The organism is Nocardia sp. SYP-A9097 (assembly GCF_009649815.1).
Lineage (GTDB): Bacteria > Actinomycetota > Actinomycetes > Mycobacteriales > Mycobacteriaceae > Nocardia.
The window spans coordinates 1-57671 of the sequence record NZ_WJIC01000015.1; the positions used below are offsets into that span (position 1 = coordinate 1).

Consider the following 57671-nt stretch of genomic DNA (forward strand, 5'->3'; position numbering starts at 1 on the left):
ACACCGCCGCTGCGTGCGCGACTACGAGACCAGACCCGACCACCACGAAACGATGATCCACATCGCCATGATCGCCGTTATGTCACGCCGCCTCGCACGCCGATAACCGAGTTCTCAGACGCGGTCTCAGTCACTCCGACGGAGAAAAGGCCCCGGGCGGTGCGCCCGGGGCGGGGCTCAGGTCACCAGAAGCTGGTGCGGAGGACGATTTCGGTGGCGAGTTCGTGGCCGGCTTCGGCGGCCACGTCCGCGACGTCCACGGGGACGAGGCGGAATTCGCCGTAGACGTGGCGACCGGAGGCTTCGGCGGCCTCGCGGGGCAGGCGTTTGGTGGCGAGCAGGGTGGTGGGGATTTCGACCGGGGGGCAGGTGGGGTCGGCGATGGCGCCGTCCGCGCCGGGGGCGGCGGGGTGGCCGCTGTCGGCTGCGATGAGGCTCATGAAGCGGCCGAAGCCGCGCGCCGCGAGTTGCCAGGCCAGGTCCGCGCCGGTGCCGGTGCCGACCAGGTTGGCCCAGGGCACCTTCAGTTCGTCGAGGATGCCGAAGACCGCCGCATTGTCGAGCCCGTCTGCGGGTTCGATGACGATGGTGCGCAGGTCCGAGGTCTGCAATCGTTCACAGACCTGGTCATATACGTCGGCCGGATCGCCCGCGTCAGGGAGTAGGAGCACATAGTGGCGGGATTCGTTGCCTCCGACCCGCACGGCCCATACGCGGTCACCGACCGTGATCCGCCGAGATTCCATATCGAGCAACGCTACACGGCGCGCAAATGCGCCGAACGCGCGTCGACACGATTCGCGTGATCGGCGTCACCGGCGATACTCGATCCGCCGGGCGGGATGGGAGATTCGCGAATGCCGCCGGTCACCCGGAGACCCGCAGGGTCGGGAGATTCACGGACGCGCCGGAGTCGATGAGGCGCTCCAGAGCGGGGAGGTCGAGGTACTTCTCCATGAGGTCGGCCAGCAGGTCGAGCTGAGTGACGCGCACCTGCTCCACCGAAACATTGTCGGCGACAACGAAATCGGCTTCAGCATAGGCCGCGACATCGCGCAGGAAGGCGCGGCGGAACTCATCGGATTCGAGGGCACCGTGCAGGTGGGTGCCCCAGATCGCCCCTCGCACACTGCCTTCGGGAGTGCCATCGAGGATCAGCCATGGGCGATCGCCGTTGACCCGCACCCGTCCGTGATGAATCTCGTAGCCGTGCACCGGAATTCCCCGCGTGCCGACAGTCTCGCGGTAGGGCGGACTTGCAACACCGGCTGTGTAGCCCTGGGCATGGCCGGTGCTGCGGCGCAGGATCTTCGGGTTGGCGAATTCGATTTCGAGGTCGAGTAGGCCGAGGCCGTCGACGGTGCCCGCGGTGGATTCCACACTGTCGTCGATGGTGCGGGCGAGCATTTGGTAGCCGCCGCAGATTCCGAGGATGGGGCCGCCGGTGGCGGCTCGGGATTGCAGGGCTGCGGCTATTCCGGTGTGGCGCAACCATTCCAGGTCGCTGACGGTGGATTTACTGCCGGGGAGGACTACCAGGTCGGCTCCGGCTAGGCGGGAGGGGTCGGTGACCCAACGGACGGAGACGCCCGGCTCGCAGGCGAGGGCTTCGACGTCGGTGGAGTTGGAGATGCGCGGGAGGCGGATGGCGGCGACGGTCAGCCAGTCCTTGCCGAGTGGGGGCTGGGAGCGGCCCACGGGGGCGTCGGCGATGGTGCCGAGGGAGTCTTCGGCATCGATCCAGAGGTCTTCGGCGAAGGGGATCACGCCCAGGGTGGGGCGGCCGGTCAGCTCGGTGAGCTGGTCGATACCCGGGCGCAGCAGGTCCACATCACCACGGAATTTATTGATGATGTAACCCGAGATGAGTTGCTGGTCTTCGGGTTCCAGGATTGCCACGGTGCCGAAGAGGTGGGCGAGCACTCCCCCGCGGTCGATATCGCCGACCAGCAGCACCGGAAGATCGGCGGCGCGGGCCAGACCCATATTCGCCAGATCGGTTGCGCGCAGGTTGATTTCGGCGGGTGAGCCCGCGCCCTCGCAGATCACCACATCGAATTCGGCGCGCAGCGAAGCCAATTCCTCGGCGACGATCGCCCGCAACTGCGTGCGATGCCGGAAGTAATCCTTCGCCCCCACGGTGTCGATTGCCTTGCCGCGCACCACAAGCTGCGAGCGGCGGTCGCTCCCGGGCTTCAACAGCACCGGATTGAACCGCACGCTCGGCTCCAGCCCACAGGCCCGCGCCTGCAATGCCTGCGCACGCCCGATCTCCCCGCCGTCCAAGGCGACGACGGAGTTGTTCGACATGTTCTGCGCCTTGAACGGCGCGACCTTCACACCCCGCCGCGCCAGCATGCGGCAAAGCCCAGCCACCACAACGCTTTTCCCCGCATCGGAGGTGGTGCCCGCAATGAGCAGTGCGCCTTTCACTCCGAACTCCCCGCGCTATCCCAGATGGCAAAGGACACCGGCGAGATGCGCGCAGCCCTTTGGCCCTCCCCCTCCGGAATGGTGTCGCCGAGGGGCCGCGCGCCTTTCACGCGCACGCCCCCTCGTCATCCCGGCGTGCTTGTGGCCGGGATCCACTGCGGGGCAGGCGAATCACGGGAGGGTGAGAATTTCGGCGCCGTTCTCGTCGACCACGAGGGTGTGCTCGAACTGGGCGGTCCACTTGCGGTCCTTGGTGACGACGGTCCAGCCGTCGGACCAGATCTCGTAGTCGATGCCGCCGAGGTTGATCATGGGTTCGATGGTGAAGGTCATGCCGGCTTCGATTTCGGCTTCGACGGCGGGCTGGTCGTAATGCAGGATGACCAGGCCGCTGTGGAAGGTGGGACCGACGCCGTGGCCGGTGAAGTCGCGGACGACGCCGTAGTCGAAGCGGTTGGCGTAGGACTCGATGACGCGGCCGATCACATTGAGCGCGCGGCCGGGCTTGACCGCTTTGATGGCGCGCATGGTGGCTTCTTCGGTGCGTTCGACGAGCAGGCGCACCTCTTCGTCGACATCGCCGGCGAGGTAGGTCTTGTTGGTGTCCCCGTGTACGCCGCCGATGTAGGCGGTGACATCGATATTGACGATGTCACCGTCCTCGATGACGGTGGAGTCCGGAATGCCGTGGCAGATGACCTCGTTCAGCGAGGTGCAGCAGGACTTGGGAAAGCCCTTGTAGCCCAGCGTCGACGGGTATGCGCCATTGTCGATGAGGAATTCGTGCACGATGCGGTCGAGCTCGTCGGTGGTGACGCCGGGGGCGACCGCCTTGCCCGCCGCCTCGAGAGCCTGGGCGGCGAGCTTGCTCGCGGTGCGCATGGCCTCGATGGTTTCGGGGGTTTGCACCCAGGGTTCGTGGCCCTCGTTGGCGGTTTTCTTCCAGACGTACTCGGGCCGCTCGATGGATTTCGGCACCTCGCGGATGGGCGACTGGGTGCCGGGAACGAGGGGTTGGCGGGTGCGCACTGACATGAGAACAAGACTATCCGCCCGGTGCGGTGGGCTCGCCCCCAGCGGGGATTTCGCGGATGCGCGAGGTCCGGGCCACCATGGAATGTTTCCGGACCGCAGTCCGTTTAAGCTGACAGGTTGACTTGGAAACAATTTTGGGAAGGTGCGTAAGCCGTGGAACTGGGACTGACGACATTCGCCGAGACTCATCCCGTCGGCGGGGACGGCTTGGTGCCGACTGCGGGTGAGCGGCTGCGCCAGGTGGTCGAGGAGGCCGTGGTCACCGAACAGGCCGGTCTCGATGTTTACGGAGTGGGCGAACACCATCGCAAGGATTTCGCCGCCTCCTCCCCCGCGATGGTGCTGGCCGCCATCGCCTCACGCACCGAGCGGATTCAACTCACCAGCGCGGTGACGGTACTCAGCTCGGACGATCCGGTACGGGTGTACCAGGATTTCTCCACCCTGGACGGATTGTCCAATGGCCGAGCCGAACTCATGGCGGGCCGCGGCTCGTTCATCGAATCGTTCCCGCTGTTCGGCTATGACCTCACCGACTATGACGAACTCTTCGAGGAGAAACTCGCACTGCTGCTGAAGATCCGCGAAGAGGGTCCCGTCACGTGGGAGGGCAAATTCCGCGCACCGCTGACCGATGCGATCGTGTACCCGCGCACCGAGAATCGACCGCTGCCGGTGTGGATCGCCGTGGGTGGCAGTCCTGAATCCGTCGCCCGCGCAGGGCTTTTGGGCCTGCCGCTCGCCATCGCGATCATCGGCGGGCAGCCTGCCCGGTTCAAGCCGCTGGTGGAGCTCTACCACCGCGCGCTCGAGCAGGGCGGCAATGAACCGCAGCCGGTGGCGGTACACGCGCACGGCTATGTCGCCGAGACCGATGAGCAGGCGGTCGCCGATTTCTACGCCCCGTACGCGCGCGCCATGACCGGCATCGGCCGTGAACGCGGCTGGGGGCCGATGACCCGGGAACAGTTCGCGGCCCTGCGCGCGCAGAGCGGATCGCTCTTCGTCGGCACACCCGACTATGTGGCGGGCAAGATCGCCGCTGTTCGCGATGACCTCGGTCTGGACCGGTTCATGCTGCACACCAGCGTGGGCACGCTCCCGCACAAGAAGGTGCTGCGCAATATCGAACTGCTCGGCGAGAAGGTGGCCCCGCAGGTCCGCTGAGTCGAATCACCGTATCGACGCCCTGGGTGACCAGGGCGTCGAGTGCGTTCCGGGACAAAGGCCGCTGCGGTCCCCGCTACTCGACCGACGGACATGCACGGCAGCTTTTTCGGCAGCGTCAGCGGGAAAGTAGGGTACACCGCTACTCGATATTTCGCGGTGCGGCAGATCCACACTCGTTGGGTGGCTACTGCATCCGCGGGTAAGAACATCGTCATCTGTTTCGACGGCACCGGTAATCAGGTCCGGGCGACCGGCAGCACGAATGTGGTCCGCCTGTTCGAGATGCTGGACTTGAGCGACCCCGAGAAACAGATCGCTTACTACGATCCCGGCGTCGGCACATTCAGTGCCCGGGGCGCGTGGTCGCCCCCGGCCCGTTGGTTCTCGCGGGTGCTCGGGCTGGCTGTCGGCAGCGGGCTGCGTTCGAATCTCGCTGAGGCATATACCTATTTGATCGAGCACTGGCAGGTGGGCGATCGGGTATTCATTTTCGGATTCAGCCGTGGTTCGTATACCGCGCGCGCATTGGCCGGGCTGCTGCATGATCCGGGTCTGCTGCGTCCCGGCAGCGAGAACCTCGTCCAATATGTGGTCAGCGCCTACACCCGCAGGACGACGAACTGGGGCGAACTGCGGCGGTATGCCCGCTCGTTCTGCTCGAAGTCCGAAGACAGCGAATTCTCCATCCCTGTCGAGTTTCTCGGGGTATGGGACACGGTGAAAGCGGCCGGCCTCTTCCGCTGGGAGCTGCGGTGGCCTTACACCCGGCAGATTCCCAATATCGTGAAGGTACGGCACGCGGTTTCCATCGATGAGAAGCGGCGACCGTACGAGGAGTATCTGGTCAAACCCAAAGGGGCGCAACCGATGCTGACCGAGGCATGGTTCGCCGGTGTGCACTCCGATGTCGGCGGGACGTTCGAGGATGATCCGAGGCTCGCCGGGATCTCGCTCAAATGGATTGCCGATGGCGCGTTCGAGGCCGGATTGCTATTGCGGCCGGAGGCATATCGGAAGACCTGTGCGGTCGAAACCGAGCATGCGAATGGTCTCGTGCACCGAATGGGGTGGATCTGGGCACTGCTCACCTACCGCCACCGGAAGATTCCCGCCGGCGCCCGGGTGCATGACAGCGTGCGGACACGCTGCGAAACCGAACCGAAGTATCAGAAGCACATCCCACGAGATGTCCTGTGGGAGGACGAGCAATGGACGAAACCACGGATGTAGTCGAACGCGCACCTGCGGCTACACCGTTAGCCGGCGCACCCGTCTACCACAACAGTGGCGTCTGCCCACCCGCGCGCCGCAGGCTGCGGACCTTCGCGTTCGACCCGATGTCGACGCGCCTGACCGGCCGGTTTCTCACGCTGAACATCCCGTTCGAACAAAACTTGAAACCGGGCCCCGACGGCGGACTTGTGCAGGTGGTCGACTACGACGCCAGCCGTGAGGTCTGGTACGAGCCGGTCGATCTCAATGATCCATATCTGTTGGCGCAGGACGGGATTCGTCCGACCGAGAGCGATCCGCGGGCGCATCAACAGGTTGTCTACGCGGTCACGATGAGCGTTCTGGAACGGTTCGAACGCTTCATGGGACGCCGGTTCCGGTGGCATCGCGAGCAGGTACTGCGCCTGGTTCCGCATGCTTTCGAGGGTCAGAACGCTTACTTCGATCCGAAACGCCGCGCTGTGCTATTCGGCTATTACCGGGCCGATACCGAGAATCCGGGTGCGAATCTGCCCAGTCAGATCATCTTCACCTGCCTGTCGAGTGACATCATCGCGCACGAGGTGACGCATGCGATCGTGCACCGAATTCGGCGGCGGTACAGCGAATCCACGCATCGCGATGTGTTCGCCTGGCATGAGGCTGTTGCCGACTTGATGGCGTTGTTCCAGCATTTCACGCACCGCGATGTCGTACTCGACGCGATCGCGACGACGGCGGGCGAGCTCGAGAACAGCTCGGGCCTGCTGGAATTGGCCAAGGAGTTCGGGGAGTCCACCGGGCGCGGTGCGGCATTACGCTCGGCGATAGCCGATAAGAACCGAACGCCGATGCAATTCCTCGCGGCACAGGAACCGCACGAGCTCGGCGCATGTTTCGTGGCAGCGGTATTCGACGCATACCTCGACGCTTACCAGAACGCGATCGCGGACCTGCTGCGGATCGCCAGCGGGGGAACCGGGGTATTGCCCCCGGGTCGCCTGCACCCGGATCTCGTCTCCCGGATCGCCGATGAGGCGGTGAAGACAGCGGACCGAATTCTCGGAATGGTGGTGCGCGCCTTCGACTATCTGCCGGTGGTGGATGTCCGGTTCGGTGATGTCGTGCGCGCGATCGTCACCGCAGATCGCGGCCTGTATCCGGAGGATGAGCAGCACCTGCGCAGCACGCTCGTCGAAGCGCTACGGCGGCGGGGCATTTGGCCGACCAGTGTCACCTCGTTGACCGATGAGGCTTTGGTCTGGCATCAGCCCGATTCCGGGCTGAACATCACGAACAGTCAGCCCCGGGTGGATTTGCCCACGATCATCCTGTCCGCGTCGAAGGATCTCGACCCGATCGGTCAGGCCGGCGATATACGGACACAGCCCACACCCGAAGGCAATGGCGCTTCCGATCCGAATGATTACCAATTGTCGAATCCCCTTTTCGAAAAAGTCGCCAAAGCCATTACGAGGTGGGCCCATTCGAACGCACTACAACTGGGGCTCGATCCCAACGATAAATTCAAAATCTCCTGTGAGGGCATCCACGTTTCGTATCGACGGGCAGGGGATCGATTACCGCGGCCGGAAGTGGCGATTCAACTCCTGCAGCGGCGCCCGGATCTCGAAGACCCGAGCCAGGCCAAGCCACCGGCGATTCGGGCCGGCACCGCTCTTGTCATCAGCGCCGATGGGCGTGTGGCGTACGTGATCGCCAAGCCGCTGCCTCTCAGTAGCTCGCCGGCGAAGGACGACAAGGTTGCCACCGCATTCCATAACGCCGGCGTACAGCGGTTGAAGGAAATGAAGGAGTGGTTCGCGCGAGTGGAAGCCGACGACCCGCTGAGCGCGTGGACCTCCGAGCACGCGATCCACCGCCTCGATTTCGCCTCGATTCATTCGCAGACAGGTGAGTAGGTCCGAAATGTCAACCGCCACAACGATTTCCGTCCGAATGTACAACGTCGGATTCGGTGATGCGTTCACCGTGACAGTCCGGAACGGTGACGAAGTATGGCGCATGCTGGTCGACTGCGGCGTGCACAGTCAGGGCCGGGCTCGCCCGATCCGGGACTCCGTACAGGCGATAATCGCCGACCTGACCGCGGCAGCCCCCGATCACCGGCCGCATCTCGATGTCGTGGTCGCCACCCATCACCATGCCGATCACATCACCGGATTCGCCTGCGAGGAATGGGAGCACGTCACGGTAGACGAGGTGTGGGTTCCCTTCGTCGAGGACAGCACGGATGCGGACGCGCAACGAATCCGCGGCGGGCAAGCCGAGGCGGCCAACGGCCTGCTCGCACTCGCCGACCGGCGCATCAACGAATTGAACGGACATCCCAAGCCGGCCGCCGTCGACCAGGCCCATGCCTTCGCTATGAACGCGCAGGGAAACGCCGCCGCGACCGATCGGCTGCTGGGCCGGAATCAGCTGGGATTCGCCACACCCCACCGGGTTCGATTCCTGCCGAGCAAGCAGGAGACGGAGAACCAGATCGCCGTGGAACGCGTCGGTCTCGTCGCACACATCCTCGGGCCGCCACGCGATGAACGATTCCTCAAGCGCATGGATCCGCCTTCGAAGCAGTCGTGGCCATTCGTTCGCGCGGGCGCGTCCACCGAAACCGGGGAGGATCTCACGCCGCTGTTCCACTCGCGGTACATCACGGGTAATCCGGTGTCGGATCGGCTGCCCGCAGCGAAAGCGGAACTGGGACTGGAGAAACTCGTCGACGACGACAATCGACTGTTGCGCGCCGCGTCGATACTGGAGAACGCGGTCAACAACACCAGCGTTTTCTTCGTCCTCGATATCTCCGGAACGCGACTGCTGTTTCCCGGAGACGCGCAACAGGGCGCGTGGGAGCACGTGCTCTCCGATGCCGGCAATGTCGAACTTGTCTCCGATCTGGCTCTGTACAAAGTCGGCCATCACGGATCACACAATGCCACCCCGATGCGGTTCGTCGAAAATGATTGGAAGACAACGGGATACGCGATGATCCCGTACGGACCCGTACCGCGATGGGCGAAGACGATACCGAAGAAATCGCTGGTCGACTCGCTCACGACCCACCATCACACCGTCATCAGAGCAGATATGGCACCCGTGGCCGTACCTGGCAGTGTCGCCGTGAACGGCGATATCTGGACCGAGGTGACGCTCACACCGTCATCGCCCGGGCGATGACGGAACCCACCGGAAAAGAACACCGATTCGCACATGGAGTAGCGATGACCACACAGGACAAAATCAAAGTCTGCCGTCCGAAAAGCCTTCCTGGCGTTGACCTGTTCGAAGCGGCGCGAGTGGCCGTGGGAATCAATCCGGCCAATAGGCCGTATGTACGCCCGGTCGCCGATATGGTCGGCCCCGGGGCCGTGACGAAGGAATTCATCTCGGCCATGACCACGAAATACTGGAAGAGTGGCGGCGTCCATCTCACAGTCCGATTCCTGGACACCGATGACACCGCCCTGAAGGCTCGCATATTGACCCACATGAACGCGTGGTCGCCGGGCGCGAACGTGCAATTCTCCGAAAGCCGAAGCAATGACGCGGAAGTCCGCATCGCGCGGACCTCCGGCGACGGGTACTGGTCATACCTGGGCACGGACATCCTCCAGATCCCGGCCGACCAGCCGACCATGAATCTGGAAGCGTTCTCCATGGATACCCCGGAGAGCGAATACAAACGGGTCGTCCGCCACGAAACCGGCCACACCCTCGGCTTCCCACACGAGCACCTCCGCCGCGAGGTAGTTCAACGCATCGACCCGCGCAAGGCAATCCGCTACTTCCTTGAGATGGACGGCTGGAGCGAACAGGTAACCCGCGCACAGGTACTGACCCCCCTCGAAGATGTCGACCTCATCGCAACCCCGACCGACATCCTCTCGATCATGTGCTACCAACTCCCAGGCGTCATCATGCGCGACGGCCAAGCCGTCCCCGGCGGCCTCGACCTCGACCCCCAGGACCGCAAATTCGTCCAGGGCCTCTACCCGACCAAACTGACGGCAACACCCCATCACCCAGCGTTCGCCAGCGCCCCGACCCACTGAACTGGAACAACAGGCGCGAGGCGGAGGTCCGCCTGGTGCCGACCGCCGTGGAGAATGACTCCATGGGTGGCGACCAGCAACACCATTGGGAACAGACCTACCGATCCCATCCCGGCATGTACGGCGACCTTCCCTCGGAGGCCGCCGTCTATGCTGCCGAAACCTTCCGCGTCGCCGGTGTCGGCAATGTCCTGGAACTCGGCGCGGGCCACGGCCGCGACACTCTGTATCTGGCGCGCTCCGGATTCGATGTCACCGCAACCGATTTCAGTAGTGTCGGCTTGACTCAGCTGAAGGCCACCGCCGAAGCCGCGGCCCTCGGCGATCGAGTGCTGACGCTCGAACACGACGCCCTCGACCCAATCCCTTTGCCCGACAACACTATTGACGCAGCATATGCCCACATGCTGCTCTGTATGAACCTGTCCACCGGCCAAATCTCGGCCTTGGCAGCCGAAATCCGGCGCGTCCTGCGACCGGGCGGAACATTCGTCTACACCGTCCGGCACATTGGCGATGCGCACTACGGCACGGGAATCCCACACGGTGATGACATCTACGAGAACGGCGGATTCGCCGTCCACTTCTTTTCCAGGGCACTCGTGGATGCGGTAGCCGACGGTTGGAACCTCGCCGAAATCCATCCCTTCGAAGAAGGTGAACTCCCCCGCCGCCTTTGGTGCATCACCCAAACCCTGCCTGCCGAATGACATTCATCCACACCTTGAACAGTTCGCTGCCGGCCCACCTTCAGCAGACCTGAATCGTGACATCACACGCCGCCGTGCTGACCTGCCGTGCCATACCCGGAAACCGGCCTGAGCGGTCATAAATCGCTGCGGGAGACCAGATTCAAGGGTCCCGGAGAAGTTTGTGACCGCCCAGGCCGCTTTCGTACTGCGCGTTGGGATTTCAGGTATTGCAAATGGCGCAGCATCGGGCAATTGTCGGTTTCGCACTGTTCGCGATGATCGGCGAGGTGGCGTTCGATATCGCTCTCCGAGTAGACGACATCCAAGGCTGGAAGGCCATGGTAGACGGCGGGCCGGTCGACCCGCGACGTGTAAGCGAACGGGTTAGTCATCAAGCGCCCCTTGGGAAGTAGACCCGGTGCCGACCGCGGTGCAACCATCCCGCTCGTCGCCCGCTCGCGAGTGGGATGGTGAGGTGTCCTCCGGTTGCGAGCGGGAGTCGGAGAGAGTGGGCATCATGGGATTCCTGGTAGAAACCCCATGCGGCCCAAGTGATTACCGTTAGGCAGAGGATTACGATTGACAGTAGAGCCCATGTGTCCCAATGCATTTCGGCATTCCCTTCGAAAATGCTTCTAAGTGGGTTGCTGGCGCCGCTTTTCAGTAGACACCCAGATTCACCGAACTGGAACACTCACCAAGGGGTTCTGAGGCAAAATGATTGGTGTCCAGCCAGGGGCTACCCAGTAGGGGGATTCGAGGACGGGGCTACCCGGCGCGGGGCATTCCAGTACGGAGCTACCCAGATAGCGAGGCTAAGCAAATGGCCGGATCTTCGCTTCCACGTAGGGCACTCGGGCGCACACTTCGCCGACTTCGTGAGCGGGCACAGAAGAGTCAGTTGGCGGCCGGGCTAACGGCGGAAATCTCGCCGCAGAGCATCAGTCGACTGGAGGAAGGGTACAAGGTCAGGCTGGCGACGTCCCAGCTCAAAGAACTACTCAACCTCTACGACGTGGCCGATCCGGGAAGCGAGCGGGATGAGATTCTCAGCCTGTGGCAGGAGGTCAAGGAGCAGGATCAGGCCGCGAAAATCGCTGGGACCACGAAAGGTTGGTGGCGGGCGTACAGCGACCAGTACTTCGCACATTTCGACCACTACCTGAGCCTCGAAACCGCGGCGAACCACATCACCACCCACCAACTGGCCCTGGTTCCGGGATTGTTTCAAATCCCCGATTACAGGCGGGCGATAGTTCGTACCGCCTATCCCGACTTGTCCCCCGTTGACGTGGAGCGACGGGTGGAACTGACCGTTCGACGACAAGAACGGTTGCAGGACAGTACCTTTCGGATAGACGCCCTCCTGTCCGAAGCAGTAGTCCGCAGCAAGCCGACCGGATCCGACGTCATGGCGCAGCAACTGTTGCACCTCGCCGAGCTGTCGGAACGACCGAGCATCTCCATCCGAATGATCCCGCTCGATGCGGAGAGTCCGCTCTGGCTGATGGTTCAAGCCTTCACCCTGTTGGAGTTTCCCCCGCTCGCGAGCCGAGTAGTGGAGCCACCCATCGTTTTCGTCGAGGGCTACGAAGGTGCGCTCTTCCTGGAGCAAGACACCGTAATCGACCGATATCGGCGGGCAATCGGCGACATTCAGCGGCTAGCGTTGAGCGAGGACGACACCAGGACGCTGGTGCGGAGAATCGCGAAGGAGCACGCGGCATGACCGTGGATTTGTCGGGCGCGAGATGGTTCAAGAGCAGCTTCAGTCAGCCGAGCGGCGAGTGTGTTGAGATCGCCCTCGTCGGGGGTGGCGCTGACCACGTTGGGGTGCGTGATTCCAAGGACCCCGGCGGGCCTGCGCTGGTCTTCACCGGGGAGCAGTGGGATCGCTTTCTCTCCAGTGGCGTTTGGAAGCGCTGAGGTGCAACGCAATTGAGGGTGCCCCCGGGTGCGGGGGCACGCTCGCGTGGGCCGGGTCAGTCGGTGAGGTTGGCTTGGAAGGCTATTCGGTCGCCTCGGTAGAGGGAGCGGACGCGTTCTATTGGGATGCCGTCGGTTCCGATGCTGCGGCGGTGGAGTAGGAGCATGGGGAGGGCGGTGGTGCATTCCAGGAGAGCCGCCTCGCGAGGGGAAGCCAGGACGGTTTCTATGCGTTCGGTGGCTGAGGCGTAGTCGACGCCCATGGAGCGGGTTGCGGCGTAGAGGGATGTTTCCGGGTTGTAGAAGTCGCGGAGGATTGCGAAGCGGGGGACGGGCATGAAAGTGCTTTCCAGGCCTATGCGTTCACCGTCGGCCAGGAGAATTCGCTCCAGGTGCATTACCGGGGTTCCGGGCGCCAGCGCGAGATCGGCGGCGGTGTCGGGGTCGGCGGGGATGTCGGTCCAGTCGACCAGGAGGCGGCCCGGGGTGCGGCCGAATTTCAGGGCTCCTTCGGTGTAGGAGCGAAGGGTCAAGGGCTGCACCATTTTCGGGCGGGAGACCACGGTGCCGCGGCCTTGGCGGCGGATGCGGCCCTCCACCAGGAGTTCGCGTACCGCCTGGCGGACGGTTTCGCGGGCCACGCCGCAGCGCAGGGCCAGGTCGCGCTCCGATGGCAGCGGGTCGCCCTCGTTCAGTTCAGCGAGCAGAGCCTCCAGTTCGGTGCGCACCCGGTACGACTTCGGCATGCGGGCTTCAGCTGCGGAAAGGGCTCTCTCACTGGACATTTCAGCCTTCGAACGGGCCCCTGATCGCTGGGCGCCCAACCCGGCAACGTCCGTTGTGTCCATGCCACCAATGTACACAAGATTGGTCTATACCAATTGTTAACCTAGCGTTTGCACGGGTAACACTCCTAGGTCTAGACCATTGGCCACCATGAGTCCCATGCGATTGGTCATCATCGGCGGCGGCATTCTCGGCACCGCTCACGCCCTCGCCGCGATCGGACGCGGTCACGAAGTCATCCAGCTCGAACGTGAGGTGGAGGCGCGCGGTGCGACCGTGCGCAACTTCGGATTGGTATGGGTGTCCGGCCGCAGCGCGAACGAACTCGACATCACGCTGCGCTCGCGGCAGCTGTGGGAGGAGATCGGCGGCAAGGTCCCGGGCGTCGGCTTCCGCCCCGCGGGCTCGATGACGTTGGTGCGCAGCGAGAATGAGCTCGCCGTGGCCGAGGCCGCGATCAAGAATCCCTCGGCCGCCGAGCGCGGTTTCGAACTGCTCGAGCCGGAGGCGGTGCGCCAGGTCAACCCGGCGCTACGCGGCAAATTCCTTGCCGGACTGCACTGTTCGAAGGACGGCGCGGTCGAGTCCCGGCAGGCGCTGCCCGCACTGCGCCGGTACATGGAGGCCACCGGCCGCTACACCTTCTTCGGTGGCACCGAGGCACGCACCATCACCGGCACCACCGTCATCGACGACCGCGGCCGCAGCCATCAGGGCGATCTGGTGCTGTCCTGCCCGGGCGCGGCGCACACCGGCCTCACCCGCGAACTCGTCGGCGATATCCCGGTCCGCCGGGTGCGCCTGCAGATGATGCAGACCGCCCCGCTGGGCGAGCCGCTCACCACCGCGTTCGCCGACGGCGACAGCTTCCGCTACTACCCGGCCTTCCAGGGCCCGGAGCTGGATCGCCTCAATAACGAAGAGGCACAGCCCTTTACGGCCGCGCGGCACAAGATGCAGCTGCTGTGCGTGCAGCGCCTGCACGGCGGTCTCACCATCGGCGATACCCACGAATACGACGAGCCGTTCAACTTCGATGTCGACGAGGCCCCCTACGAGCACCTGGTCACCGTCGCCGAAGAACTTCTCGGCCGCAAACTTCCGCAGGTCGTGCGCCGCTGGGCAGGCGTCTACAGCCAGTCCATCGATCCGGGTGCGATCGTGACCCGCGCGCAGGCCGCCGACAACGTCTGGGTGATCACCGGCCCCGGTGGGCGTGGCATGACGCTCGGCCCGGCCATCGGTGAAGAGACCGCCGACCTGCTCAACCTCTGACGTCAAAGGAGACATTATGTCCGACAAGCAGATCGACCTCGCCGTCCTGGATATGGCCGGTACCACCGTCGCGGATGACGGTCTGGTGGAGCAGGCGTTCGAGGTGGCCGTGACCGCGGCCGGTGTCCCTGCCGAAGGCCCGGAGCGCGAAGCCGCCCGCAAGTTCGTCATGGACACCATGGGCCAGTCCAAGATCTGGTGCTTCCGCACCCTGCTCGGCGATGAGGACCGCGCGCAACTGGCCAACAGCGCGTTCGAGGCCGCCTATACCGATCTCGCGCTGGAGGCGGGTGTCACCCCGATTCCCGGTGCCGCGGAAGCCATTTCGGCGATGCGGGAGGCTGGCATCAAGGTGGCGCTGACCACCGGATTCAGCCGGGATACCCAGGACAACCTGCTGCGGGCGCTGGGCTGGAACGATATCGCGGATCTCACCCTCGCCCCGTCGGATGCCGGACGTGGCCGCCCCTACCCGGACATGGTGCTGACCGCCTTGCTGCGCCTGAGCATCGACGCCGTGGATCGCGTTGCGGTGCTCGGTGATACGACCAGCGATATCGCCACCGGACTGGCGGCGGGCGCGCGGATCGTCGCGGGCACGCTCACCGGCGCGCACAACGAGGAGCAGCTGCGGGCCGCCGGTGCCACCCATGTGGTGCCGTCGGTGGTCGACTTCGCCGCCCTGCTGCTGGCCGAACGCGACTGAGTCCCACAGATTTCCGCCGCTCGCATGAGGGGTGGCGGAGAACCCCACTGCCCCTTCGACATCCCAACCCCACGAACTGAAAGTTGCAGTCACCGTGCGTAATAAGAACAACCGCCTCGCACGCACCATCGCCCGTACCGCTCTCATTCTCACCTCGGCCACCGCGGTCGCGTTCAGCCTCACCGCCTGCGGCGGCACCGGCAGCGATTCGAGCGACGGCAAGACCGTCACCGTCTACTCCGCCGACGGTGTCGGCGACTGGTACAAGACCCAGTTCGCGAAGTTCAAGGACCAGACCGGTATTTCGGTCAACCTGGTCGAGGCCGGCTCCGGCGAGGTCGTGAACCGGGTGGAGAAGGAGCAGTCCAACCCGCAGGCCGACGTCATCGTCACCCTGCCGCCGTTCATGCAGAAGGCCGCCAAGTCGAACCTGCTGCAGGCCAGCGGCGTCGACACCGCCGCCTTCGCCGCCGCCGACAAGGACGCGGCCGGCAACTGGGTCACCCTCGCCGGCAACTACCTCTGCTTCATCGCCAACCCGACCGTCGAGGCCGCCAAGGTGACCTGGGACGACCTGCTCGAGCCCGACTACAAGGGCAAGATCCAGTACTCCACCCCCGGCCAGGCCGGTGACGGCACCGCGGTGCTGATCCTGCTGCAGCAGCTCTACGGCAAGCAGGGCGCGCTGGACTACCTCGGCAAGCTGCAGGCCAACAATGTCGGCCCGTCCTCCTCCACCGGCAAGCTGCAGGCCAAGGTCGACAAGGGCGAGATCCTGGTCGCCAACGGCGATGTCCAGATGAACCTGGCGACCATCAAGGAGAAGGGTTCCAAGTTCAACGTCTTCTTCCCGGCCGCCACCGACGGTAAGCAGTCCACCGTGGCGCTGCCGTACCTGATGGGTCTGGCCAAGGGTGCCCCGCACTCCGATGCCGGTAAGAAGCTGATGACCTACCTGCTCTCGGCCGATGCGCAGAAGACCCTCACCGATGCGATGGCCGTCTCGGCGCGCACCGATCTCAAGGATGCCGCGGCACCCGCCGGCGGCGCCATCTCGCCGGCCGCGCTGGTGCGCAATGTCGATGTCGTGCACCCGGATTGGACCGCGGTGCTGGATTCCCTCGACACCGATGTCGCCGCGTACCAGAAGGCCACCGGCAGCTAATTTCACACCCCAGGAGCAGCAACTATGTCCTCCGCGTTGACGACATCCACGGTGACCGGCACAGCCGCCATCGAACCGGCCATCGTGTTCGACCGGGTCGGTGTCACCTACGGCCGTGGCCGTAAATCCACTGTCGCACTGGCCGATTTCAACCTGCGCGTCGCCGCGGGGGAGACGGTTGCGCTGCTCGGGCCCAGCGGTTCCGGCAAGTCCACCGCGCTCAAGGCTCTCGCCGGATTCGTCCGGCCGACCTCGGGCGCGGTGCGACTGGCCGGCCGCGACGTCACCAACCTCTCCCCCGCCAAGCGCGGGATCGGAGTGGTGGTGCAGTCCTATGCTCTCTTCCCGCATATGCGGGTGCACGACAATGTGGCCTTCGGGCTCAAGGCACATCATGTGCCGCGCAATGAGATTGCCACCCGGGTGGCCGAGGCCCTCGAGATGGTCGGCATGGGTTCCTATGCCAAGCGGCTGCCGCGGGAGTTGTCCGGCGGTCAGCAGCAGCGGGTGGCGATCGCTCGCGCATTGGCCATTCGGCCCAAGGTGCTGCTGCTCGACGAACCGCTCGCCGCGCTGGACGCGCAATTGCGGCAGTCCATGCTCGGTGAGTTGCAGCAGCTACGAAAGGCGTTGCCGGACACGGCAATGCTGTATGTGACCCATGATCAGTCGGAGGCGCTGGCGCTCGCGGATCGGATCGCGGTCATGCGGGACGCGCGGCTGGTCGATATCGATACCGCACACAATCTGTGGCGGCAGCCCTCCACCGATTTCACCGCCTCGTTCCTGGGCGGGGCGAACCTGCTGCCCAGCGTGGTCCGGCATGTATCGGGTACGGCGGCCCTGGTCACCGTCGGCGAGCACACGCTGCGCGCGGAGGCCCCGCGCCCCGGTGTCGGCCGCCCCGACTGGGTGCCCGATGCCGATGCCATGCTCTGCGTGCGCCCGCATACGGTGAAGATCGTTCCGCTCACCGAACAGGATGCGTTGCGCGGCACCGTTATTACCGCCGTTTGGAAGGGCGCGGCCACGCGCCTGCACCTGACCGTCGACGGCATCCCGGTCGAGTTCACCGCCGATATCCCCGGCCATACCGAGCTCACCGCCGGTGACATGGTCGGCGTGAAATTCCCCGATCCGGCGGGAGTGCTGATTCCGCCGGGCATCGGAACCGATTCCGCCGCAGCTGATTCCGAGGTGCGGGCATGAGCGCGCTACCGCAACGACGTCCCGGATCCAGTTGGCCGCAGCACGCCACGAACCCGGCGATCCGTGAGCGCCGGCCGACCACGACCACGCGTCCAACGAGGGGTGATGTGTGGTCCGGCCTCTTCGGTGGCGTCGGTGCCGCTCGTGATCGGAGGCAGTCGTGACCGCGCTACTCGAATCACCTTCGGCCGCTTCGGCTCCCGAGGTCAATGAGCCCCGGCGTTCGTGGCGGCCGGTGCTGTGGACGCTGCCGCCGGTGCTGGTGGTGCTGCTCATCGCCGTGTATCCGATCGTGCGGGTGCTGTGGGAGTCGACCGCGACCAAGCAGGGTGGGCGTGGCACCTCGACGTGGTCGAGCGTGCTGGCCGAGGAATCGGTGCGAAAAGCGTTGTGGCGCACCATTACCATCGCGGTGAGCTCGACCGCCGGATGTCTGGTGCTGGGTACGTTCCTGGCGATTGTGCTGGCGTTCATACCGTTTCCGGGTTCACAGTTCGTGGGCCGCCTCATCGATACGGTGCTGACGCTGCCCTCATTCCTGGTGACGCTCGCCTTCACCTTCCTGTACGGCACGGCGGGCGCGGTGAACGCGCTGATCGGAAGCCTCACCGGCAGTTCGGAACCCACGATCAACTTCCTCTCCACACCGTGGGGCATCATCCTGGCGGAGATCACCTTCTTCACGCCGTTCGTGGTGCGGCCGCTGCTGGCGGGCTTCGCACAGCTGCCCCGCGAACAGTTGGATGTGGCCTCCAGCCTGGGTGCGACACCGTGGCGGGTACTGCGCCAGGTGGTGCTGCCCGAGGCGTGGCCCGCGCTCGCCGCCGGCGGCAGTCTCGTACTGCTGTTGACGCTCAACGAGTTCGGCATCGTGCTCTTCACCGGAGCCAAAGGCGTCATCACCCTGCCCGCGCTCATCTACACCCGCGGCATCGTCACCTTCGATCTGCCGGGTGCGGCGGTGCTGGCCTCGGTGCAGGTGCTGCTCTCGCTATCGCTGTACCTCGGCTACCGAATGCTGTTCGCGCGCTTGATCAATGCCCGGAAAGAGAGCTGACCCATGCTGGTATGGACTCGCCGCGGTCGCCTGACGGTGCTGGCCGTCTTCGCGCTCGTCGTCACCGTGGTCTTCGTGGCGCCCATCGCGACGGTGGTCGCGGCCGCCCTGGCCGGACACTGGACCGGCCCGCTCCCTTCGGATCTCGGCTTCGCCAATTTCGATCACGTGCTCTCCGGGGAAGAATCGGCCAGCCTCTCGGTCAGCCTGCAAACCGCCCTGCTGGCCGGCCTGATCTCCCTGATTCTGGGCACCTGGGCCGCCCTGGCCTCGCGTGCGGCCCCACAGTGGTTGCGCCGCACCACAGATGCGGTCTTCCACGTCCCGGTGGCGGTCCCCTCGGTAGCCATCGGCCTGGGCGTCCTCATCGCCTTCAACGAGCGCCCCCTCCTGCTCGGCGGCACCAAATGGATTGTCATCCTGGCCCACACGGTCCTGGTCCTGGCCTACGCCTTCAGCGGCGTCTCCGCCGCCCTGGACCGCCTCGACCCCGGCTACCAGCAAGCCGCCGAATCCCTCGGCGCGAGCCCCGCCCGAGTCCTCTTCCGAATCACCCTGCCGCTCTTACTCCCCGCCCTCGGCGCAGCAGCGGGCCTGGCCATAGCCCTCTCCATGGGTGAACTGGGCGCGACCATCATGGTCTACCCTGCCACCTGGAAAACCCTCCCCGTCAGCATCTTCGCCGCCACCGACCGCGGCGAAGTCTTCGACGCCGCCGCCAGTACCACCCTCCTGGTCCTGGTAACCCTCTTCGCCCTGATCATCCTGGGCCGCCTCAAGGGCCGCGCAGCCCTACGCTGACCGTCGGATCACCGCTCGTCCCAGTCGATCTGGCGCTCGTAGTCGGCCAGACCCGCGAGAACGACCGGGTCGGCCCGGTAGTCGGCTTTGGCTCGGTCGAGGAACTGCCGCATGATCGTGTCGTAGTGCTGGCCGCAGTAGTCGAGGGTCGGGTAGTGCTGTGACGCCTCGGCTGCCCGTGATACCCAGTGCGACAGGGGAATACGCCTCCCCCACCTGCCGCAGGATCACCAGTGTGGCGTCGACACCCATCAGGCTGACACCGCTGATCATGCAGTTGCAGTCGTAGAAACCCATTGCCGCCGAACCTCTTTCCCATCCAGACACTTCCAACATGCTGGGACAGTTCGAGAGGGGCGGCGCACACCAGATGGGCCGGTACCTTGGCAGTGGTACCGGCCCAGCTGTTCTCCGGTGAGGGATCGGTCCCGGAGTCAGAGGCCCGCGCGGGCGGAAAGTAAGGCGCGGGAGTGGGTTTCGTCGGTGTGCTGGATCAGGCCGGCGGCGAGGAGGCAGGCGGCGGCCAAATGCAGGGCGGTGGATTGGAGGGTGGTCAGGGTTTCGGTCAGAGAAACGGCTTTGGATTCGAAGCCGGTTCGTAGCTGGTGGGCGGAGTCGAAGTCGCCGAAGCCGCTGAGGGTTTGGATGCTGTGGGACTGCTCGACCTGTGGGTCGAGAGCATCGGCGAAGTGGAGGAAGTGGGTGGCGCACTCGCGGGCCACCGCGGGATCGAGGCGGAAGGTGCCGCCGCGGGCCTGGTCGTAGAGGTCGTCGGAGGTGGACTCGCCCGTATTCATGACAGCACTCCGTTCACACGGTGTCTGGGGCAGTGATTGTCTGGGGCAGTGATTGTGAAAAGCCTTTTTACACCCGCAATTTCGCGAATGACATATCAAGATTCACAGCGAAATGAATTACCGAGTCGAACCGCGATTCATAACGGGCGTGCCGCGCCAGTCGACCACGCGGCACGCCGGGCGGGGCGCCCCGTTGCGCCCGCCGTTCTTGGGGCGGGCGACGTCTCGCGGTTCGAGTGGGCTACTGGTCGGATAGCGCGACTCGGTTGACGTCACCGCTGGCGACAATGGTTCTGTAGCAATGCATCAATTGTGTCGATGCATTTGGAATCATTGTTCTGGTAAACGGCGACGGCCGCCGGCCACGTCGATTACGAGATCAGTGTAACCGTCAACTAGTTCGGCGAGATGGTACCAGTGTTTATGGGTGTTATCGCTGGCCGCGCCCTCATGGTCGATGACCTGGTTGGCTTCCACCCAGCTCATGGCCATGCGGTCGACCACCGCACCCAGACTTTCGGTGTGCAACAGCGCGCCGTTACGGTGCTGTGGCAGTTCCTGTTCCACCCATTCGTTGATATCGTCAACGAGTTCGGTGCGCCGACAATCGATCTCGGCGATCAACATGAGATCGCCTATCTCAGCACGGCGTTCGTGCAGCTCGGCCAGAGCGTGCGCGGTCCGGAGCAGAACTCGATCTTGAAAACGCCTGCCCTGGAAGGCACAGAGCAATTGTGGAGCCGTCGGCAAGACCCCTGCTATCGACATGGTCACCATGACCCCCCACAAGCACCCGACAACATCACTAATCGCACCAACATGATTGGTCTCCGGATTCAGCTATACCGCTCATCGGATCGGTTGTTCACGAATAGGGTAGCTGGATCATGCTCTTACAAATGCAAGAACGCAATACTGCGTTCGGGCTAGTGCGCCAGGCGAAAGGATTGTCATGGCAGGCAAGCGAACCGTGCTTACCGTCCGTTTGCGCAGGCTCGCGGCGATGCTCCACGAGATGCGCGAAACCGCCGGTCTCAGCAAAGAGGTGGTCAGCGCCAAAACCGGCATCAACGTCACCACGCTGTACCGCATCGAGACCGCGCAGGCCCGGCCACAGCGCCGCACCCTGACCGCGATGCTCGAGCTCTACGACATTCCCGAGCAGCAACGTACAGACGCCTTACAGTTGCTGGTCGACGCCCTGAAGCCAGGCATGGCAAGGTCTTTCGAGGATGCGGTCTCCGAGGTGTACGGCGCGTACATCAACTTCGAGGCCGAGGCGCTCTCGGCCCGCTTCTTCCAAGCCACCTTCATTCCCGGCCTGCTCCAGACCGAGGCGTACGCCAACGCGGTATACGAGACCACCATGCCGAAGATCTCCGAACAGGTTCGGGAACAACGGGTTCGGGCTCGCCTGGAGCGCTCGCGAGTGCTCGGCAAGCACGATCCGCTCGAACTGTGGGTGGTACTCGACGAGGCGGTGATCAAACGCCGCGTCGGTGGCAAGGAGGTGATGCGCCAGCAGTTCGATCAGTTGCTGGACCACACCAACAAGCGAAATGTCATCCTCCAGATCCTGCCCTTCGATGCCGGCGCGCACCCCGGCATGCTCGGCTCCTTCACACTCCTCGACTTCCCCGACCCCGCCGATCCCGAACTGGTGTACGTGGAGGGCATCGCGAGCGACGAGTTGATCGAGGGCCACCCCGAGGTCCGCCGCTACGGCGTCATGTTCGACCAATTGCGCGCCATGGCGCTGAGCCCGCGCGACTCCATCACCATGATCGAGCAGGCCATCGAGGAAATGGGCAGATGATCAAATACCCACCCTAGGTGGGTAAAGGGTCACCCCCGGAGCGGTGATCGGCAGTACTGAGGTTGCTGTCCGATCGAACCGAATGCGACGACAGTTGGAGACATCCCCAACAGCACCACGTAGCCGCATCTCCGAGAGGATGATTACCAATGTGCAAGCCGGTCGAATCGCCCGTAGCCACCCTCGTTCCCCTGCGTACGAGCGCGCAGCCGCTTGCCGACCAGGCCGATCCGGCGGCAGTGGCCGCCAGTGTCGGCGACTGCGAGCTGACCTATGCCGAGCTGGACCGCTGGTCCAACCGGATGGCCCGCATGCTGATCAACCTCGGCGCCCGCCCCGGCACCCGGGTCGCCATCGCCGGCACCCCGCAGCTGGAGTCCATCGTGGCCCGCGAGGCCATTACCAAGACCGGTGCCACCCCGGTGCCCTACACCACCGAAATCACCACCACCCGTGTGGATTTCGGCATTACCACCAAGGACGAGCGGGACCGCTTCGGCGATACCGCCCACTGGCTGGTCCTGGACGAGCGCTCCACCCTGATCCAGTACCTGACCGGCTCGGATGCCCCGATTTCGGCCACCGAGCTGCATATGGCCCGTATGGCCTCCTGACCCGCCGAGCCGAGCACCGGCGACCCGCGATCCGTCGAATCACCCGAGCACGCAGGATGTTTCATGGTTTCCAGCTCCGCCGCCTCCGCCTTCGCCCTGTCCGCCGCGCAACGTGGCATCTGGTTCGCCCAGCAGCTGGCGCGTGACACGCCGATCTCCATCGCCCAGTACGTCTCGTTCGACGGCCCGGTGAATGTGGAGGTGCTGGCCGATGCGGCGCGGCAGGCCGGGCGCGAGTTCGGCACCGGGTACCTGCGCCTGCTGGAGATCGACGAGCTGCCCTGGCAGCTCGTCGACACCAGCCTCGACGACCGTATTCTCACCATCGATCTGAGCGGCGCACCCGATCCGGATGCCGCCGCACAGGCGTGGATGCGCGCGGAGTACACCGCACCCCTGGACCTCACCAAGGACCGGCTGTGCACGGTGGCCATGCTCAAGCTGGCCGAGAACAGGTGGTTCTGGTACTCGCGACTACATCACATCCTGCTCGACGGCGTCGGCGCGCTCACCATGCTGCAGCGCACGTCGGAGCTGTACAACACCTGGGTCACCGGGCAGGAGGCACCGGAGGGCAAGGCCGAACCGCTCCGCAATATTGTCGAAGCCGATGTGGCATACCGGAATTCGGATCGCATCAATGCCGATCGGGAGTACTGGAAACAGCATCTGGACGGCATGCCCGAGCCGGTGTACCTCGGAAAGCACGCCGGGGCGGTCGACGCACACCCACGACTGCTCAGCGGCGCGCTGCCGGACGAGACCGCGGCCCTGCTCGACGCCGTCACCACCGAACTCACCACCAGTGCCGCACCCGTGGTGGTGGCCGCCTTCGGCGCCTTCGTCGGGGCCATGACCGGCAGCGGTGAAATCGTGCTCAGCCTGCCGGTCTCCGGCCGCACCACCGCGGCATTGCGGCGCTCGGGCGGTATGGTCGCCAATGTGGTGCCACTGCGACTGCATCCCGCGCCCTCGGCCACAATCGGCGAACTCATTCGCGCCACCCAGGGTGAACTGACGGCGGCGCTGCGCCGGCAGCGGTATCGGCAAGAGGACATTATTCGCGACCTCGGCTGGGCCATGGACGAGATCGCCGGATTCGGGCCGACCGTGAACCTCATGCTGGCCGACACCCGCATCCTGCTCGGCGGTGTCACCGGACAGCTGCACGTGCTGACCTCGGGACTCATCGACGACCTGTTCGTCAATGTGTATCCCGGCATCGGCGGCGAACGCACCCATATCGACTTCCAGGCCAACCCCAACCGGTACGACGATGAGGAACTGGCGGGACTGCACGCGCGGTTCCTGGAATTCCTGCACCGCTTCCTGGCGGGTGGGCAGAGCGCACCACTGGCCGGAGTCACCGCGCTGTCGGCGGCCGAATACACCGAACTCGTTCCGGCACAGGGGCGTAAGGGTGTGAATCCGCGCAGTCTGCCCGAGATTCTCACCGCCGGAGCCCTGTTGGATCCGTCCGCGATCGCCATGCGCGCCGACGGCACCGCCTTCACCTATCGCGAGGTCACCGAATACACCAATCGACTGGCCCGGGTGCTCATCGAGGCGGGCGCGGGACCCGAACGGGCCGTGGCGATCTCGATTCCGCGTTCGGAGGAGTCGGTGCTGGCCATGATCGCGGTGGCGCAGACCGGGGCGGCATTCGTGCCCATCGATCCCGGATATCCGACCGATCGCATCGAACATATGCTCACCGACAGCGGCGTGGTCGCCGGGGTGACCGTGGCCGCCGCGCGCGATGCGCTGCCGGATCGGGTGCAGTGGCTGGTGCTCGATACCGAGTCCACCGAAACACGCATGGCCGCAGCGGATTCCGGTGCGATCACCAATGGCGACCGGAGCGCACCCGTCCGGGTCGATCAGCTGGCCTATCTCATCTACACCTCCGGTTCGACCGGGCTGCCCAAGGGCGTCGGGGTCACCCATCGGGGACTGGCCAACCTGGCCACCGGCTCCGGGGCCGCATTCGGTGTCGCCTCGGATGCCGTTATGGCGCATGCCGTTTCGCCGAGCTTCGATATCTCGGTCGAGGAACTATTGGTCGCCCTGGCGGTGGGGGCCACGGTGGCGGTGGTGCCGCCCGCCGCATACGCCGGCGAGGAGCTCGCGCGGGTACTGCGCACCCTGGAGGTCACACATCTGAATGTGACTCCGGCCGTGGCGGGTTCGCTGGAGCCGGATACCCTGCCGCGGCTGCGCACGGTGGTGGTCGGCGGTGATTCCTGCCCGCCGGAGTTGCCGGTGCGCTGGACCGGGCGTTCGGTGCTCAATGGCTACGGCCCCACCGAGACCACCGTGACCGCGACACTCAGTGCGCCACTCACGCCCGGTGCGCCCATCACCATCGGTAAACCCGCACGCGGTGTGCGGGCGGTGGTACTGGATCCCTGGCTGCGGCCGGTGCCGCCCGGGGTGACGGGTGAACTGTATTTGAGCGGGCCGGGTGTGGCGCGTGGCTATCACCAGCGAATCGCCTTCACCGCCGAACGATTCGTCGCCGATCCGTACTCGCCCGGCGAGCGCATGTATCGCACCGGGGATCTGGTGCGCTGGCGGCGGCGCGGCGGACACAGCGAGCTCGAGTACGCCGGGCGCGGGGACACCCAGGTGAAGGTGCGCGGATTCCGTATCGAGCTCGGTGAGGTGGATGCTGCGGTGGCCCGGCACGCGGGCGTGGAATCGGTGGTCACCATCGGGGCGACCACACCGGGTGGCGCGACCGCGCTGGTGTCGTACGTGCTCGCCGCGCAGGGGTCGGCGGTCGATCCGGAAGCGGTGAAAGCCACTGTGGCCCATCACCTTCCGTCCCATATGGTGCCGTCGGTGGTCATGGTGCTCAATACCTTCCCGCTCACCCCGGCGGGCAAGGTGGATCGCAAGGCCCTGCCGCAACCGGAGTTCGGTGCGCGCACCCGAACCGGCCGCGCACCAGAAGGCGAGCGGGAACGCATAATCGCCGCCATCTTCGCCGAGGTGCTGGGCACCGAGGATATCGGCGCGGACGACAATTTCTTCGCGCTCGGCGGCGACAGCATTATCGCCATCCAGCTGGTGGCACGGGCCAAGACCGCCGGGCTGGCGCTGCGGGCGCGAGATGTGTTCGAGCACAAGACCATTGCCGGGCTGGCGCTGGCGGCCACCGAGGTGACCACACCCGTTGTGCAGGAGTTGCCGGGCGGCGGTATCGGCCGGGTGCCGCTCACGCCGATCGTGTACGACATGCTCGAGCATGGTGAGGCGTGGCAGCGGTACGCGCAGGCGGTGTTGATCGGACTCCCCCGTGGGGTGGATCGCGCGCAACTCGTCTCGGCCGTGCAGGCACTGCTGGATCGGCATGATCTCTTGCGCAGCACACTCAAACGCACCGATGACGACTGGGAATGGCTGGTCGGCGAACCCGGCTCGGTACATGCCGAATCGCTCGTCGACGTCTCGCACGCACCCACCGGCCGCGATGGTGCGGCCGAGCTGGAACACGCGGCGGACCTGCTCGATCCGGCCGCCGGGATCATGGCCCGGTTCGTGCTCATCGAGCCGCCCGATACCGATCCGCTGCTGTGGATCGTGCTGCACCACCTCGTCAGCGACGGGGTGACCTGGCGAATCCTGTTGCCGGACTTGGCCACCGCATGGGCCGGGGTCGCGCTGCAACCGGTGGGGACCTCGTTCCGGCGGTGGGCGCACGGACAGCAGGAGCAGGCTGCGGAGCGGACGGCGGAACTGCCGCTGTGGCAGGAGATACTGGCGACTCCGGATCCGCCGATCGGTGCCCGCGGGTTCGATGCCGGGATCGACACCGTGGCCACCATGGGGCAGCTGCGGACCACCATCGATGCCGAAACCTCTTCGGCCGCATTGGAACTCATTCCCGAGCGATTCCACTGCGGTGCCGATGACGCGCTGCTCACCGCGCTCGCACTCGCGGCGGCCCGCTGGCGCGGGAACAATCGCACCCTGCTCACCCTCGAAGGCCACGGCCGTGAAGAGGCGATCCTGCCGGGTGCGGATATCTCGCGCACCATCGGCTGGTTCACCAGCGTGTATCCGGTGGCGCTGGATCTGAGCGGCATCAATATCGACGACGCCCTACAGGGCGGACCGGCGGCCGGGACCGCGCTGAAAGCGGTGAAGGAGCAGTTGCGGGCGATTCCCGACAAGGGCGTCGGCTTCGGCATGCTGCGGTACCTGAATCACGATACCGCACAGGCACTTTCGGGTGTGCCGACACCGCAGCTCAGTTTCAACTACCTCGGCCGCACCGGGGCGGGTGTGGCGGAGGCCGACACCCCATGGCTGCCCAAATATTTCGATGCCACCAATGACGCTGCCGCACCCCTCGCGGCAGCCGTCGATATCAATGCCATTCACACCGACGCCGGACTCGAGGTCACCTGGGCGTACGCCACGGGACTGCTCGGCGAAGCACAGGTACGCGAATTCGCCGAACTGTGGGCGGCGGCCCTGACCGCACTCACCAGCCATGCCCGGCGGTCGCGGGCGGGCGGGCATACGCCGTCGGACTTCCCCCTGGTCTCCGTCTCACAGCCGAATATCGAAGTGTGGGAACGGGATTACGAGCGACTCACCGATGTCTGGCCACTGTCACCGCTGCAGTACGGACTGCTGTTCCATGCCCGCTACGACACCGATACCGCCGACGGATACACCGTGCAGACCCGGCTGGGTTTGGCCGGGCGAGTGGATGGCGCACGCCTGCACAGCGCCGCGCAGAGCCTGCTGGACCGGCACGATGTGCTGCGCGTCGTATTCACCGAGACGGCAGCGGGACCGCGGCAACTCCTCCTCGGTGCGACCGAACTCCCTTGGCAGGAAATCGATCTCACCGATATCGAGGATGCCGGTGAGCGAGCACGCGAGCTGGAGCGGTTGATCGCCGTCGACGCGGGCACCCGCTTCGACCTGGCCCGGCCGCCACTACTGCGGTTCAGCCTGATTCGCACCGGCGACGAGGCGTTCACACTGCTCATGACCAATCACCATCTCGTGCTGGATGGCTGGTCGACGCCCCTCGTAGTCCGCGAACTGCTCGCCGGTTACCTGTCCGCCGTCACCGGGCAGCAGCTCATCGGCGCACCCCCGCACTCCTATCGCGAATTCCTGGCCTGGCTCGGCGAACAGGATGATGCCGCCTCCATGAACGCGTGGACCGAGGCGCTCGCGGGCGTGGACTCACCCACCCGGGCGGTACCGAGTCTCGCGGGCATCGAATCCACCGAATCCGGCATGGTGACAATCGATTTCGGTCCCGCGCAACTGGCGCGACTGGAGACCACCGTGCGCGCCGCCGGGGCCACCGTGAATACGGCGGTGCAGACCGCCTGGGCGCTGCTGCTGGCCATGGTCACCGGGCGCACCGATGTGGTGTTCGGCGGCACCGTCTCCGGACGGCCGCCGCAGCTGGCCGGGGTCGAGGAGATGATCGGGCTCTTCATCAATACCCTGCCGGTGCGGGTGCGCCTGGATCCCGGTGAGCAAGTGGCGGATCTGCTCGCCCGCGTCCAGGACGAACAGGCGCGGCTGCTGGATCATCAGCATGTCGGGCTGGCCGCCATTCACCAGGCCGTCGGACTGCCGGAGCTGTTCGACACCCTCACCGTCTTCGAGTCGTATCCGATCGACCGCGAAACACTCTCGCAGGCAATGGATATCGCCGGCATGCGGATACTCGAGGTCTCCGGCACCGACGCCACGCCCTATCCCTTGAACCTCATGGTGATTCCGCAGCGGGCCGCCGACGGAGCCGAAAGCCTGCAGATCACCGTGAAATTCATGGCCGATCAGCTGTCCGAGGCCGAGGCCCGGCGACTGCTCGAACGCTTCGGCTACCTGCTCACCCAGATCTCCAATGCCCCACAGCATCGGGTCGCCCAGCTACAGCACTGTGAGCCCGCCGAACGCAGGCAACTGCTGCCGGTGCGCGGCGGCGATCCGGTACCCATGCGCACACTGCCCGAAATCCTCGGTGCGGGAGCGCGAGTCAATCCGGACGGTATCGCCATCAGCTCCGGCACGCTCACCATGACCTATCGCGATCTCGACGCCTGGTCCAATCGATTCGCGCGAGTGCTGTTGCGGCGCGGTGTGGGCCGAGAGATCTTCGTGGTGCTGGCGCTCACGCGCTCGGTGGAATCCATTGTGGCGGTGTGGGCGCTGGCCAAGACCGGCGCGGCGTTCCTGCCGCTGGACCCCAACTATCCGGTGGAGCGGATCGAACACATTCTCACCGACTCGCGTGCACCCATCGGGGTGACGGTATGCGCGGTCGGCGAGACACTGCCGGGGAGTATCGACTGGCTGCTGCTGGATGATCTCAATACGATTCGCCGGGCTCTGACGGTGTCGGACGCGCCCATCACCGATGCCGAGCGTGGCGGTCCGATCGACCTGAATCAGGTTGCGTACCTTATCTATACGTCCGGTTCGACCGGCAAGCCGAAGGCGGTGCTGCTCAGTCATCGCGGGCTGGCCAATCTCGCCTCCTCGCAGGAGACCTTCCTCGATCTGAACGAGGAGTGCTCGCCGCTACAGGTGGCCTCCCCCAGTTTCGACGCCTCCGTGCACGAGATGTTCATGGCGCACGCCATGGGCGGGCGACTGGTGGTGTCGCCGCCGGATGTGTACGGCGGCAATGAACTCGAAGAACTCATGCGCACGCAGGGCGTGACGCACGCCGTCATCACGCCGTCCGTACTGGCCACCATGAATCCGGCCGGGCTCAGCGAGCTGCGCAACCTGACGGTCGCCGGTGAGGCGTCCGGGCCGGAGCTGGTCTCCGACTGGTCACCCGGTCGGCGCATGGTGAACCTGTACGGCCCAACGGAATTCAGCATCTGGGCCACCGGTCCGGGTGAACTGCGGCCCGGCGAGCCCATTACCATCGGCGCCCCCATTCGGGGTGCGGCCGCCATGGTCCTGGATACCTGGCTGCGGCCGGTGCCCATCGGTGTGACCGGCGAACTGTACCTGGCCGGGCCGGCCCTGGCGCGCGGCTACTTCAACCGATTCGGGCTCACCGCAACACGTTTCGTGACCAACCCGTACAGTGCGCCGGGAGCGCGGATGTACCGCACCGGTGACATGGTGCGCTGGGTCGAGATGAAGCACAACGGCGAGACCCGCTTGGAGCTGGAGTACCAGGGGCGCAGCGACTTCCAGGTCAAGATCCGCGGCCTGCGCATCGAACTCGGCGAGATCGACGCGGTACTCAATGCCGATGATCAGGTCGAGTACGCCGCCACCCTGGGCTGCCCGGGACCGGCGGGACAGACCGTACTGGTCTCCTATGTGGTCGGCCTGGCCGGACGAACCCTCGATACCGAACTGCTGCGCACCCGAGTCGCCTCCGCCCTGCCCGGATACATGGTGCCGAGCTACATCATCGAACTCGATGACGTGCCACTCACCCCCGTCGGCAAACTCGACCGAAACGCCCTGCCCGCACCGGATTTCAGCAGTCTGCAGGAGCGCTACCTCGCCCCGCGCACCGCCGTCGAAACCGCGGTGGCCGAGGTATTCGCCGAGGTACTCGGAGTCGAGAAGGTCAGCATCGATCGCTCCTTCTTCGAACTCGGCGGCAATTCGCTCAGCGCCACCCGGGTGATAGCGCGCGTCAATGCCGCACTCGGCGCGACCATCGCCCTGCGCGACCTCTTCGACGCACCCACCGCCGCCCAACTCTCCGCACGCGTGGTGCCCGCGGGCGAGGGCTTCGGCCGCCCGGTGCTCGCGACCCGCATTCGCCCGGACCGCATTCCGCTCTCCCCCGCGCAGCAGCGCATGTGGGTGATGAACCGCCTCGACCCGACCTCGGCGGCCTACAACATCTCAGTTGCCTTGCGCCTCACCGGCGAACTCGAGGTCTCGGCGCTGCACCAAGCCGTCATCGATGTGGTGACCCGGCATGAAACCCTACGTACCATCTACCCCGCCGATGCCGATGGCCCACGCCAGGTGGTCGTCAGCGTGGACGCCGCCGCGCTCGATCTGCAAGTTATCGATACCGAAGACGGTGCGGCACTTGCGGATCGGATCGCCGCCGTCACCGGCACGGGCTTCGACCTGACCCGGGAACCGCCATTGCGGGTGGGGCTGTTCCGTATAGTCCCAGATCCCACGGCGGCCACGGTCCCCGATCCCACGGCGACCAGCACCGGCGCGACTGCCGACGAAGCCGAGCCCAGCACATATGTGGTGGTGCTCGTCGTGCACCATGTGAGCGCGGACGGTACCTCCATGGCACCGCTCGCGACAGATCTCATGGCGGCGTATCTCGCGCGGACCAGCGGTGCGAGCCAAGGGCTGCCGCCGCTGCGCGTACAGTACGCGGACTACTCGCTGTGGCAGCGCGAGCTGCTCGGGGATGAGCAGGCCGCGGATTCGCTTGCCGCCCAGCAGATCCGGTACTGGGGCGAACGTCTCGCCGCGACTCCCGATGTGCTCGAATTGCCGACGGATCGGCCGCGACCGGCCACCCAGACCATGAGCAGCGCCGATCTGCCGTTCACCGTACGGCCCGAATTACACAGCGCCCTCACGGCTTTGGCGGCGCAGACCGAGTCCAGTCTCTTCATGGTGGTGCACGCCGCGCTGGCCGTACTGCTGTCCCGGCTGGCCGGCACACCGGACGTGCTGATCGGCACCGCCATCGCCGGGCGCGGGGATGCCGCGCTGGACGATCTGGTGGGGATGTTCGTGAACACCCTGGCATTGCGCACGCCGGTCGACGCGGATCGCGGCTTCCGCGAATTCCTTTCCACGGTAAGGACTTCGGACCTGGACGCGTTCGCGCACGCCGATGTCCCCTTCGAACGACTGGTACAGGTACTGGACCCGCCGCGCTCCACCGCACACCACCCGCTGTTCCAGGTAACACTGTCACTGCAGAACTTCAGCCTGCCCGAACTGGAATTCCCGGGTCTGCGGGTCACCGTGGAGCCCTTCGACCGCGACACCTCGCAGTTCGATCTGGCCTTCGACCTGCGCGATCCGCGCCCCGGCGCCGAACCGGGCGGACTGGAAGGCACGCTCACCTACGCCACCGATCTGTTCGACGCCGCCACCGCCGCACAACTGGTGGCCAGGTGGGAGCGATTGCTCGACGCCATTACCGCCGACCCGGATATCCGAATCTCCGATATCGACCTCATGGCCGCCGCCGAACGAACCGCCCTGGTACCGGTGCGCGGTCCGCGCGGTGGCTCGACCGGCACCCTCGCCGAGCTGCTCACCACGGCCTCGGCCTTCCACCCCGATCGCCCGGCCATCATCGCCGACGGGCGCACCATCAGCTACGGCGAACTCGAGGACGCCGCCGACCAACTCGCGGCACAGCTCTCGACCGCCGGAGCGAATGTCGAAACGGTGGTGGCACTGGCGCTTTCACGCGGCGCCGAACTACTCATCGCATTGCTGGCGACCGCCAAGACAGGTGCCGCGTTCCTGCCCATCGACCCACGACATCCTCTGGACCGCATCGACCACATGCTCTCGGACTCGGGTGCGGTGCTCGGCCTGACCACGGGCGCGCACCGGCCACTGCTGCCGAACTCCATCCACTGGCTGACCTTGGACTCGGAGAACGCGACCACCAGCAGGCACGGTGCGGCCGGATTCGCCTGGGGCAGTGCGGAATCCCGGTGGTCGGCGATCGAATCCGGGTGGTACTCGACCGATCGGGACATACATCCGGATCATCCGGCGTGGCTCATCTATACCTCCGGGTCGACGGGCACGCCCAAGGGCGTCTCGGTTTCACATCGCGGTATCGCCGATCTCGTGCGGGCACAGCACCACATGCTCGGTCTGAACTCGAATTCGCGAGTATTGCAGGTCGCCTCACCGAGTTTCGATGCCTCCGCGTTCGAGGCGCTCATGGCGTTCGGGGCGGGCGGGACCGCGGTGGTCGCACCACCCGATGTGTTCGGCGGTGACGCGCTGGCGGAACTCATTGCCACACACCGGGTTACCCACCTGGTGATCACGCCCTCCGCGCTGGCGACCATGGATCCGGCCGCGGTGCCGAGCGTGCGGGTGCTGGCGGTCGCCGGTGAAGCCATCGGACCGGACCTGGTCGGCCGCTGGGCGGCGGGTCGGATGCTGGTCAATCTCTACGGCCCGACCGAATTCACCATCTGGGCAACGACTTCCGATGTATTGCGGGCCGATCAGCCGGTCACCATCGGCCACCCGATTCGCGGTGCGGCCACGCTGGTGCTGGACGACCGGCTGCGGCCGGTCCCCATGGGCGTCGCGGGTGAGCTGTATCTGGCCGGTCCCGCGCTGGCTCGCGGCTATCACGCGCGACCCGGGCTGACCTCCGGCCGCTTCGTCGCCAATCCCTATGGGGGTCCGGGCGAACGCATGTACCGCACCGGCGATCTGGTCCGCTGGACCGGGGCACTGGCCTCGCCGCGCCTGGAGTATCTGGGCCGCACCGACTTCCAGGTCAAGGTACGCGGTCAGCGCATCGAACTCGGCGAGATCGACGCCGTACTGAACCGGGCCGACAAGGTCGAATTCGCTGTGACACTGGGCGTTCCAGGCCCGGGCGGGGCGACGGCGCTGGCCGCGTACCTGCTGCCCGAGCCCGGCGCCGCACTCGATATCGCGGCCGTGCGCGCGTATGCCACCGACAGCCTGCCCGGCTATATGGTGCCGACGGCCTTCGTGGTTTTGGACGCGATCCCACTGAATGCCGTCGGCAAGCTCGATCGAAAAGCCTTGCCGCAGCCGGTATTCGAGGCCGAGACCGAGTACCGCGCGCCCAGCACCGATACCGAAGCCAAGCTGGCGGTGATCGTGGCCGAACTCCTCGGCCGGGACCGCGTCGGCGTGCACGATTCGTTCTTCGCGCTCGGCGGCGACAGTATTCTGGCCATTCAGCTGGTGTCGCGAGCGCGGTTGCACGGCCTGGAACTCACGCCACTGCAGATCTTCGAGCATCGCACCGTCGCCGCCCTGGCCGCACTGGCCGATGCGGCGGGCGAGACGGTCGTACTGGAGGAACTCCCAGGCGGTGGCGTCGGCGACCTGCCGCTCACCCCGATCATGCGGTGGATGATCGAACGCGGCGGCGACTTCGGCCGATTCGCGCAGACCGCGGTCCTGGAGATGCCCGCCGGTATCACCCGGGAGCAGCTCGTCGCCACCGTGCGAGCCGTGGTCGATCAGCACGACATGCTGCGCGCCCAGCTCATGGAGGAGGACGGCGCGTGGTGGCTGCGCGCTCGGGAACCCGGCGCGGTCGATGTGGACGCGCTGCTGTACCGAGTGGAGTTCGATGCGGCGGGCAGCTCCGAGCTGCGCGAATACGCCCGCACCGAGCTCGATTCGGCCATGAGCCGACTCGATCCGGCCGCCGGGGTACTGCTGCAAATGGTGTGGCTCGATCCGGCTGTACCGACCGGTCGCTCCGGAAGATTGATCCTGATCGCCCACCATCTCGTAATAGATGGTGTGTCCTGGCGAATCCTGGTGCCCGACCTGATCGCCGCCTGGGCGCAGATCTCGGGTGGTGCGGAGCCCATGCTGACCGCCACCGGGACCTCCATGCGCAGGTGGGCACACGCCCTGCACGAGGAGGCGCACACCAGCACCCGGGTCGCCGAGCTCGAGCATTGGCGCGCACTCGCCGACACGCCCGATCCGCTCATCGGCCGGCGCGAACTCGACCCGGCGACCGATCTGATCGGCACCGTGCGCGCGGTCGATGTCGAGGCGGATGCCGAGGTGACCACCGCCCTGCTCACCACCCTGCCCGCGCTCTTCGGCGGCAGTGTCGAGGACGCCCTGCTGGCCACCCTCGCGCTCGCCATCCGGCGCTGGCGAACCCGTTCCGATGAGGAATCCGTACTCATTCGTATGGAGGGTCACGGACGGCAGCAGGAGATCATTCCGGGCGCGGATCTGTCCCGCACCATGGGCTGGTTCACCACGCTGTATCCGGTGCGGCTGGACCTACCGGGGATCGATATCGACGATGCCATCGACGGCGGACCGGCCATGGGCGCGGCCATCCGCGCGGTCAAACATCAGCTACTCGCGGTGCCGGACAAGGGGATCGGCTTCGGGCTGCTGCGCTACCTCAACCAGGACACGGCAGCCCAACTGCCGCACCGGGTTCCGGGCCGGATCGGCTTCAACTATCTCGGCCGCTATGCCGCCGCCGATATCCCCGCCGGACTGGAGGGACTCGGCTGGCTGCCCACCGAGGAATTCGGCGACCTGCACGCCACCGAAAACCCGGAGGTACCGGTCACCACCGAGATCGAGATCAATGCGGTGGTGGCGGACAACCGGCTCCAGGCCACCTTCACCTACCCCGACACCCTGCTGACCAGAGCGCGAGTCGCGACACTGGCCTGGCTGTGGATCGAAGCACTCACCGCCGCAGCACGTTTCGCCGAGACACCGGCGGCACAGGAGGCCGCGGAGGCGGAGTCGCATTACGTTGCCGAGCAGGCGCGCGCGGTACTCGCCGCGGCACAACCGGATTCGGCACCTGGACTAGGGCTGGACGTTGTGCTGCCCATCCGGCCCGGTGGCGATCAACCCGCCCTGTTCTGTATCCACCCGTCCTCCGGCATTGCCTGGACCTACCTCGGGCTGGCCGAGCTATTGCGTCCCGGCCGCCCCATTTACGGATTGCAGGCCCCCGACCTGTCCGGGGAACAGCATGCCCGCAGCATCGACGATTTCGCCGAACGCTACGCCCGGGAAATCCGCCGCCTGCAACCCGAAGGCCCATATCACCTGCTGGGCTGGTCTTTCGGCGGGCTCATCGCACACGCTATCGCCACCAAACTGGCGGCCACCGGCGCGGCGATGGGTGTGCTCACCCTGCTCGATGCCGACCACACCGATATCGACGGCGACAGTATCGAACCACTCACCGCCGGTTCCTTCGTCGCCGCCTTCGGCTCGGTCTTCGGCATCACCGATATGCCCGCCGACGCCACCGCGCAGGAGGCCGCCGACCTCATAGGTCAACGCATGGGCGGAGTTTCGCTCGTCGACGCGCTCACCCTGGAGCGCATGGCCGCCTCCTACAATGCCTCCGCCCGCACCCGCACCGGCTATCAACGACCCGTATTCCACGGGGACGCACTGTATTTCAGCGCCACAGTGGACACCTCGGATATCTTCGGGCCCGCCGGTTGGCGGCCCTGGATCACCGGCCGCATTACCAATCACGACATCGAAGTCGGCCACGATGAGCTGACCGCGCCGCACGCGCTCTCGGAAATCGCCCATGTCCTGGATAAGCACCTTCTCGACAAACACCTGGGAGAACAACCGTGACCATCACCGACAGCGTGACCGACGGCGTCATTGTCGAAGGCGTCGAGAAATCCTTCGGAGCCGTACAAGCCTTGCGCGGCATCACCTTCAAGGCCGCACCCGGCGAGGTACTCGGCATTCTCGGACCCAATGGCGCCGGGAAAACCACCATCGTCAATATTCTCTCCACCCTCATCGCACCCGATGCTGGACGCGCCTCGGTGGCGGGCCACGACGTGGTCACCGCCGCCGCCGAGGTACGGCGCAGCATTATGCTCACCGGCCAATTCGCCGCCCTCGACGACGCTTTGAACGGCTACGAGAACCTGGTCATGTTCGGGCGGCTGATGGGCCTGCGCAAACACGCCGCCCGCACCCGCGCCGAGGAACTCATCGAGGAATTCGATCTCAGCGCCGCCGCCAAACGCCGCGTCGGCACCTACTCCGGCGGTATGCGGCGGCGCATCGATATCGCCTGCGGACTGGTGGTGCGACCCGAGGTGGTCTTCCTCGACGAACCCACCACCGGACTGGATCCTCGTAGCCGCCAAGGGGTTTGGGACCTCGTCGGCGGATTCCGCAAACACGGGATCACCACCCTGCTGACCACGCAATACCTGGAAGAGGCCGACGCGCTCTGCGATCGGATCATTGTCATCGACCATGGCGTGGTCATCGCCAGTGGCACCGCCGACGAACTCAAGGCCCGCACCGGCGGCAGCTACTGCGAGATCGTGCCACTGCGCATGGAGGACCTGCCCGCCATCGCACTGGCACTGGGCGACCTGTTCCCCGAGACGAATCGCGAGGCGCTGCTGACCGGTGACGCGGACCGGGTGGCCATCCCCGCCCCCGAAGGCGCGAAAACCCTCGCCGAGGCGCTACGCCGACTCGACAGCACCGGAATGGAATTGGTCGATATCGCACTGCGGCGACCATCCCTCGACGAGGTATTCCTCACCCTCACCGGACATCTCACCGAGAAGCCCGCACCCAATGGAAAGGGCCGGTCATGACCACCGTGGCCACCACCCGCGACGCCTGGCTCACCAGCACCCGCGCCACCCCCGCCACCCTGCGGCAGTGGTGGGTGCTCACCGTGCGACTCATCGTGCCCGCCGTCACCACCGGCGAGATCATTACCGCGGTGCTCGCCCCGATCACCTTCACGGCCAGCTTCTACATCCCGCTCAATCGTGTAATGACGTTCGCCGGAACGGGATTCAGCAGTTACGCGCAGTTCATGGCACCCATCGTTATCCTGCAGGCCGCCGCTTTCACCGCCATCTCGGCCGCCTTCCGGGCCGCCACCGATATGGTCTCCGGACTGGATCGGCGCTTCGACGCCATGCCCATGCATCCGCTCATCCCGACCGCGGCACGCATGTCCGCCAATGCGTTTCGCTTGGTCATCGGACTCGTCGCGGCGCTGGTGAGCATTCACTTCATCGGCTTCCACTTCCACGCGGGCACCGCCAACACCATCGGATTCCTGGCCCTGGCCATGCTCATCGGCCTTGCCTTCAGCCTCGGCGCGGATGCGATCGGCACCGCCACCAAGAGCCCGGAGGCCACCACCCAGATGCTGGTGCTACCACCACTGATCCTCGGCATGCTCTCCACCGGACTCGCACCCGCCACCCAGTTCCCACACTGGGTACAGGCTTTCGTACGCAATCAGCCGGTCTCGCAATTCGCGTACGGGCTGCGCGCCCTCGGCGGCGACACCCGCGGCCACGCCGGTGAGGTGACCTGGTCGCTCATGACACCGCCGCTGCTGTGGGCGGCCGCGATCATCGTGATCTCGCTGTACTTCACCGTCCGACTGAACACGAAGAGGTCGTGACATGTCCGTCGAAACCACTCTCGCCGAACGCGATACCACCGACATCCTGCACGTGCGGGAATCCTCCGTCCCGGCGCTGCTGCGGCACACCTGGATTCAGACCCAGCGGCTACTACTGCGCTGGGTCCGCGACCCGATCACGCTGCTGGAGACGCTCATCGTCCCGTGTCTGCTGCTGCTCATGCTCAATACCGTGGTGGGAAGCCCGATTCAGAAGTTCTCCGGGCACAGCGCGCTCTACGGGTCCACACCCATGGTGACCCTGGTCGGCGCGCTGTCGGGGACCGTGGCCAGCGGCGTCATGCTCGGCCGCGAACGCGATGCCGGACTGCTCGCCCGCTTCTGGGTGCTGCCGGTGCATCGCGGCTCGGGGCTGGCCGCGCGGATTCTGGCCGAGGGCTGCCGCATCTTCTGCGGGACCATCATCATCGTCATCTTCGGCATGCTGCTCGGCTTCCGATTCCATCAGGGACCGCTCGCCACGTTCGTATTCCTTTGGCTGCCAGTATTTTTCGGCTTGGCCTTCGCCACCATGATTACCGCCATCGCCGTCTTCACCGCCAAGTCCACCCTCGTCGAGGGCGTGGCGCTGCTGTCCTCGCTACTGATGTTCTTCAGCACCGGATTCGTCCCGCTCGGCGCGTACCCGAATTGGATTCAACCGGTGGTGCGCAATCAACCCATGTCGGTCGCGGTCGACACCATGCGCGCACTAGCCGAGGGTGGTGCGCTCGCCCGGCCGCTCACGCTGACCTTTGCCTGGTCGATCGGCTTGATCGTCGTCTTCGCAATCCCCGCCGCCTACGGCTACCGGCGCGCCAGCCGACGCTGAATCCATCCAGGCCCCTTTCCGAAATTACCCGCCACACCGCGCGCCGACCGCCCGCCGGACCGCGCGCGGCGCACTATGCTGGCCGCCGTGCTCGAACCCCAATCGCCCATCGCGCCCCACCCGGATATCGCACACCTCGCGCCACTGCTCGGCACCTGGCGCGGCCGCGGACAGGGTGAGTACCCGACCATCAAGACCTTCGATTATCTGGAGGAGGTGGAGTTCGGCCATGTCGGCCGGCCCTTCCTCACCTATCGCCAGCGCACCCGCTCGGTCGACGACGGCCGCCCGATGCACAGCGAGACGGGTTACCTGCGCGCGCTGCCGGACGATCGGGTCGAGCTGATCCTCGCGCATCCAACCGGTATCACCGAGATCTGTGAGGGCCGACTGGTCTCCGATGACGAGGGCCTGCGCATCGAACTCGACTCCACCTCCATCGGCCGCAGCTCGAGCGCCAAACCGGTGACCGCACTCGGCCGCACCCTCACCGTCGCCGGGAACACGCTCAGCTACACGCTGCGAATGGCGGCGGTGGAACAACCGCTGCAGCATCATCTCGCGGCCACCATGCAACGGGAGAACTGAGAACTTTTCTTCGCGTCCAACCACCATGTGACCTGCCGCACTTCACCTTCACGAGTGCGCGGGGTCACACCGATGGGTTGCTTTCGGCATGATTGTCGGATTACCGTTCCTTACGGTGGCAAATAGTCAGCCACCTCTAATGAGCATCGGTTATCCGGAACTGACCGTTCGGAACCCATCACTCATTCCTCCTGAACAAGGGAGTTGGACATGAAGCGTTCGGCCCTCCTGCTACTCACCACCGCGGGCATGGTTCTCGCCGGAGCCGGTGTCACCGAGATTCTCGGCGACGCCTCCACCGCCAGCCCGCCTTCCGGACAGACCCTCGCAGCACAGCACTACATCACCGATACCGCCCTGGGGGAGATTCAGCCATCAGCCTGCGTGCACATCGCACCCACGCCGTCCGATCGCTGAGTCTGCTTTTTCCCCTCAATACCCGGATGGCAACGCCGTGAGCATGTCTCGCGTCACCGCCACCGCATTGTCGGAACTGCCACCACGCACCACCAGCGTCGCGAACGCGATATCACCGCGATAGCCCACGAACCACGCGTGTGAACCGCCATCCACTTCGGCCTCACCGGTCTTGCCATAGATCTCGCCCTGATCGGCAATGCGCTCGGCGGTACCTCCCAGCACCACCTTGCGCATCATGAGCCGAAGACCATCCACCACTTCGGGATTCAACTGCGGGCGGTCACCCTTGACCTCCGTCGGATGACCCGAAATCAGATACGGCACCGTCGCGGAACCGTGCGCGACGGTCGCGGCCACCATGGCCAGCCCGAACGGACTCACCAGCACCTTGCCCTGACCGATACCGTCCTCGGCGCGCTGCACCAGATCGTCATCCTGGGGCACCGAACCCGAGACCGTCGGCAGGCCGACCACCGTGTAATCCGGGCCGATTCCCAGCGCGGCCGCGGCCGTGCGCAGATCATCGCCACCCAGCTCCGAGGCGATCTTGGCGAACGCGGTATTACAGGAACGCTCGTACGCCGTCGACATGGGGACATCACCGACGGAGAACAGGTCGTAATTCGGAATCGTGCGGTCCCCCACCGTAATCCGGCTCGGACACGGGACCACCGTATCCGGGGTGACCTGACCCGCGGTCATGGCGGCCGCGGCCGTCACCGTCTTGAAGGTCGAGCCCGGCGGGTACATGCCCGACGCGGCGACCGGGCCATCGGCATCGGCGTCCTCGTTCTGGGCGATGGCGAGAATCGCACCCGTGGAGGGCTGCAACACCACCATCATGGCCTGCTGGTTCTCGCGCAGATCCACCGCGCGCTGAGCGGCATTCTGGATATTGCGGTCGATGCTCAGCGAGAACGACGGGGAGGTTTGCGGCTCAACCTCTTTCAGCACATCGGTATCCGCGCCATTGGAGTTCACCGTGACCACACTCCAGCCCGCCTTACCGTCCACCTCGTCGATGACGGTCTTGCGGATCTGGGTGAGCAGATCGGGCGCGAAATGACGATCGGTGGGGACGAGATCCGCTTGTCGGCCGAAGGTGACACCGGACAGGCCGACCAGATCGGCGCTCACCTGTTCGTACTCCCACTCCGAGAGCACCTCGACGGTGTACGGGCCATCGGCCTTGCGGGCCGCGGTGAGAATTCTTTCCGAGGTGATGCGTTCGTCGAACTGGCGCAGCACATTCGCGAGGGTATTGCTCACGCCCACCGGATCGGTGGTGGCATTGCGCCTGAACATGACTCGGTAGACCGCGCCCGGCACCAGCACATCACTGCCGGAGCGCTCGTTCACGCGGGCCCTCGGCGCGGGGATGCCACGCAATTGCAAAGTTTGCGTATTACCCAGCTGCGGATGGATATTCGCGGACGTCCAGCGCACCGACCAGCGGCCCTCACTACGGCCCATCTGCAGCTGACCGCTATAGGACCAGACACGATCCTTGGGCAATCGCCACTCGTAGCTGTAGTCGATGGTCGCGGTATCGCCGGAGACGCGGGCATCACCCGTATGCGCGATCAACTGTTCGGCCTGCAGCTGATCCCAGGCCGAAGCCATTGCGGGAGCGGCCTTTTCGGGCTGACTGGTGAGATCGGCCGCCGCCTGCACCTCATGGTCGGCGAAGGCTTGCAGGAAGGCGTCGGCGGCCTGCGCGGGACCCTGCGGACCCGACGAGCAACCCACCGCGGCAACCGAGATCGCGGCGGCGATCAGCATGGTGAAGACCCGTGTGGACATCGGCACAGATCGTAGAGCCAACTATCGGCAAACTCGCGCGACACACTGGGGGCGAACGGTTTTCACTGCAACCCCACAGCACGGTTACATCACAGGAAATGGATCAGTCGAGCAGCACCGTCGCGAAGGTTGCGATCTGCCGGAATCCGACCTTCGCATACGCGCGGCGGGCAACCTCGTTGTAGCAGTTCACATACAGGCTCGCGGTACGACCCGAAGCGACCACGATATTCGCGACAGTCGCGGTGCCCGCGGTGCCGACACCGAGACCGCGATGCTCGGGATGCACCCACACGCCCTGAATCTGACCGGTGCGGCGGGACAGCGAACCCACCTCGGCCTTGAAGACCACCTCACCGTCCTCGAAACGCGCCCAGGCCCGGCCGGATTCGATGAGCCCGGCCACCCGGCGGCGATAACCCCGGCCACCGTCCCCGGCACGCGGGTCCACACCGATCTCCTCGGTGAACATGGCAACGGCCGCAACGAGATACCGGTCCAACTCCTCCGGACGGACCCGGCGCACCCGCAGATCCGGCTCCACACCCGCGGTCTTGTCCAGGGCCAGCAGCGGCTGATCGGCGCGCAGATCGCGGGCCGGACCCCAATGATCGGCGAGCAGCTCCCACAGCGGCAGCGCGAGCTCACGCCGGCCCACCACCGAGGAGCAAGCCCGCGGACTACGGATCGCGCGCTCGGCGAAGGCACGCAGATCGGCCCGGCCACCGCGCAGCGGCACCAGATTCGCACCCGAGAAGCACAGCGAAGTACCCGGCCCGCCGCGACTCCACAGTTCGCCGTACGCGCCGTGAGTGTCCAGCCCGTACTCCTGCAAACGGGCCGCCACCATGCAACTCGCCACCGGATCGGTGTCGAGGACACGCAAAACCTGTGGCAGATCGCGGTTCACGAGCTGTTGGGCGCCGGAGGATTTACCCCGGCGAGTCGGCTCCAGCACACTCCGCACGTTCACAGCCTGCCAGAACTTCTGAAAACGTGCCGCACTATTGGTATGGACCGAGCGCCGACCAGGTGTTATCCCGCGCTCACGACCGGAGAACCGGATCCGGCGGCCTCGCCCATCTGCTCGGCGATGCGCATCGCCTCCTCGATCAAGGTCTCCACGATCAGGTGTTCGGGGACGGTCTTGATGACCTCACCCTTGACGAAGATCTGGCCCTTGCCATTACCGGAAGCCACACCCAGATCGGCCTCGCGGGCCTCACCGGGACCGTTCACGACACAGCCCATAACGGCAACGCGCAGCGGCACTTCCATACCCTCGAGACCCGCGGAGACCGCGTTGGCGAGGGTGTACACATCGACCTGTGCGCGACCGCACGACGGGCAGGAGACGATCTCCAGCTTGCGCGGGCGCAGGTTCAGCGACTGCAGAATCTGATCGCCGACCTTGATCTCCTCGGCGGGCGGGGCGGACAGCGAAACGCGAATGGTATCGCCGATGCCCTCCGATAGCAGCGCGCCGAACGCCACCGCGGACTTGATGGTGCCCTGGAACGCCGGACCGGCCTCGGTCACACCCAGGTGCAGCGGGTAATCGGACTGCGCGGCCAGCTGACGGTACGCCGCCACCATCACGACCGGGTCATTGTGCTTGACCGAGATCTTGATATTGCCGAAGCCGTGATCCTCGAACAGGCTCGCCTCCCACAGCGCGGACTCCACGAGGGCCTCCGGGGTGGCCTTGCCGTACTTCTCCAGCATGCGCTTGTCGAGCGAACCGGCATTGACGCCGATCCGGATCGGGATACCCGCGGCTGCGGCGGCCTTGGCGACCTCGCCGACACGGCCGTCGAATTCCTTGATATTGCCCGGATTCACCCGCACCGCAGCACATCCCGCGTCGATGGCGGCGAAGATGTAGCGCGGCTGGAAGTGGATATCGGCGATCACGGGGATCTTCGACTTCTTGGCAATGATCGCCAGCGCGTCCGCATCCTCCTGACGCGGGCAGGCGACACGCACAATGTCACAGCCGGAGGCGGTCAGCTCGGCGATCTGCTGGAGGGTGGCATTGATGTCGTGGGTTTTGGTGGTGGTCATGGACTGAACCGAAATCGGGAATTCGCTACCGACGCCGACCTTGCCCACCATCAACTGACGGGTCTTGCGCCGGGGCGCGAGGACTGCGGCCGGTGCGGCCGGCATCCCCAATGCGATGGCACTGCTCACGATCAGTTGCCTACTTTCGTCTTGTGCTCACCCGTTCCGTCCCGAGCTTACCGAGGCGCGGATACCGGTCGCCCTGTGACGGCGGCGACAAGGCTACCCGTGCTCGGCATACGGCTCGGAATCGGCCGGGGCCTACGCCCATGTATTCGTTGCAGACGGCGAGAAGGTATACGTTTCGAAAAGTGAAGGTAGCGAACCCCGATCCCTGGCCCCGCACACCCGAAGACGCAGTGGCACTTCAAGATCGACTCCGCACCCAGGTTATCCCCCGCAACCCCACCCCACCGCGTTTCCGCACGATAGCCGGACTGGACTCGGCCTACGACGACGCCGGAAATGTGGTCGCCGCCATAGTCGTATTGGACGCCGAAACCCTGGAAACCGTCGAAACCGCAACGGCCCAAGGCACCACAGACTTCCCCTACGTCCCCGGCCTACTGGCCTTCCGGGAACTCCCCACCACCCTCGCAGCCTTCGAAACCCTAACCACCACACCAGATCTCATAATCTGCGACAGCCAGGGCCTGGCCCACCCCCGCCGCTTCGGCTTCGCCTGCCACATCGGCCTACTCACCGGAATCCCCACGCTGGGCGTAGCCAAAAACGCCTGGGGCGACTACGAGATGCCCGAAGCGCAGCGAGGCTCCTCCACCGACATCACCATCGACGGCGACGTAGTAGGCCGAGCCCTGCGAACCCGCAGCAACGTAAAACCTGTCTTCGTCTCCATAGGCCACCTCATAGACATAGAAACCGCCACCACCCAAGTGCTTTCACTAACCCCCGAATTCCGCCAACCAGAAACCACCCGCCGAGCCGACCACCTCTGCCGCCAACTCCTGAACGAGCTGACCGCCTGAGACCTCCCCCACAGCCGACCTCATGATCAACGGGACCTGAGGGCGTTCGCCACTCGCACGATGCCGCCACAGAGTTCCGTTGATCTTGGTAAACCGCTCATAGCAGCGGCGGCCGGTCCGGCAACACCGATCGGCCGCCACGGATTGGCACGGACGGTCAGGGGAAGAGCTTGACCGGGTTGACGATGTCGGCGACGAGGGTGAGGAGCATGTAGGAGCCGCCCAGGACTACGACTACGTAGGTTGCGGGAAGGAGCTTCAGGTAGTCGACGGGGGGGCCGTCGGGGAGGCCCTTGCGGCCGCGGAGGACGTTGCGGATTTTTTCGTACATGACCACTGCCATGTGGCCGCCGTCGAGGGGCAGGAGGGGGAGGAGGTTGAAGGCGCCGAGGAAGAAGTTGAGGCTGGCCAGGGTGAGGACGAAGAGGGACCAGAGGCCGTGTTCGGCGGTTTCACCGCCGATCTTGCTGGCGCCGTAGACCGAGACGGGGGTTTCGGGGTCGCGCTCGCCGCCGGTGATGGCGTGCCAGAGGTCTACGACCTTGGCGGGCATCTGGGCCAGGGATTGCACTGTGCGGACACCGATTTCGCCGGTGAACGCGCCCGCGGCGGGGATGGCGGCGAGGACGTTGTATTTGACGGGGCCGTAGCTGTCCTGGCCGACGCCTACCTTGGCGACCTGCTTCGGGGCGCCGTCCCTCACGGGGTACGCGGTGGTGATCTCGGGGGTGACGGGGATGGCGAGTTTCTGTCCGTCGCGCTCGATCGAATAGGTGAAGGGGCCGGTCTGCTTCTCGGTCTGCTCGCGGAATTCGTTCCAGGTCTTGATCGGAACGCCGTTGACGCCGGTCACCAGGTCACCGCGCTGCAGGCCCGCGCGCTGGGCGGGGCCGTCACCGGTGCAGGGGATGTACTTCTGATCGGCGCCTTGCGCCTGCACACAGTTCATCGCGCCGAGCTGGGTGGCGGGCGGCTGATCGAAGCGCGGCAGGCCCCACACGATCGCGAGCAACATGATGAGCAGGAAACCGAGGAAGAAGTTCATCAGGATGCCGCCGGACATGACGAACATCCGCTTCCAGGTCTTCTGCCGGTACATGGCCCGGTCCAGATCCTCGGGATCGAGTTCGTCGAGAGCGGTCATACCGGCGATATCGCAGAAACCACCCAGCGGCAAAGCCTTCAAACCGTATTCGGTCTCACCGCGCGTGGTGGACCACACCTTCGGGCCGAAGCCGATGAAGTAGCGGCGCACCTTCATGCCGGTCGCCTGTGCCGCCCACATGTGGCCGCACTCGTGCAGCGCGACCGACACGGTGATACCGAGGGCGAACAGTGCGAAGCCGATCGCATAGACCATGCGGTATCGAACCCTTCCGAAGTCAGCCGCGCACGATCATGCGCGCGGTTTCTCGCGCCCACGTATCGGCCGCGAGCACCTCGTCCAAGGTACTGGGTTCGGCGGTCCAACGGTCGGCGGACTCCACGACCCGCGCGACCGTGCGCACGATCTCGGGGAACCGGATCGCGCCGTCCAGGAAGGCTTGCACCGCGATCTCATTGGCGGCGTTGTAGACCGCGGTCACGCAACCCCCCGCCATTCCGGCCTGACGCGCGAGTTCGATCGCGGGGAAGACCTCGTTGTCGACGGGCTCGAAAGTCCAGGTCGAGGCCGTAGTCCAATCGCAAGCGGCGGCCGCGCCGGGCACCCGGTCCGGCCAGCCCAGAGCCAGCGCGATGGGCAGCTTCATATCCGGCGGACTGGCCTGCGCCAGGGTCGAACCGTCGTAGAAGGTGACCATGGAATGCACGATCGACTGCGGATGCACGGTCACTTCGATGCGGTCATAGGGGACACCGAACAGCAGATGCGTCTCGATCAACTCGAGGCCCTTGTTCACCAGCGACGCCGAATTCAGCGTATTCATCGGCCCCATGGACCAGGTCGGATGCGTCTTGGCCTCGGCCGGATTCACCGATTCGAGCATCTCGGAGGTCCAGCCGCGGAACGGGCCACCCGAGGCGGTGAGCACCAGCGTCTGCACCTCTTCGGCGCGACCACCGCGCAGGCACTGCGCCAGCGCCGAATGTTCGGAGTCGACCGGCACGATCTGGCCGGGCTTGGCCGCCTTCGTCACCAATGAGCCACCCGCGACCAGGGACTCCTTATTGGCCAGCGCGAGCCGTCGCCCCGAGTGCAGTGTCTCGAGAGTCGGCTCCAATCCGAGCGAACCAACCAGCGCGTTCAACACCACATCGGCATCGGTACGCCGCACCAACTCGGTCGCCGCATCCGGACCGGCAAGCGCCACACCGAGTTTCGCCGCCGCCGCCGCATCGGCCACCGCCACGTTCCGAGTCCCGGTGGCCGCGATCTGCTGCGCCAGCAGCTCGGTATTACCTCCCCGCGCAGCCAATCCGACCACCTCGAACCGGTCGGGATTGGCGGCGATCACCTCGAGCGCCTGGGTACCGATCGAACCCGTGCTGCCCAGCAGCAGAACCTTCACAACGTCGGACACGCGTTCCATTCTCCCTTGCCGCGTAATCGGCTGTCGCCGCCCCTGTCCGGGCCGTGTGCGCGGTGACATGCCGCCCTGCCGTCACCCTGCTGGCTACGACACAGGGTCGTATGCCACGATATGGGCGAGTATTCGATTCGAGCCTATAAGGAGCGAAAGTGGCCGCCACGGAACTGGAATCCGTCCACAGCGCCGATGTCGTGACCAAGGTCGACACCGCAGAGGTTCCGTCCGCCGCATGGGGCTGGAGCGGTGAATCGCGCCGTACCTTCCGCACCGCCGGCTGGGTCGTCGTCGTCATCCTGCTCGCCATGCTCTTCGAGGGCCCGCAGGGCGCGTCGTCGGGCAGCGGCCATACCGGATACATCTTCCTGATCGGCTTCGCGGTGTTGCTGGCGGCGATCCTGATTCGCGACTCGCTGCTGCAACGCAAGCCTCGCTAATCCCCTACCTGCGCGAATGCACGGCCCTGCAAAGTTTTTCGCAGGGCCGTGATCGTTTTTCACTGAACATCAGGCAAACTCGATTCGGCAAACCCTGCCACCGAGTTCCCGGGAGTGAACGTATGCGCAAGATCCTGCCCTCCACCCTGCTGGCCGCGTCGGCCGTCGGCGCCTTGCTGGTGCTGCCCGCCGGCACCGCGAACGCCCAGTCCCCCGCCTGCGCTCAGGTCGCCGATGTACTGGGTGGCGTGACGGCGCTCGGACCGGATCACGACCTGGAGGTCCGCGTCGCCGACCAGCTGCTGGCCATCGATGCCGGCGGTCAGGAGCGCACCGCTATCGCCGCGTACGCCAATGCGCTGAAGAACGGCGATGTGGCGAGCATCGGCACCGCCACCACCATCCTCAACGGTGTGTGCGCGCAGTCCTAGTCACCGGACATCCGCAGCGGCTTCGGGCCGGATCGCTTATGCGATTCGGCCCGAAGCTTGTTGTGGTGCAGGTGATTACGGAGCGGAGACGCGGCTGAAGAAGCCGATGCCGACACCGAGCGCGGCGGGCACGCCGGTCAGCACCAAGCCCGCGGCGGCACCCAGCGGGATACCGACCAGCGCACCGGCCATGCAGCCGCCGACCCAGCCCGGCAGCAGAATCGGGGTGCCGAGGAACGCGCCGATGGCGCAGCCGCCGATACCACCGATGAGCGTGCCGACCATGGTGCCGACAGCGGTGATGACACCGAACTGCGAGGAGGCTGCCGAGAAGGCGGCATCCTGATCGGCCTGGCTGGCCACATTCTGCAGCGGCAAATCGGCCGGGTGGGCGGCGGCCGGATCCATATTCGGCGTCAAAGTGGCTGTGTTGCCGTCGATCTGGGCCGCGATCGGGAAGGCCAGACCGTCCTTGATGAAGTTCAGCGGGAAGGCGGTGACCAGGCCGCCCTGCGGGTCACGCAACTGGAACTGATCACCCTGGGTGGTCAGTGAGCCGATATCGGTCTTCAGAACCACCGATGCGCCTTCGATTTTGGCGTCGTAGTGGATGGCCATGGCCTCCGGCGCGTCGGCCGGGGCGGCGTAACTGGTGCCGGTGGTGATACCGAGGGCCGCGATGGCCAGAGCGGAGGTTGCGGCGAACTTCTTGAAACGCATGACTTCTCGTCGCTTTCTGCAGCGGGCGGGACCCCTGTCTTGGGGAGCAGGTCCTCGTCGAGCACCTGGTGACAAGAGTCGTGGTGAAGTGTTGCCAACGTGTTGCTAAATCGTGGCGACAATGGGTCTTCAAGCACGTTTCGGTTACAGTTCATGTTCAAACGGTCTTTTCAGGCCGCTTCAAGCAAACTTTCAGTACATAGAAGAGGGCCCGTACCAATCTTCGGATTGGTACGGGCCCCTATTGCTACAGCGCGCTGCTACTACTGATTCGCGGGATCATTGATCCGCTGGAAGAACCCGATGCCGACGATGATCGCGGCCGGAACACCGGTCAGAACCAGGCCGGCGGCCGCGCCCAGCGGGATACCGATCAGCGCGCCGGTGAAGCAGCCACCGACCCAGCCCGGCAGCAGCACCGGGGTGCCCAGGAACGCACCCAGCGCACAACCGCCGATGCCACCGACCAGGGTGCCGATGAGGGTGCCGACAGCGGTGATGATGCCGAACTGCGAGCTGGCGGCCGATACGGCGTCATCGAACGCCTGCTGCTGCGCCACTTCGTGCACCGCCAGATCGGCCGGGCGCGCGGCGGCCGGATTCAGATCCGGGGTGAGCACTGCGCGCAGGCCGTCGATCGCGGCATGGATCGGGTACTGCATGCCGTCCTTGACGAACCCGAGCGGGAACGCGGTGACCAGACCGCCGCGATTGTCGAGCACCTGGAACTGGTCATCCTTGGTGGTCAGGGCACCGGCGTCGGTAGTCAGGACCACCGAGTCACCTTCGATGGCCGCGTTCCAGTGGATCGACGGCACGAGGCCGTCCACCGCCTGGTTCAGGCCGTTGACAATGTCCGGGACAGCGGGAAGAGCGGGGGCGGGGGCAGCGTGAACGGTTCCGGCAGTGATGCCGAGAGCCGCGATCACCATGGCCGACGTCGCGGCAACCTTGCTGAACTTGATCACTTCGTTGGTTTCCTTGCTCGATCACGGACATGGATTCGGTTTCGAGGCCTTTTCGAGCGCCCTAGTCAAGTATCCAGCAAGAATTTACTGACAGGTAGCCAAGAAAGCGTATTGATAGCCGAGGTCACTAGCCGCGCGTTTGTGTGACCCGGCTTACAAGCTCGATGCGCGTGCAACGCGACTGGGCGAGCCGAACCCGATCAGCGATCCGCTCCAGGTTTGCCTGAGCATTGCTATGTAGCATGTTGAGGTCACTGCTCGGCCCCAATCGACCAGGAGGCAGGCAATGCGCGTTGGCTTGATAGGCACCGGCCGCATCGGCGGCAATCTCGCCCGATTACTCACCGCGGGCGGGCACGAGGTACTACTGAGCGCCGCCCACCCGGGCGGACCCGACAAACTGGCCGCCGAACTCGGCCCCACGGCCACCGCCGTCACGCCACTCGAGGCGATCGAGAAGTCCGATGTCGTGGTCATCGCGGTCTGGTGGCAGGCCTTTCCCGCTATCGGCGAGGAGTACGGCAGTGCGTTGACGGGCCGTATCGTCATCGACCCGAGCAATCCGCTCACCGAGGTGAACGGGGTACCCACCCCACTGACCGTCCCGGACGGGCTCACCAGTCCGCAATTCCAGTTGCGAATGCTCGGCGATGTGCGGCTGGTCCGCACCTTCGGCGATCGCCTCGCGGCGGATCTGCTCGCCGACGGACAGCGCGGGCAGCAGGGCGGTCCACGCACCGAAATGCGTTATTGGAGTGATGATCCCGCTGCGGCCGCCGTGGTCGCACCGCTCATCGCCGGTGCCGGATTCACGCCGGTCGATGGGGGAACTCTGCAGGCGGCGCAGAACGCCGGGGAAAGCTGAGCCGTCCCCGTCCCACCGACAGAAGGGCCGATCATGACGACAATGCTGCCCGCACGTGGAGTCGAGAGTGTCACCGATCGCACCATGGGTGGACCCAATGCCCAGGTCGATCGCAATGCCATGGTGCTGCCGCCCGGCGATCCGACGGCGACCGATCCATTTCTGGCGCTGATGGAAGATTGGTTCAGCACAACGGGTTTCGACTGGCATCCGCATCGCGGCTTCGAAACAATCACCTATGTGGTGGAGGGCGAGCTCGAGCATCGCGATAATCGCGGCGGCCATGGTGTGCTGAATCCCGGTGACGCGCAATGGATGACGGCAGGACGCGGGTTGTTGCACGCGGAGACCGCGTTCGAGGGCCGGGGCGTGCACACCCTGCAGTTGTGGCTGAATCTGCCCGCCGCCGACAAGCTGATCGAGCCGAGTTATCAGGATCTGCGCGGGGAGCAGATGCCGGTGCGCCGGGAAGCGGGGGTGCGGGTGCGGGTGTTCTCCGGACGCTCCGGCGATGTGGTCGGTCCGGCACGAAATCATGTGCCGGTCACCATGATCGACGCACGGCTGGAACCGCGAGCCGGGTTCGCCCAGGAAATCCCCCCGGATCAGGAGGGATTCGCCTACGTAGTCGCCGGTCACGGCGAATTCGCCGGTGACACAGCGCATTCCGGTCAGGCCGTGCATCTGGAACGCGATCCCGGTGAGGCCACCTCGCTGCAGGTGCGCAATACCGGCTCCGAGCCGCTGCATTTTCTGCTCTGGACCGGCGCACCGCTGCGGGAACCGGTGGCCATGGGCGGCCCGTTCGTCATGAACAATCAGGCGCAATTGCAGCAGGCCGTACTCGACTACCAGTCAGGCGAATTCGGCCCCTTCCCCGAGTAGCGATACCGCGCGCCATACTGATCCGCATCCGTTCATGATCGAGAGGGTGGCGAATGGCCGAGACGATGCGCGCGGTGGTTCTCGATGCGCCCGGACCGCCCGAGGCGCTGCAGATTCGGGATCTGCCGATACCGGTGCCAGAGCCCGGGCAGGTGCTGATTCGGGTAATGGCCTTCGGACTCAATCGCTCCGAACTGCATACCCGGCTGGGATTGGCGGAGGGCGTGGTCTTTCCGCGCGTACCCGGTATCGAGGCGGCGGGGATTGTCGAGGCGTGCCCCGGCGGCGAATTCGAACCCGGACAGCAGGTGGCCACGCTCATGGGCGGGATGGGACGCACCTTCGACGGCGGGTACGCCGAGTACACGTGTGTGCCTGTGGGACAGGTGATTCCGTTCCGGAGCACATTGCCGTGGGCGACTCTGGGTGCGATTCCGGAGATGCTGCAGACCTCCTACGGCTCGCTCACCGTCGGCTTGGACGCGCAGCCCGGCCAGTCGATTCTGATTCGCGGCGGCACCTCCTCGATCGGCATGTGTACCGCGGTGCTGGCGAAGCAGCGCGGCATGATGGTGCTGGCCACCACCCGAAATCCGGATAAGGCCGAGGCCCTGCGCGGTGTCGGCGTCGACCACGTCGTCCTGGACGACGGCGAGGTCGCCCCGGCCGTGCGCGAGCTCGTCGACGGCGGCGTCGACGTAGCGCTCGAACTGATCGGTACGCCCACCCTTCCGGATACCTTGCACGCCACCCGTTTTCACGGTGTCGTGTGCTTCACCGGCATGCTCTCCAACGTCTGGACGGTGGAGAACTTCTACCCGATCGGCTACCTCCCGCGGGGTGTCCGTCTGGCCGCCTACGGTGGCGAATCCGGCGACCTCCCCGCCGAGGTGCTGCAGAACTTCCTCGACGAGGTGACAGCGGGCACCCTCACCGTCCCAATCAGCCGCATTTTCACCCTCGACCAGATCCGAGAGGCCCACAGCATTATGGAATCCGGCAGCGCCACCGGAAAACTCGTAGTCACGACCTGATTCGGCGGCGCGACCGCGCTGTATCGCAGTTCTTCATCTCCCGGTGGCGGGGTGTCAGCGGTTACGGTGTCGGGATGAACGAACCCGCGGTCGCACCGTTGCGAATCGGAATCCTCGGTGCGGCGCGCATCGCACCCTCGGCCCTGATCAATCCGGCCAAGAAGAACCCGGAGGTGGAGGTCGCGGCCGTGGCCGCCCGTAATCCCGGGCGGGCCAAGGCTTATGCGAGCAAGCACGGCATCGACGGGGTGTACGACGACTACGCCAAGCTGATCGCCGCGCCCGACCTGGATGCGGTCTACATTCCGCTGCCGAATGGGTTGCACGGCAAATGGACTCGCGCCGCGCTCGCCGCCGGAAAGCATGTGCTGTGCGAGAAGCCGTTCACCGCGAATGCCGATGAAGCCCGTGAAATCGCCGACCTGGCAAAGGATTCCGATCGTGTGGTGATGGAGGCATTCCATTACCGCTACCATCCCCTGACGCTGGCGGCCGAAAAGGTCATAGCCTCGGGCGAATTGGGCAAACTGGTCCGGGTAGAAGCTGCGTTCTGCATACCCCTGCCCGTGTTCTCCGATATCCGCTACAACTACGACCTCGCCGGTGGCGCATTGATGGACACGGGCTGCTACGCCGTCCACATGGCGCGCGTACTCGGCGGTGAGAACCCCGAAGTCACCGCGGCACAGGCGAAGGTCCGCGATCCGCGCATCGACCGCGCAATGACCGCCGAACTCGCCTTCCCGAGCGGCCATACCGGGAGCATCCGCTGTTCGATGTGGTCCTCGGACCTACTACGCGCGACCGCCCGGGTTATCGGCGAGCAAGGCGAACTTCACATCCTCAACTTCATCGGCCCCCAATTCCCGCACCGACTCACCGTCCGCTCCGAACGCGGCAAGCGCGTCGAACGATTCACCCACCGACCCACCTACGCATTCCAACTCGATGCCTTCGCCGCGGCCGTACTCCGCGGTGAACCGGTGAAAACCCCGCCCCAGGATTCGATCGACAATATGACCGTCATCGACGCCATCTACCGGGCCGCCGGCCTCCCGCTCCGCCAACCCAGCTGACCCACTCGAGCAGCCGGCAACTTCACCGAAACCCCGGCACTTTGCCGACCGATGACTACAGTGATGTCGTCGTCGGTAGTGGGGGTCGGTGTGGGCAGGGCACGGAACTCGATGCGCGTAATCGGCTCCGGCACAGGAGAATTCATCGCGCTCGACGATCCGCGAACCTGACCACAGTGAAGAAGGAACCGAGATGGACATGTCCGAAACGCGACTGACCGCGAGCGAGCGGTGCGCGCTACTGGTACTCATGGCCGAAGCCCGTGAGCTGACCAATGCCGAGCTGTACGCGACCGCCGGGATCAAACTCGACGGGAAGCATCGCCGCCACCTCAATGACCTGGGCCTGGTCAGCAGCACCATGGTGAATCGGGCCTTCGTACATGAACTCTCCGATCGCGGTGCGGTCTGGTGCGACACAGAGCTTTCCCGCGAACGCCCCGAGCGATCGGGCTCCGCGGGCGGTGCGCTGTACGCGCTACTGGCCGGGCTGCGGCGGTATCTGGACGACAGCGGGGTCGCGCTGGCCGATATCTTCCGGCCGGATGTGGCGAGCCAGGTCGAGGCGGCATACGCCGAACTGACCCGCGGCCGGGGCACGCCACTACGGCTGGCCGATCTGCGGGACCGGCTGGGCGGCGTGCCCCGCGACCAGGTCGATCGGGCATTGGAGGCGCTGGCCCGGCGCAATCACATTCACGTGCGCGCGGAGGCCGATCAAAAGACCCTCACCCCGCAGGATCAGGAGGCCGCGGTCGTACTGGGCGGAACGCCACGACATCTGCTGACGATCGAGGTGTCTCGGTGAATGAGGAGCAGCGACATGCGCTCTCATTGATTCAGTTCAGTAGTGCGGTCACCCCGAACCAGGTGTGGAGTCCGCTCACCTATCACGTCGACGGACTGCACCGGGAAGCCGTGGAGGCGATCACCCGGGCGGTATACGCGGCCGAGATCCGACCGCACAGCACACCGATCGGACTCGTCCTGAGCGGTGAACACGGGGTCGGCAAAACCCATATGCTCGGCTGGATTCGGCAGCACGTCCAGGAGCGTGGCGGCGCGTTCTTCATGCCCAAACTGATCGACGGCCGATCATTCTGGGCGGGCGCGGTACACGGAATCGTCGGCCAACTACTGGGATCCGATGGCGGCCAACTGATTCCGATGCTCGACGCGCTCACCGAGCGCACCGGCTGCGGCGACGAACTGCGCATACGACTACGCGGCACCCTGCCGCTGAACCGACCCGCACTCGACGAATTCATCGACCGCATAACCGAACTCGACGCGGAGGTGGCATTCCAATGCCGCGATACGCTGCGCGCGCTGGTGTTGTTCCAGGCCAGGGCGCTACGGGATATCGGGCACAGCTTCCTGACATTGGAGAGCGGTCTCGACGAGGCCGATCGGGCGGCGTGGGGATTCCAGCAGCGGAGCCGGGCACCGCAACTGATCTTCGGTGACCTGATTCGACTGTTCGCGCTCACCGGGCCGGTCGTGCTGGCGATCGATCAAATCGACTCCGTCATAGCGCAATCCGCGCACTCGAAGCGGGACGATCTCGCCAATGGGCTTGCCGATGCCCTCATGCGGATGCGCGAGGAGACGGTCCGGACACTCATTGTGACCGCGTGTATTCCCAAATCCTGGGAGCTCATTACCGCCCGCGCGGTGAACTCGACGGCCGACCGCTTCAACGTGCTCGAACTCTCGACGGCAATGCCATCGACCACGGTGGCATCGGCGATCGTCGAACGTCACCTCGGAAACCTGTACGGGGAGGCCGGTTTCGAGCCGCCCTACCCGACCTGGCCGGTCGCGCCGCAGGCTTTCGACGATCCCGGGATCACCCACTTCACGCCGCGACGGTTACTCCAGCAGGTGGAGAAGCACGTGCAGCACTGCCTGGCCACGCGCAAGGTCTTCGACCTCGAGGGATTCGGGGACCGGTCCCAGCCGACCTCACCTACGCCACCACAGCCCGCGCGTGGCGACCTCGCGGAACTCGATGATCGGTTCGCCAAGCTGTTCGAGACCGCCGATGTGTTCGCGCCGATGGATCCGAAACATGAAGACGGTCTTATGTTTTCGATCCTGACCTCGGCACTGCACTGCTATGCGCTGGAGCAGGCGGGCAGCGGGATCGATCTCATGGTCGATCCACAGAATATGGTCCAGCCCGCATTGCACGCACGGCTGCGCCGAACCCTCGACGAGGCCACCGAGGACGAGGAGCACTGGAGCTTTCGGGCCATCTCGCACAGTCACCACACGGCCGTACTGACTCGACTGCGATCGGCCTGCCTGGAGGCGGGCATCGGGCCCGAGGCCGCCAAACGGCACCTGGTGATTCTGCGGAATACGGCATTCTCCGCAGGTCGGGCCACTACCGCGGCGCTCGCCGAATTCGAAGCCGCGCACGGGATCGTGGTACCGATATCGGCCGATGACCTGCGCACTTTCACCGCGCTGGAGGCGATGCGGGCCGACAGCACGCCGGAGTTGCACGGCTGGCTGATGGCTCGACGCCCGGCGAGCGAATCGCAGTTGTTCAGCAAGTTCCTGGCCGATATTCCGACGGAACTCGCTGCTGAACAACAGTTTTCGGACACATTCAACACGGAACCGGAGCCCGCGCCGGAACCGGTGACACCTGTTCAGGACCGAATCCGCGTCGATGTGCCCTCGATAATGCTGGGCCGAAACATAGCGAACGGCAGCGGTTTCCACGTACCGCTCCGGCAATTACGAAAGCACACAGCGATTTTCGCGGGCAGCGGATCCGGCAAGACCGTCCTGCTGCGCCGCCTGGTGGAAGAGGCCGCGCTGCAGGGCGTTTCATCCATCCTGGTCGACACCAACAATGACCTGGCACAGCTGGGCGATCGCTGGCCGTCACAGCCCGAGGCCTGGAGCAACGGTGATGCCGAGCGCGCGGAACGCTACTTCACCGAGACCGAGGTGCTGGTCTGGACGCCCCGGCGTGAGGCCGGTCGCCCGCTCGCACTGAATCCGCTGCCCGATTTCGGTGGCGTACTGGATGATCCGGACGAATTCCGCACCTCGGTCGACGCATCGGTGGCGGGCCTACTCCCGCGCACCGGCCTGACCACGCGAAAGCTGCCCACCGGCACAGCGGTCCTGACCGAGGCGATGACCTACTTCGCCCGCCGGGGCGGCAGCGAACTCAATGCCTTCGTAGCGCTGCTCGCCGACCTTCCGGACGGGGTCAGCACCATCCGGAACGCGAGCGCGCTGGCCACCTCCATGGCCGACGAACTGCGCGCGGCCATGATCAACGACCCGGTCTTCGGCGGCGCCGGTGAACGACTCGACCCCGGCACGCTACTGCGCCCCAGCCCGGGCAAACGGGCGCGCATCTCGGTGATCAGCTGCATCGGCCTGGCCACCGAAGAACAACGCCAAACCTTCGTGAATCAGCTCGAATTGGCGCTCTTCGCGTGGATCAAACAAAACCCCGCCGGCGACCGCCCGCTCGGCGGCCTGCTGGTATTGGACGAAGCCCAGACCTTCGCACCCTCCAGCGGTACGAAGGCATCCACCGAGAGCACGATCAAGCTCGCCGCCCAGGCCCGCAAATACGGCCTCGGCCTGGTATTCGCGACCCAGGCACCCAAAGGCTTGCACAATATGATCACCGGCAACGCCGCGACACAATTCTTCGGACACCTCAACGCCTCGGTACAGATCCAAGCGGCCAAGGAATTGGCCCGCGCCAAAGGCGGCCAGGTGGAAGACATCTCCCGCCTCTCCACCGGCCGCTTCTACGGCAGCACCGAAGGAATCGCCTTCAGCAAACTCGCAACACTCATGTGCCTGACCCGCCACGGCGACAGCGCACTCACCGAGGAGGAAGTACTACACCGCGCACGCCGCGAACCCCGCTAACCCCGATGCGTGATCCACAACCGGCAGGCTAGTTCGTCCTACGACGAGCGTGCAGCCAGGGATCCCAATTGTCCGGCTCCGCCGCCCTACCTGCACCCTCGCGGAAGGATTCGCTCCGGGCAGCCGCTCAGCCTCGGCAGCCAGCTGTCCGCAGGCGGCGGCGATTTCCTGGCCTCGGGTGTC

The 57671-nt window shown here is 65.5% G+C and carries 44 protein-coding genes and 2 pseudogenes (1 of these 46 running past the window's edge); 31 read left to right on the forward strand and 15 right to left on the reverse strand.

The window, feature by feature from the left end:
• Positions 1–182 precede the first annotated feature (182 nt).
• The 3 genes from GFY24_RS26225 to map all read right to left on the reverse strand — a co-directional run bounded on the left by GFY24_RS26225 (position 183) and on the right by map (position 3468).
• Complete coding sequence (locus GFY24_RS26225) at positions 183–746, reverse strand: alpha/beta hydrolase (RefSeq protein WP_153807780.1); 564 nt, start codon at positions 744–746, stop codon at positions 183–185.
• Positions 747–867: 121 nt separating this feature from the next.
• Entirely contained in the window at positions 868–2433 is a 1566-nt protein-coding gene (locus tag GFY24_RS26230) for a cobyric acid synthase (RefSeq protein WP_309231346.1), read from the reverse strand.
• A gap of 171 nt (positions 2434–2604) precedes the next feature.
• Positions 2605–3468 carry a type I methionyl aminopeptidase gene (map, locus tag GFY24_RS26235; protein ID WP_153807781.1) on the reverse strand — a complete coding sequence of 288 codons (864 nt, stop codon included), beginning with the start codon at positions 3466–3468 and terminating at the stop codon, positions 2605–2607.
• 153 nt (positions 3469–3621) lie between these two features.
• On the opposite strand from map, the gene GFY24_RS26240 reads away from it, so the two are divergent.
• The 6 genes from GFY24_RS26240 to GFY24_RS26260 all read left to right on the forward strand — a co-directional run bounded on the left by GFY24_RS26240 (position 3622) and on the right by GFY24_RS26260 (position 10636).
• Positions 3622–4635, forward strand: a complete 1014-nt coding sequence (locus tag GFY24_RS26240) for an LLM class flavin-dependent oxidoreductase (protein WP_309231347.1) — start codon at positions 3622–3624, stop codon at positions 4633–4635.
• Positions 4636–4818: 183 nt separating this feature from the next.
• On the forward strand, positions 4819–5868 hold the full coding sequence (locus tag GFY24_RS26245; RefSeq protein WP_309231348.1) for a DUF2235 domain-containing protein: 1050 nt from the start codon (positions 4819–4821) through the stop codon (positions 5866–5868).
• On the forward strand, positions 5847–7772 hold the full coding sequence (locus tag GFY24_RS26250; RefSeq protein ID WP_153807783.1) for a hypothetical protein: 1926 nt from the start codon (positions 5847–5849) through the stop codon (positions 7770–7772). The genes GFY24_RS26245 and GFY24_RS26250 overlap by 22 nt, the downstream gene beginning before the upstream one ends.
• 7 nt (positions 7773–7779) lie before the next feature.
• A complete protein-coding gene (locus GFY24_RS41255) occupies positions 7780–9051 on the forward strand; it encodes a hypothetical protein (RefSeq protein WP_194853029.1) in 1272 nt (423 codons plus the stop codon).
• 44 nt (positions 9052–9095) lie between these two features.
• Positions 9096–9926 (forward strand): M12 family metallopeptidase, encoded by an 831-nt coding sequence (locus GFY24_RS26255; protein ID WP_194853030.1) that lies wholly within the window; start codon positions 9096–9098, stop codon positions 9924–9926.
• A 35-nt stretch (positions 9927–9961) separates the two neighbouring features.
• Positions 9962–10636 (forward strand): class I SAM-dependent methyltransferase, encoded by a 675-nt coding sequence (locus GFY24_RS26260; protein ID WP_309231349.1) that lies wholly within the window; start codon positions 9962–9964, stop codon positions 10634–10636.
• 116 nt (positions 10637–10752) lie between these two features.
• On the opposite strand, the gene GFY24_RS26265 is transcribed toward GFY24_RS26260, so the two are convergent.
• Entirely contained in the window at positions 10753–11010 is a 258-nt protein-coding gene (locus tag GFY24_RS26265) for a hypothetical protein (RefSeq protein WP_153807785.1), read from the reverse strand.
• A 431-nt stretch (positions 11011–11441) separates the two neighbouring features.
• Between GFY24_RS26265 and GFY24_RS26270 the strand changes: the two genes are divergently transcribed.
• The gene (locus GFY24_RS26270; protein ID WP_153807786.1) at positions 11442–12347 is read left to right on the forward strand and encodes a helix-turn-helix transcriptional regulator; all 906 of its coding nucleotides are present in this window, start codon (positions 11442–11444) and stop codon (positions 12345–12347) included.
• Positions 12344–12544 carry a DUF397 domain-containing protein gene (locus tag GFY24_RS26275; protein ID WP_153807787.1) on the forward strand — a complete coding sequence of 67 codons (201 nt, stop codon included), beginning with the start codon at positions 12344–12346 and terminating at the stop codon, positions 12542–12544. Before GFY24_RS26270 ends, GFY24_RS26275 begins: the two co-directional genes overlap by 4 nt.
• 56 nt (positions 12545–12600) lie before the next feature.
• Here the strand turns inward: GFY24_RS26275 and GFY24_RS26280 are convergent, their stop codons facing one another.
• Positions 12601–13290, reverse strand: coding sequence for a GntR family transcriptional regulator (locus GFY24_RS26280; protein WP_228566680.1), 690 nt, complete (start codon positions 13288–13290; stop codon positions 12601–12603).
• 199 nt (positions 13291–13489) lie between these two features.
• On the opposite strand from GFY24_RS26280, the gene GFY24_RS26285 reads away from it, so the two are divergent.
• From GFY24_RS26285 to GFY24_RS26310, 6 genes are all read left to right on the forward strand, one after another.
• Positions 13490–14605 carry a TIGR03364 family FAD-dependent oxidoreductase gene (locus GFY24_RS26285; protein WP_153807789.1) on the forward strand — a complete coding sequence of 372 codons (1116 nt, stop codon included), beginning with the start codon at positions 13490–13492 and terminating at the stop codon, positions 14603–14605.
• A gap of 16 nt (positions 14606–14621) precedes the next feature.
• Positions 14622–15311 carry a phosphonatase-like hydrolase gene (locus tag GFY24_RS26290; RefSeq protein ID WP_153807790.1) on the forward strand — a complete coding sequence of 230 codons (690 nt, stop codon included), beginning with the start codon at positions 14622–14624 and terminating at the stop codon, positions 15309–15311.
• 94 nt (positions 15312–15405) lie between these two features.
• Positions 15406–16476, forward strand: coding sequence for a 2-aminoethylphosphonate ABC transporter substrate-binding protein (locus GFY24_RS26295; RefSeq protein WP_375336102.1), 1071 nt, complete (start codon positions 15406–15408; stop codon positions 16474–16476).
• 24 nt (positions 16477–16500) lie between these two features.
• A complete protein-coding gene (locus GFY24_RS26300) occupies positions 16501–17685 on the forward strand; it encodes an ABC transporter ATP-binding protein (RefSeq protein ID WP_153807791.1) in 1185 nt (394 codons plus the stop codon).
• 160 nt (positions 17686–17845) lie between these two features.
• A complete protein-coding gene (locus tag GFY24_RS26305; RefSeq protein WP_309231350.1) occupies positions 17846–18742 on the forward strand; it encodes a 2-aminoethylphosphonate ABC transporter permease subunit in 897 nt (298 codons plus the stop codon).
• Positions 18743–18745: 3 nt separating this feature from the next.
• A complete protein-coding gene (locus tag GFY24_RS26310; protein WP_153807792.1) occupies positions 18746–19543 on the forward strand; it encodes an ABC transporter permease in 798 nt (265 codons plus the stop codon).
• Between the two features lie 434 nt (positions 19544–19977).
• On the opposite strand, the gene GFY24_RS26315 is transcribed toward GFY24_RS26310, so the two are convergent.
• Both GFY24_RS26315 and GFY24_RS26320 read right to left on the reverse strand, forming a co-directional pair.
• Positions 19978–20340 (reverse strand): hypothetical protein, encoded by a 363-nt coding sequence (locus GFY24_RS26315; protein WP_153807793.1) that lies wholly within the window; start codon positions 20338–20340, stop codon positions 19978–19980.
• A gap of 330 nt (positions 20341–20670) precedes the next feature.
• Positions 20671–21030, reverse strand: coding sequence for a DUF4254 domain-containing protein (locus GFY24_RS26320; RefSeq protein WP_153807910.1), 360 nt, complete (start codon positions 21028–21030; stop codon positions 20671–20673).
• Positions 21031–21292: 262 nt separating this feature from the next.
• On the opposite strand from GFY24_RS26320, the gene GFY24_RS26325 reads away from it, so the two are divergent.
• The 8 genes from GFY24_RS26325 (at position 21293) to GFY24_RS26360 (ending at position 39773) form a co-directional block, all read left to right on the forward strand.
• Positions 21293–22156: a helix-turn-helix transcriptional regulator gene (locus tag GFY24_RS26325; RefSeq protein ID WP_153807794.1), complete on the forward strand. Its 864-nt coding sequence runs from the start codon at positions 21293–21295 to the stop codon at positions 22154–22156.
• Positions 22157–22305: 149 nt separating this feature from the next.
• A complete protein-coding gene (locus tag GFY24_RS26330; protein ID WP_153807795.1) occupies positions 22306–22770 on the forward strand; it encodes an AMP-binding protein in 465 nt (154 codons plus the stop codon).
• 63 nt (positions 22771–22833) lie between these two features.
• A complete protein-coding gene (locus GFY24_RS26335) occupies positions 22834–36111 on the forward strand; it encodes a non-ribosomal peptide synthetase (RefSeq protein WP_153807796.1) in 13278 nt (4425 codons plus the stop codon).
• A gap of 2 nt (positions 36112–36113) precedes the next feature.
• Entirely contained in the window at positions 36114–37106 is a 993-nt protein-coding gene (locus tag GFY24_RS26340; RefSeq protein WP_375336104.1) for an ATP-binding cassette domain-containing protein, read from the forward strand.
• Positions 37103–37936, forward strand: coding sequence for an ABC transporter permease (locus tag GFY24_RS26345; RefSeq protein ID WP_153807797.1), 834 nt, complete (start codon positions 37103–37105; stop codon positions 37934–37936). Before GFY24_RS26340 ends, GFY24_RS26345 begins: the two co-directional genes overlap by 4 nt.
• Position 37937: 1 nt before the next feature.
• Positions 37938–38768, forward strand: a complete 831-nt coding sequence (locus GFY24_RS26350; protein ID WP_153807798.1) for an ABC transporter permease — start codon at positions 37938–37940, stop codon at positions 38766–38768.
• A 75-nt stretch (positions 38769–38843) separates the two neighbouring features.
• Positions 38844–39356, forward strand: coding sequence for a peroxynitrite isomerase (locus GFY24_RS26355; RefSeq protein WP_153807799.1), 513 nt, complete (start codon positions 38844–38846; stop codon positions 39354–39356).
• 210 nt (positions 39357–39566) lie between these two features.
• Positions 39567–39773: a hypothetical protein gene (locus GFY24_RS26360; protein WP_153807800.1), complete on the forward strand. Its 207-nt coding sequence runs from the start codon at positions 39567–39569 to the stop codon at positions 39771–39773.
• Between the two features lie 15 nt (positions 39774–39788).
• Here the strand turns inward: GFY24_RS26360 and GFY24_RS26365 are convergent, their stop codons facing one another.
• The 3 genes from GFY24_RS26365 to ispG form a co-directional block, all read right to left on the reverse strand.
• Positions 39789–41579, reverse strand: coding sequence for a penicillin-binding transpeptidase domain-containing protein (locus tag GFY24_RS26365; RefSeq protein WP_153807801.1), 1791 nt, complete (start codon positions 41577–41579; stop codon positions 39789–39791).
• Positions 41580–41682: 103 nt separating this feature from the next.
• Entirely contained in the window at positions 41683–42546 is an 864-nt protein-coding gene (locus tag GFY24_RS26370; protein WP_309231352.1) for a GNAT family N-acetyltransferase, read from the reverse strand.
• Positions 42547–42614: 68 nt separating this feature from the next.
• The gene (ispG, locus tag GFY24_RS26375) at positions 42615–43748 is read right to left on the reverse strand and encodes a flavodoxin-dependent (E)-4-hydroxy-3-methylbut-2-enyl-diphosphate synthase (protein WP_153807913.1); all 1134 of its coding nucleotides are present in this window, start codon (positions 43746–43748) and stop codon (positions 42615–42617) included.
• A gap of 206 nt (positions 43749–43954) precedes the next feature.
• Here ispG and GFY24_RS26380 point away from each other — a divergent pair, with 206 nt between their 5' ends.
• Entirely contained in the window at positions 43955–44632 is a 678-nt protein-coding gene (locus tag GFY24_RS26380; protein WP_309231354.1) for an endonuclease V, read from the forward strand.
• Positions 44633–44789: 157 nt separating this feature from the next.
• On the opposite strand, the gene GFY24_RS26385 is transcribed toward GFY24_RS26380, so the two are convergent.
• Positions 44790–45992 carry an RIP metalloprotease gene (locus GFY24_RS26385; protein ID WP_153807803.1) on the reverse strand — a complete coding sequence of 401 codons (1203 nt, stop codon included), beginning with the start codon at positions 45990–45992 and terminating at the stop codon, positions 44790–44792.
• Positions 45993–46014: 22 nt separating this feature from the next.
• Positions 46015–47163 (reverse strand): 1-deoxy-D-xylulose-5-phosphate reductoisomerase, encoded by a 1149-nt coding sequence (dxr, locus tag GFY24_RS26390; RefSeq protein WP_153807804.1) that lies wholly within the window; start codon positions 47161–47163, stop codon positions 46015–46017.
• Positions 47164–47312: 149 nt separating this feature from the next.
• Between dxr and GFY24_RS26395 the strand changes: the two genes are divergently transcribed.
• Entirely contained in the window at positions 47313–47597 is a 285-nt protein-coding gene (locus tag GFY24_RS26395; protein WP_309231355.1) for a DUF2631 domain-containing protein, read from the forward strand.
• A gap of 122 nt (positions 47598–47719) precedes the next feature.
• Positions 47720–48028 (forward strand): hypothetical protein, encoded by a 309-nt coding sequence (locus GFY24_RS26400; RefSeq protein WP_153807805.1) that lies wholly within the window; start codon positions 47720–47722, stop codon positions 48026–48028.
• A gap of 75 nt (positions 48029–48103) precedes the next feature.
• Here the strand turns inward: GFY24_RS26400 and GFY24_RS26405 are convergent, their stop codons facing one another.
• A complete protein-coding gene (locus GFY24_RS26405; RefSeq protein ID WP_153807806.1) occupies positions 48104–48748 on the reverse strand; it encodes a hypothetical protein in 645 nt (214 codons plus the stop codon).
• A gap of 263 nt (positions 48749–49011) precedes the next feature.
• A complete protein-coding gene (locus GFY24_RS26410) occupies positions 49012–49716 on the reverse strand; it encodes a hypothetical protein (RefSeq protein ID WP_153807807.1) in 705 nt (234 codons plus the stop codon).
• 274 nt (positions 49717–49990) lie between these two features.
• Between GFY24_RS26410 and GFY24_RS26415 the strand changes: the two are divergent.
• The 6 genes and pseudogenes from GFY24_RS26415 to GFY24_RS26440 all read left to right on the forward strand — a co-directional run.
• Positions 49991–50581 (forward strand): annotated as a pseudogene (locus GFY24_RS26415) (NADPH-dependent F420 reductase); the annotation flags it as partial.
• Positions 50582–50614: 33 nt separating this feature from the next.
• Positions 50615–51466 (forward strand): pirin family protein, encoded by an 852-nt coding sequence (locus GFY24_RS26420; RefSeq protein WP_228566682.1) that lies wholly within the window; start codon positions 50615–50617, stop codon positions 51464–51466.
• A 53-nt stretch (positions 51467–51519) separates the two neighbouring features.
• Positions 51520–52500, forward strand: a complete 981-nt coding sequence (locus tag GFY24_RS26425; RefSeq protein ID WP_153807809.1) for a zinc-binding alcohol dehydrogenase family protein — start codon at positions 51520–51522, stop codon at positions 52498–52500.
• A gap of 74 nt (positions 52501–52574) precedes the next feature.
• Positions 52575–53576 carry a Gfo/Idh/MocA family protein gene (locus tag GFY24_RS26430; RefSeq protein ID WP_153807810.1) on the forward strand — a complete coding sequence of 334 codons (1002 nt, stop codon included), beginning with the start codon at positions 52575–52577 and terminating at the stop codon, positions 53574–53576.
• Between the two features lie 193 nt (positions 53577–53769).
• Positions 53770–54384: a hypothetical protein gene (locus GFY24_RS26435; RefSeq protein ID WP_228566683.1), complete on the forward strand. Its 615-nt coding sequence runs from the start codon at positions 53770–53772 to the stop codon at positions 54382–54384.
• Positions 54381–57488, forward strand: coding sequence for a helicase HerA domain-containing protein (locus GFY24_RS26440; RefSeq protein ID WP_309231356.1), 3108 nt, complete (start codon positions 54381–54383; stop codon positions 57486–57488). Before GFY24_RS26435 ends, GFY24_RS26440 begins: the two co-directional genes overlap by 4 nt.
• A 132-nt stretch (positions 57489–57620) precedes the next feature.
• On the opposite strand, the pseudogene GFY24_RS26445 reads toward GFY24_RS26440, so the two are convergent.
• Positions 57621–57671 (reverse strand): annotated as a pseudogene (locus GFY24_RS26445) (radical SAM protein) (its annotated part continues 513 nt past the right edge of the window); the annotation flags it as partial.

Excerpts from the sequence above, each read along its gene's own strand:
- GFY24_RS26225 (WP_153807780.1), bottom strand. The coding sequence starts at position 746 with ATGGAATCTCGGCGGATCACGGTCGGTGACCGCGTATGGGCCGTGCGG.
- map (WP_153807781.1), bottom strand. The coding sequence starts at position 3,468 with ATGTCAGTGCGCACCCGCCAACCCCTCGTTCCCGGCACCCAGTCGCCC.
- GFY24_RS26250 (WP_153807783.1), top strand. The coding sequence starts at position 5,847 with ATGGACGAAACCACGGATGTAGTCGAACGCGCACCTGCGGCTACACCG.
- GFY24_RS41255 (WP_194853029.1), top strand. The coding sequence starts at position 7,780 with ATGTCAACCGCCACAACGATTTCCGTCCGAATGTACAACGTCGGATTC.
- GFY24_RS26255 (WP_194853030.1), top strand. The coding sequence starts at position 9,096 with ATGACCACACAGGACAAAATCAAAGTCTGCCGTCCGAAAAGCCTTCCT.
- GFY24_RS26265 (WP_153807785.1), bottom strand. The coding sequence starts at position 11,010 with ATGACTAACCCGTTCGCTTACACGTCGCGGGTCGACCGGCCCGCCGTC.
- GFY24_RS26270 (WP_153807786.1), top strand. The coding sequence starts at position 11,442 with ATGGCCGGATCTTCGCTTCCACGTAGGGCACTCGGGCGCACACTTCGC.
- GFY24_RS26275 (WP_153807787.1), top strand. The coding sequence starts at position 12,344 with ATGACCGTGGATTTGTCGGGCGCGAGATGGTTCAAGAGCAGCTTCAGT.
- GFY24_RS26280 (WP_228566680.1), bottom strand. The coding sequence starts at position 13,290 with ATGCCGAAGTCGTACCGGGTGCGCACCGAACTGGAGGCTCTGCTCGCT.
- GFY24_RS26285 (WP_153807789.1), top strand. The coding sequence starts at position 13,490 with ATGCGATTGGTCATCATCGGCGGCGGCATTCTCGGCACCGCTCACGCC.
- GFY24_RS26290 (WP_153807790.1), top strand. The coding sequence starts at position 14,622 with ATGTCCGACAAGCAGATCGACCTCGCCGTCCTGGATATGGCCGGTACC.
- GFY24_RS26300 (WP_153807791.1), top strand. The coding sequence starts at position 16,501 with ATGTCCTCCGCGTTGACGACATCCACGGTGACCGGCACAGCCGCCATC.
- GFY24_RS26310 (WP_153807792.1), top strand. The coding sequence starts at position 18,746 with ATGCTGGTATGGACTCGCCGCGGTCGCCTGACGGTGCTGGCCGTCTTC.
- GFY24_RS26315 (WP_153807793.1), bottom strand. The coding sequence starts at position 20,340 with ATGAATACGGGCGAGTCCACCTCCGACGACCTCTACGACCAGGCCCGC.
- GFY24_RS26325 (WP_153807794.1), top strand. The coding sequence starts at position 21,293 with ATGGCAGGCAAGCGAACCGTGCTTACCGTCCGTTTGCGCAGGCTCGCG.
- GFY24_RS26330 (WP_153807795.1), top strand. The coding sequence starts at position 22,306 with ATGTGCAAGCCGGTCGAATCGCCCGTAGCCACCCTCGTTCCCCTGCGT.
- GFY24_RS26335 (WP_153807796.1), top strand. The coding sequence starts at position 22,834 with ATGGTTTCCAGCTCCGCCGCCTCCGCCTTCGCCCTGTCCGCCGCGCAA.
- GFY24_RS26345 (WP_153807797.1), top strand. The coding sequence starts at position 37,103 with ATGACCACCGTGGCCACCACCCGCGACGCCTGGCTCACCAGCACCCGC.
- GFY24_RS26350 (WP_153807798.1), top strand. The coding sequence starts at position 37,938 with ATGTCCGTCGAAACCACTCTCGCCGAACGCGATACCACCGACATCCTG.
- GFY24_RS26355 (WP_153807799.1), top strand. The coding sequence starts at position 38,844 with ATGCTGGCCGCCGTGCTCGAACCCCAATCGCCCATCGCGCCCCACCCG.
- GFY24_RS26360 (WP_153807800.1), top strand. The coding sequence starts at position 39,567 with ATGAAGCGTTCGGCCCTCCTGCTACTCACCACCGCGGGCATGGTTCTC.
- GFY24_RS26365 (WP_153807801.1), bottom strand. The coding sequence starts at position 41,579 with ATGTCCACACGGGTCTTCACCATGCTGATCGCCGCCGCGATCTCGGTT.
- ispG (WP_153807913.1), bottom strand. The coding sequence starts at position 43,748 with ATGCCGGCCGCACCGGCCGCAGTCCTCGCGCCCCGGCGCAAGACCCGT.
- GFY24_RS26385 (WP_153807803.1), bottom strand. The coding sequence starts at position 45,992 with ATGGTCTATGCGATCGGCTTCGCACTGTTCGCCCTCGGTATCACCGTG.
- dxr (WP_153807804.1), bottom strand. The coding sequence starts at position 47,163 with ATGGAACGCGTGTCCGACGTTGTGAAGGTTCTGCTGCTGGGCAGCACG.
- GFY24_RS26400 (WP_153807805.1), top strand. The coding sequence starts at position 47,720 with ATGCGCAAGATCCTGCCCTCCACCCTGCTGGCCGCGTCGGCCGTCGGC.
- GFY24_RS26405 (WP_153807806.1), bottom strand. The coding sequence starts at position 48,748 with ATGCGTTTCAAGAAGTTCGCCGCAACCTCCGCTCTGGCCATCGCGGCC.
- GFY24_RS26420 (WP_228566682.1), top strand. The coding sequence starts at position 50,615 with ATGACGACAATGCTGCCCGCACGTGGAGTCGAGAGTGTCACCGATCGC.
- GFY24_RS26425 (WP_153807809.1), top strand. The coding sequence starts at position 51,520 with ATGGCCGAGACGATGCGCGCGGTGGTTCTCGATGCGCCCGGACCGCCC.
- GFY24_RS26430 (WP_153807810.1), top strand. The coding sequence starts at position 52,575 with ATGAACGAACCCGCGGTCGCACCGTTGCGAATCGGAATCCTCGGTGCG.
- GFY24_RS26435 (WP_228566683.1), top strand. The coding sequence starts at position 53,770 with ATGGACATGTCCGAAACGCGACTGACCGCGAGCGAGCGGTGCGCGCTA.